Raw genomic sequence first — 57671 nt, 5'->3', positions numbered from 1 at the left:
ACGAACCCGTATTACACCTGTTGCATGAGATAATGCCCAATGGTTATTTGCGCATCACCCAACAGGGCTTTACTCCGCAATTAAAGCCTTATACCAATATAGCGTACTATCATAAACAAATGAGTGTGCTCCCCTACTCGGCTTCTGTTTCGGGCGCTGTTATAAAACCAACCGAAGAAGGCGTCATCAGGCACAAGGCGCTTACGGCAATGGAAGAACAAACCAATATGCAGCTGGAACAAATCAGGAAACAAATAGAGCTGCTGGCATTACAGGCGCAGGAAATACAAAAACGCAAAGAATTATCCCTTCTTATTTATGGCGCCAAACTGAACTTTACGCCGGTGATCGGACATACCTATTATGTATATGAAAAAACCGATGGAAGCCATTTGCTATCGATGGTAAGCCCCAAAGAATGGGGCGGCGGCGCGGGGCCCTACAAACGGTTTGTGGCCATGGTGAAATTGCTGGCCGATCATACCTGGATGGAAGTTCAATAATCACCCTTCGATCGATCGACTTTCGGCCGGTGGGTGAACACCTGCTCAGGACGTTCCCGGCAATAAGAGACCGGGGGCCTGATTACCCGCAACTGGGTAATTTATGCACTTCATTATATGGTAATATAACGATAACTGCCCCGTCAATTCATACAGGTTGCCAGGCGCCGGGGAATCCTCCTTTTAACGCCTGACAAATGAAATGGTTCCGAACCATTAAATAATATCCGCATACACAACAGAATGCTAATCAGGATGCAAAAGGCGTTTTGCACAAGTGTTCATACGACATTTCAGCGAGCCAGTCTGAGAGTTATGATAGTAAAAATCATTAGGTTATACGAGGAACCGGGGTAAAGCCCGGCGCATATTTACGGTACCGGCGTCGTACTCATTTTACGGTACCACTTGCAAATGTTAAAAATTATTTACATTTTTATTAATTCCTAATTTAAAACCAACTAAATCTATGATTGTAATTGCAATTCTTTTCTATCTCGCTTTTTTAGGTTTTTATATTTATGTGGGATGGAAAGTATTTGAAAAAGCCGGTCAACCAGGCTGGGCTTCCATTATTCCCATTTATGGCACTATAGTGATGTTAAAAATTATTGGCAAACCATGGTGGTGGATATTCATACTGTGGTTTCCCGTTTTTGGTATATGGGCTACCAATCTGTTATCTAAAAGTTTCGGAAAAGACGTTGGTTACACTTTAGGCCTCCTCTTTTTAGGTTTTATATTTTTTCCTATGCTTGCCTTTGGCGATGCCAAATACATTGGCCCCGCTGGTGATCCTGCTGCATTTGCCGCTGCGCAACAACCGCATTTCGATTTTGATGCAAAACCTGCGATGTAAATTACAATCGAATATAGAAAAGCCTTCCCGAAAAACGGGAAGGCTTTTTATTTTTTGTGGCTCCGAGAAAGTTTTTAAGTTCTTTAGCTTGTTAGTTCTTAGTTAGTTTTTAGTTTCTTAAATTCAAAAACTTACAAACTGATCTCTACCTGTCCATTCGCCCATATCAATAAGGCTTTGTCATCACAATCACCCGCCCCAAAATCAACCTGCATTACCCGGTCATTAATGGTTATTTTCAATACCCCTTTTGTGATCCAGTGACAGGCTACGGGTTTAATAAGCGGTGATTCGGAATTCTTTGTTACCGTAATACCATTGGCATATTTGATCTGCGTACGTACTTCGGTTGAGTATACATCATCGGCACAGGCAGCAGTGGCAGCCCCTTCAATTTGCGTAACGGTTTTGGTGCCCACATAAGTAAATCCTCTGCCATTGGGCCAGGTAACCTTACCACCTTCTATCTTCACTGAATATTTTATGGCGCCGTTGGCACTGAGGTTGGTAATGGTCTTCACCCCTTCAATATGGGCGCGGTTAACATAAAAATCTTTCAGCGTTACCGTAAGCACAGAACCGGTTTTGCGAAGCGGGCCGCTGAAGTACAGGACCACCGATCCTTTTCTGAACCTGCCATCGCGGCAAATACAACCATCGCCGTAATTTATAGTAACTGTTTTGGGAAAAGTAGTGTCGTTAGGTTCAGCAGTAATAGTAACACAAGGTCCTAATTTCAAAGCCAGGTTTACGAAAAGATCGATGCGTATACGGGCGGTGTTGCCATCGGTTGCTATGCGGCCGTTATCAATAGCGCCGCTTTCCATATCGGCCCCGGCTGCCAGCCCCATTTCGGTAATATCATCATATTCATTTTCGGCGGCGGCATCTTCCTGGCTAATGGTTTGTGCTTCTGAATCACTAACAGGCGTTTGAGCACTGTTATCCTTTTTACAGGAAACAACTGATAATACCATTAGAAAGAGCATAGCAATAGCAGCTGAAATTCTACATTTCATGAGTATACTTTTAAGGTGTAAAAATTGAATGAGGTAAAGTGCGTGTTTTTGATGCCGGCTTTTAACGGAAGTTTAATATTCTATTAAAATAAATTATTGTAAGATATGCTGGCTGTTGCCAGCTTTCCACCACATTGATACCGTCCATTTTTTGGAAATTGCTTATTGCTATTTACATTTAACATTCAATATCAGATATAACTTATGTTAGTTGATTTACGATCAGATACAGTTACCCAACCAACTGCTGAAATGCTCGATGCCATGTCAAGAGCCCATGTAGGTGACGATGTTTTTGGTGAAGACCCTACGGTAAATTTGCTGGAAGCCATGGCGGCCGACCTGTTCGGGATGGAAGCCGCATTGTATTGCCCTACCGGCACCATGAGTAACCAGATAGCCATTAAAGTACATACACAACCGGGCGATGAAGTGATCTGTGATCAAACCGCACATGTATACCAATACGAAGGCGGTGGCATGGCATTTAACTCGGGGGTGCAATCAAGGTTATTACCCGGTAACCGGGGCCGTATTACAGCCGAACAGGTAGCGGCCGCTATTAATCCCGATGATGTACATAAAGCCCATACATCACTGGTATGTCTTGAAAATACTTCGAACCGGGGTGGTGGCAGTTGTTATGATATTCAGGACATACAACACATTCGCACCGTTTGTGACAACAATGATCTGTCGCTGCACCTCGATGGTGCCCGTTTATTTAATGCCATTGTTGCCCGCAACGAATCGCCCAAACAATACGGCGCTTTATTTCACAGCATATCGGTTTGTTTGAACAAAGGATTGGGTTGCCCCATAGGCAGTATTCTCATAGGCAGCCAGGCCTTTATAAAAAAAGCACGCCGGGTACGCAAGGTTTTTGGCGGGGGTATGCGGCAGGCCGGTTATATGGCCGCGTGTGGTGTATATGCTCTTAAAAATAATATCATCGGGTTGCAGCAAGATCATGAGAACGCCAAAGAAATTGCTTCCAACCTTATTAAAACAACCTTTACCGCTGGCTTGTTGCCGGTAGAAACAAACATCATCATCTTCGAAATACAACCGCCTTATCAACCTGCGCAGGTGGCCGCGGCGTTGAAGGAAAAGAATATCCTGGTGATCCCTATTTCATCTACGCAGATCAGGATGGTATTGCATTTGGGAATAACGCAGCAGATGGTTAAGTATGTAGTTGACACTATCCTCAATTTAAATTTGTGACATCCTCAAAGTTTGTAAGTTTATTAGTTGAAAGGAAAACTAACTAACGAACTTAAAAACTAATAAACTAAAAAACCTGTATCCTAACAGCCATGAAACTATCAATTATAACGACCTTTTTCTTAGTATACTCAACAGCATTATTCTCTCAACAGGATTCCCTTGTTTTCATTAATACCAAATGGGAAACGCAAACCATTGCCCCGGGTATTGTGTGGAAACATTTTCATTTTGACAAAAACCTGTTTCAATCGAACCAGAACATCAACATCATTGAAATAAAACTCAAAAAGAAAAGGGCCATTGCCCTCGGTGCCGAAGCCAAAACACTAAAACCGGTCAGTGAATTTGGCCAGGCAACCGGCGCCATTGCCGCCATCAACGGTAATTTTTTCGATACTAAGAATGGCGGTTCGGTTGACTATATAAAACTGAACGATTCGGTGTTCAGCAATAACCGGCTTTGGCCAAATAACATAAGGGCCAGGCATCAGCAGGCCGCCCTGGTGATCCATAATGGCAAATTACGCATTGCCAAATGGGATAGCTCGGTTAATTGGGAATCTACGTTACAGGCAGCTGACATTATGAATACGGGCCCCTTGTTGCTTTGGCAGGGCAATCGCCAGCCGTTGGATACCGGCGAATTCAACCACGCGCGCCATCCCCGTACGGCTATTGCCCGGCTGGGTAAAAAGCGCATCCTGTTCATCACGGTTGATGGCCGCAATGAGCAGGCCGCCGGCATGTCGTTGTACGAGCTGGCCATCATTATTAAATGGTTAAAAGCCCGCGACGGCATCAATATGGATGGCGGCGGTTCCACTACCTGCTGGATCAGCAAACAGCCTGGTAACGGCGTGGTGAACTATCCTTCCGACAATAAAAAATGGGACCATGAAGGGCAGCGGAAAGTGGCGAATGTGGTAATAGTAAAATAATGTAGCGGGGTGCTTTGAAAAACTAACAAACAAAGACCATAGAAACATTTATTTTTGGGGCTAATTCAATGAAGTATGTTACCAAAGATCAAGCCTCACCATACAGAAGCATGGGATAAACTGGAACGCCATTACAAGAAGATCTCAGAAACCCATTTGCGCGAACTGTTTGCCGACGATGCCGACAGGTTTAAGCAATTTTCCATCTCATTTGAAGACATCTTATTCGATTACTCCAAGAACCGGATCACTGCCAAAACCTTATCACTGCTCACCGACCTCGCCAATGAATGCAAATTGCCCGAAGCCATTGAGGCCATGTTCACAGGCGATGCCATCAACGAAACAGAAGGCCGGTCGGTATTGCATACTGCCCTGCGCAACCTGAGCATGACGCCTGTATATGCACAGGGCAAAGACGTAATGCCACAGGTGCAAAAGGTATTACAACAAATGGAACGGTTCTGCAACCGTATTCACAGCGGTGAATGGACGGGTTATACCGGCAATAAAATAAAATACATTGTCAACATAGGCATTGGCGGCAGCGACCTGGGCCCCTATATGGTCACTGAAGCCCTGAAACCCTACTGGAAAAAAGATATTCAGCCTTTCTTTGTATCAAATGTTGACGCCACCCATATCGCCGAAACATTACGGAAAGTAACGCCCCAGGAAACATTGTTCCTGATAGCCTCCAAAACATTTACCACCCAGGAAACCATGACCAATGCCCATACGGCCCGGCAATGGTTCCTGGATGCAGCCGGTGACGAAAGCTATATCGCCAAACATTTTGTGGCGCTTAGCACCAATGAAAAAGAAGTGGTGAAATTCGGCATCGATAAAGCCAATATGTTCGAATTCTGGGACTGGGTTGGCGGCCGTTATTCTTTATGGAGCGCCATTGGTTTATCCATTGCCCTCACCGTAGGCTACGAGAACTTTGAATCGCTGTTAAAAGGCGCGCTTTCGGCCGATAATCATTTCCGCACCACACCTTTCGAAAAAAACATTCCGGTGATCATGGGCCTTATAGGGCTTTGGTACACCAATTTCTTCGAAAGCCAAACGGAGGCCATTCTGCCTTACGATCAGTACATGCACCGCTTTGCCGCCTACTTTCAACAAGGCAATATGGAAAGCAATGGTAAAAGCGTTGACCGCAGGGGCAAACCTGTTCGGTACGAAACGGGGCCAGTTATTTGGGGAGAACCGGGCACCAACGGCCAGCATGCGTTTTACCAGTTAATACACCAGGGAACCCTGCTGATACCCTGCGATTTTATTGCACCGGCCATCAGCCACAACCCTATCGGTGATCATCATGCAAAACTGTTGTCGAATTTCTTTGCGCAAACAGAAGCGTTGATGAATGGAAAAACCGAGGCGGAGGCAGAAGCCGAACTGGTAAAAGCAGGTAAATCGGAAGAAGAAATAGAAGCCCTGGTGCCGTTCAAAGTATTTACCGGCAACAGGCCAACCAATTCATTCCTGATAAAAATGATCACGCCGTATACATTGGGGCAACTGATCGCTTTGTACGAACATAAGATCTTTGTACAGGGCGTTATCTGGAATATCTTCAGCTTTGATCAATGGGGCGTTGAATTAGGGAAACAGCTTGCCAATAATATTCTGCCCGAGCTGCAGGATGACAAACCTGTTACCAAACACGACTCATCGACCAACGGATTGATCAACGCCTGGAAGAAGATGAAGGAAGAATAATAAAGTAAGTTGTAGAACATGAATAAAAAAAGCTCTGTTGTACGCCAACAGAGCTTTTTTTATATTGGGGATTTGGTTATAATATTCTTGTACCCAGATAAACCTGGAATCCCTGGTTTTTCCATTTTTCCTTATTATCAATATCATTAATGTTTGCCAGGCCAACTACATAACGGCCTCCCAGTTTCAGGCTGCCGATATTCAATTGTACGCCGCCCAGCATGGAGAAATCGCCTTTCTTAAAAGCATCCTTTCCATTTTGGAAAAGGGAATTATCCTGATTAAGCAGAATGCCAAACTGCGGACCGGCCTGCAGGGTAAAGAACTTGGCCAGGTTGTAATTTAATAAGATAGGAATGCTTAAATAATTCAGCTTTCCTTTTACGTCGTTAGAGCCTTCGGGGTAAATATCACTGAATTTGGTACCGGTGCGGTAATTGGTTTGGTTCCACATTACTTCGGGCTGTATAGCAACTTTGTCACTGAGACCCAATTCGGCAAATGCGCCCAGATTATATCCAAAAGTAAATTCATCTTTCATCGACGTACCGTCCACTTTGAAAATATTAGCACCAGCTTTAACGCCAACATGGAATCCTTGAGCGAACGACAAAGAAGTCAGTGTTGAAGCAATAGTTAATAACGCCAGGGATTTTAGTTTCATATTCTGTTTTTTATGGTTCACCAATAGAAATTCAACTTATATGCCAAGGTTCACCCATGGCTGTTAATTTCCCTTAACAGCTGCGTGAAGAAATACATAAAAATCAATTCGTTAAAAGCTTATTCCGGCAGTAACGGAATAAACGGTATTGAGTTTTGAACTACCGTCCTGTACATCCTGTAGAAAATAGTCGAACAACACCTGCGATTGCAATAGGAACCTTCCTTTCAGGTAGCCACCCCTGAGTGCCAAACAGGCGCTCTGAAACGCAAATTGCGTATTATCCGAGATATCTTTATTACTGGGTAATGAGTTGGCGCGAACGGGTGAAAAGTTATAGGAATAGGAGGTGTTAAACCCATAATTCTGCGTGCCCGCATTCAACATGGCAATAGGCGTTAACGTTATGTTATCGTTCTTGCTTAATACGCCATACCAGTCAATATCCTTTCGAACTGAAATGGTAGCTGAAAAATCACGCACCGATGTAGTGTTCTTTATGTTCACATAATATCGGTTTAAATATTCCAGCAACCGTTCCCGGCGAAGCACTTCTCTTTTTTGATATTCTTCCTTACTGCCCCAGCCATAGCTTAAGCTCAGGGTTGGCCGTACCCACCATTTCTTATAGGAGAAATAAGCAAATACTTCATTCTGGATGGGTGTGGTATAAAAATCGAGCGAATCCCTTGTAAAGTACCGGGTATATGCGATACCGGTGGAAAAACTCCTTTTTATCATATCGAACGATGGGCTCACCGAATACTGGTAAAAATTCATCCCGTTATTCAATAAGGCAGCACCTGTAGCAGCGATGCCAAATCCCGTTTTATGAAAATAGCCGATCGATGGCGAAAAAATGAGCTTTTTTTGCGTGTTCACGGTTACGGTATTCTTGTCGTTAAAACTGAAGAACCCGGTACCAATACCTGTATTCAGGGTGAAAAAACTTTTACGGCCGGCCAGGCTGTCGAGATACAGGTCAAAATCTTTTAATAATGAGTCCATCACAGCTGTGGTATCGCCCTGTGCAAATAAAGAATCCAGCTTTCCCCCTTTTTGGGAAAAAGATGGTTGCATAGCTACCGTAAAAACAATCAGCACGAGCAATTTCTTCATACGTTTGCTAATTATCCGGCTGGCGGCATACCGGGTGCAAAGTGCACAGAACGAAGATGAGATTAAAAAAATTGTAGCCGGTTTAATCATTACTAATATTTTGCTAACTTATATTACCTTAACTATTACGACCATTACGCTATGATAACCTGTTTGATAGTGGATGATAACGATTTGTCGAGGCTCACATTACATCAACTGGCGCTGCAAACCGGAAGGTTGCAGATCACTGGCGAATGTAAGGATGCTATTGAGGCCCACCGCAATATTACGGCCAATCCGCCTGATTTGGTTCTTTTAGATGTAGAAATGCCGGGAATGACCGGTATTGAATTGTTGAAAATATTGCCCAAAGAAACCCTTGCTATTCTCACCTCGTCCCAAAAGCAGTATGCCGTTGAGGCCTTTGACCTGAATGTGGTCGATTACCTGGTAAAACCGGTAAACCTGCCCCGCCTCCTACAGGCTATCGACAAAGTACAGGATATTCTGATGCGGAATGATACAGAAGTGACGTCGGCGGTCGATGACTATCTCTTTATAAGAGATAATAATATGTTGAAAAAATTAAGGCTCGAAGAAATACTATGGATCGAAGCCATGGGCGATTACGTTAAAATACGCACCGAAACGCAATGGCACATTGTACATTCTACCCTTAAGGCGGTGGAAGAAAAGATCAACTCGGGCCGGCTCATGCGCGTTCACCGCAGTTACATCATTTCGCTCGATAAGATCGACTCTATAGAAGACGGCGCCGTGAATATCATTAATACCCCCATACCCGTGGCCGAGAGTTACCGTAGTAAACTGATACAGAAAATAAAGTTATTATAAGATTGTAGTAAATAGTAAATTGCATTGGTTTGGGTGCATTAGCCACGTAATTGGCGTGTTTTACGGCTATTGTCACCTGCAACCCTGAACGCGTAGTTTTAGTAAAGCACAGTAGCAGTAGCAATATCCGTTCCCCAGGTTAAGGTTAGGTTACTGAGGTAGCATCAGTTACCATGAAGAGAAACATTAAACCTAACAGGCTTATTCTTTACAGTATTGCCTTTTCGGTGGCTTTTATAGCAGCTGGCGTCATCCTTCAATTCAACACCGAGCGGATAATCAGTAAATCCCGCTCAGCCAGCCGCGAAGCCGTCGAGTCTTTCCATTTACATAACAAACTACAAAACATTGTAAAAAATGTGATCCTGACCGAAAGCCGGGTGCGCGGGTTTGTAATTACCGGCGACAGCAATTTCATTGTTGGTGTTCAGGATACGCTTAACCTGTTAAAACATGAACTGGCTGCTTTGCAAAAAGCCGCCATGAACCAGTATAACCAGGCCTCCTTTACCCGCCTGGCCTCGCTCATCGAAAAAAGGATCATCATCAATAACGAAATAATTGATGTGTATACGCGCTTCGGGAAAGCGCAGGCCGAAAAAAGGATCTCCAGCAAAGCAGGCACCATTTTACGCGACAGCATTACCGAGCTGTCGATGCAGTTGGAGAAAGAATTATATGATCAGTTACAGGCCGGTATTCAGGCGAACCGCAAGCGCACCTTCAGGGTGTTGATCATAAGCCGGCTGCTTACCATTCTCGGCTTGTCGGGCATTGTCATTTTATCGGTGCTGGTCATTCGCCATTTAACGCGCATGCACCAGCTTATAAGGGAACTGAAACAGGCTAACGACAATGAAACAGAAGCCCGGCATAATATAGAAAAGATCTCTGCCGAGATCCAGGACCTGTATAACAATGCGCCATGCGGTTATCACTCCCTCGATTGCGACGCCCGCATTGTTGCCATCAACGATACTGAACTGAAATGGCTCGGTTATACGCGCGATGAAGTAGTGGGTAAATTATTCATTTACGATATTCTTGAAGCCGAAACCGCTCATAGCGTACGGGAAAACTTTTCCAATTTTAAAAAGACCGGTTCGGTACGCGAACGGCGGCTGACCATGCGCACCAAAACCGGTAAAACTTTTCCGGTGGTATTAAACTCCGTGGCCGTTTATGATGCAGTGGGTAATTATGTTTCGAGCCGCTCAACCATTTACGATATAACCGAACAACAAAAATCAGAGAAGGCATTGAAGGAGGCCCGCCAGCAGGCCATTGAATCGGCCAACGTAAAAGAACAGTTCCTGGCCAACATGAGCCATGAAATACGAACGCCAATCAATTCTGTCATTGGCTTTACCAATCTGTTACAAAAAACGAAAATGGGCGATGAACAAAAACAGTTTGTCAACCTCATTCAATCGGCCAGTGAAAACCTGCTTACCATCATCAACGATATCCTTGATATTTCGAAAATAGAGGCCGGCATGTTGCGGATTGAAAAAAATCCGTTCAGCCTGCGCGGGCTTTGCAGTTCTATTGAAACCATGTTCTATCATAGGGCGCGGGAGAAGAACCTTTCTTTTTCGCTTTACATCCAGGATAATATCCCCGATACATTGACCGGCGATGCAGTGCGCCTTACGCAAATACTGGTGAACCTCATCAGCAACGCGATCAAGTTCACCCAAAAGGGTGGCATCTCAATCAATATCACTACAATTATCCAAAACAGTGAATATGTCAATCTGCGGTTCTCAGTGAAGGACAGCGGCATTGGTATTCCGGCCGATAAACTGGATGCCATTTTTGAACGCTTTCAACAGGGCGAAACCGATACCACGCGCAAATATGGCGGAACCGGACTGGGCCTTTCGATCGTACGCAACCTGGTGCAATTGCAGGGGGGCGAAATTGCTGTGGAAAGCGATCCCGGTAAAGGCACCGAATTTGTATTTGAGATTGAATATTCGCTGGTGCCCGTAGGTGGGGCTATTGCCACTACCCTGCCGGAACAGGCCGAGATAAACGCCGGCGCCTTCCCCGATGCACGGGTACTGGTGGTCGAAGACAATGCCATGAACCAGTTGTTGATCAAATTCACTTTCCAAAGCTGGAAGGTGAATTATGAGCTGGCCGATAACGGTTCCAAAGCCATTGAATGGCTGCAACGCGCATCATTCGACCTGGTATTGCTCGATATTCAGATGCCGTTGATGGATGGTTATGCCACGGCACAGGCTATACGCCAGGAACTGAAAAGTGATATTCCCATTATTGCCATGACGGCCCATGCGCTGGCCGGTGAGCGGGAAAAATGTTTAAGCTATGGCATGAATGATTACATTTCAAAACCCATCCATGAAAAAGAATTATACACGCTGCTTAAAACATACCTGGGCAACGACCGCAGCACAAATATTGAATCATTGAAGAACGAGTTGCATTATATTGATCTCAACTTTCTGGAAGATATGGTCATGGGCAGCAGCGATTTCCTGAAGACCATCGTAAAACAATTCCTGAAACAATTCCCCGGCGAAATGGAAGCCCTCAAAAACGCCGTTGACCAAAAAGACGCGCACCAGGTGGCTACCCTCGCCCATCACATTCAATCCACCGTTTCTATATTAGGTAAGAATACTCCTTTCTTTCAACAACTCGAGAAGCTCGAAAAACTGGCGAAGAAGCATCCGGCGCCTGCCGTTCTCTCAACCGAGTATGACAAACTGAATGATTACAAACAGTTGTTATTACAGGAAGTGAACCAGTTACTGAACATAAAAGTGTTTTAAGGGTGAATGGCGAATAGCTCGCGAATTTTGAAAGTAATAATTAATCTTGCGCCGCCGGAAATTATTGACCATTGACCATTGACCACTCGCCATCCCTCTCCATCGGGCAATTCGAATGATTCGGCTATACTTTTACCCGATTCACCGAAACTATTGCGTGAAGGGGGATTTCACAACGTATTTTTGTGTGGTCAATAAGAAAAAACCCCAGCAACTGACCTTTGAAACAAATTCATTTTCAGTTGATTTTAAAATAGTTTTTCCCCTAATCCCTGAATCGTAGAGCAACCCCTTATCCACCCCTTTACCGTAGAAATGCCCCTGGCATAGTAAATAACCCTAATGAGTTCATTGGTTAAAGCTTGATTTAGTATTCTGAAGAAGGAGACTGGCTAAAATGGTTTACGTTGGCCCATCGCGCGTAAACAGCTTTTCATCTATAACAACCCAAACCGTAGCAAATAGCATTTTAGCTGGTTTCCCTTTTCCTTTAAAACTGCAAGCCCCTGTTAAGGCCAAACCCCATTGTGGCAGGGCCGGTAGCGTATTATTTTTATTTATTTATCCCTTGGTAACCGTACCCTTTAACTTTTATCCCGATTCATCGGGATAAGCATTGAAATTGTACCCTTTAAGTCATCACGATCCGTAACCTGTATCACAATCCGTATTCATGCCCATTTGCACGGTTAAGGCCTGAACACAGAAATCACAAATTCAGTAATCAGCTTCTGAAAGCCCTTAAAAAAACCTGCTTGAACTAAAAGGACTGTCGATAAATATTTGACAGTCCCTTTTTATTGCTCTTAAGAAAGTTCTATAACTGTGATCTCAGGTAATATGCCTACCCTGCCCGGATAGCCTATAAACCCATAACCCCGGTTCACATACAACTTCTGGTTGCCCGATTCATATAAACCAGCCCATTGTTTATACATATACTGAACGGGGCTCCAGCGAAAACCGGGCAGTTCAACACCGAATTGCATGCCGTGGGTATGACCCGCCAGTGTAAGATCAATATCGCCATATTTGGTGCGCACTTCTGCATCCCAATGGCTGGGGTCGTGGCTCATAAGTATCTTGAAGGGGTATTGTTCAGAACCGGGATACGCCTCTTCCATTTTACCATAACGGCCGAAATTGCCTTTGGCGCTCCAGTTCTCGATGCCCAGCAGCGCAATACGGTCGGCGCCTTTTTCAAGCACCACATGTTCGTTCATGAGCAGGCGCCAGCCCATTTGTTTGTGCACCTGTTTCAACTGCTCCAGGTTCTCCTTTTTAGCTTCATGGCTGTCCCACCGAACATAATCGCCATAATCATGATTGCCCAACGTTGAATATACACCGAGCGGGGCGTTCAGCTTATTGAATACGTCGATATAATCTTTCATTTCGATGGCCCGGTCGTTCACCAGGTCGCCGGTGAAAAGGATCACATCGGGTTTCTCTTTCAGGATCTTTTTAACGCCTTTTTCAACGGCCTCTTTATCCATAAAGCTACCTGAATGAATATCGGAGATATGCACGATGCGCATTCCCTTAAAGGCTGCCGGCAGGTTTTTAAAGCTCATCTTCATTCGGTTTACCTGGTAGCGGTATTTATTGCCGAACCCATATACCAGGGTACTGAATACGGTTCCACCCACTGCCAGTCCCAGCCAGCTTAAGAATACAGAACGGGTAATTCCTGCCCCATTCTGGGCAATAGCCGGCGAAGGTTTTTGGGCAATCCGGCTAACCAGCCAGGTTCCGCCCCGGCGAAGATCATCAACCGCGAAAAATATGGAAGCAATTACTTTTGATATAAATAAACCGATCACAATGGCCCGTACATAAGTGACCACCCACCGGGGCCAGTTGTCGAAGTGCACATAGGGCATTAAAACAACTATCAGCATGGCCGATACAGAGATCACCCAATACCCTATTATAACCGCCAGCCGCGCTTTTGAGGAAGCCGGCAACACTACCTGTATAACCTGAAAAATATAGATATCCAGCAAGGCCATCAACCCCAGCAGAAAAAAGAAAAATCCTGAATTACGCATATGTTCGTTTTATTGAATATGTTCGCCTTCTTACCTCAGCTCACTGAGCCAAGGCTGTTGACTTCCGGGATAGACGAACCAGCTTCACTAAAATTGTATGAATTCTTCAACCTGCATATCGATCGCTTTCAGCGTACCGGCATCATGAAAATCGCCGGTGCCGTTCATAAGGTTATGGACCAGCGAAATAGGCAGTTTATTGGGATGAACCACCACGCGCAGATAATGCAAAATACTTGTTAAATGCTCAAGACCGCGCAAATTACCACCCCGGCCGGTGGCCACGCCGGTAAGCAGCGCCTTTTTGCCCCACCATGTTCTTTTATAATCAGAGATATCGAACATAAGCTTTAGCACACCGGGGATGCTGCCATTATATTCAGGAGAAATAAAAATGAATTTACTGGTGGGGATCAAAATATCATTTTCCAGTTGGGTGAACTCGGGGGTTTTGTCGATATATTTCCAGCCTTCCAGGGAAATAAAATTCGGAGTTATATTTTTTGACTTTAAAACCTGTTGATAATGCCGGGCTACTTTTTCTGTATTACTGCCCGGTCTGTTGGTACCGGAAACGATGGTATAAATTTCACTCATTGTATATTAAATAACGAAGATCGGTGATCTTGGTTCTGTTTTTTTGTTTTTCTTAGCACCCAAATCAAACTACATGAATTTCACCTATTACGGTCACTCCTGCTTTTCAGTGGAGGTCAAAGGTACAAAACTGTTATTCGACCCGTTTATAACTCCCAACGAACTGGCCAATAAGGTCATTGATGTAGATGCCATTGAGGCCGATTACATACTGGTTTCGCATGGCCATGCCGATCATATTGCCGATTGTGTGCGCATTGCCGGCCGTACCGGCGCCAAAGTGATCTGCAGCTGGGAAATTTACGAATGGTTAGGCAAACAGGGCATCAACAATGTGCACCCGATGAACACTGGTGGCAAATGGAACTTCGGCAATTTTACCGTGAAGTGCGTAGTGGCCCAACACTCATCGGGTTTACCCGATGGCTCGTATGGCGGTAACCCGTTTGGTTTTATTGTATATACAGCCGATGGCAATTTCTATTACAGCGGCGATACCGCGCTCACGCTCGATATGCAGCTGATACCGGCCTGGGCCGAATTGAAATTTGCGGTATTACCAATTGGCGACAACTTCACCATGGACGTGGCCGATGCGGTGCATTGCGCACAAATGATCAAATGCCAGCAGATCATTGGCGTGCATTACGATACATTCGGTTTTATTAAAATTGACCATGCAAAGGCGAAAAAGGCTTTTGCCGATACCAGTTGCGTGCTGCATTTGGTGAACATTGGCGAAACGGTGGCTATGAAATAAGCAATGGCTCAACATGGGATAATAACTACCCTGCCGAAGGTGGTTTTTCGCTCGTTTTTTTACCCAAAACCCCAAAAAATAGCGGCTTTTAAAATATTAAAACATTAAATGCTGATAATAAGCCTAATGTAATAATTTTGCGATCCGGCAAGGGCATCCTCCTTTTTTTGGGGGATGCTTTTTATTGTCGAGTTAATACAATTTTATTCACTAATAGGCTTGTGGACTGTATTGAATGCGGTAAATAAGTATATTGTCACCGATATTTGCCCTTTCTACGGTTGAACAACCGGAAAAGACGAATTACAAGTGCTGATTTTTCGTGTTTTTACGAATGCAGTGAAGCCGTTTTCAGTGAAACCAATTAAAAAAAATCCAACGACCTGCCTAGGCCGTGCTAATGGGACTGCGTGTCGCCTTAGCTTCAGCGGTGGCGAAAGGCAAAGCAGGCAGGAATGTAATTAATCACTATGGGCCGAGTAATTGGAGTAGCCAATCAAAAAGGGGGAGTTGGAAAAACGACTTCCGCCATCAACCTGGCGGCCAGCCTGGCCGTTCTGGAGTTCAGAACATTATTGGTAGATGCCGATCCGCAGGCCAACAGTACCAGCGGGGTGGGTTTTGATCTGCACAATGTTCAAACCAGTTTGTACGACTGTATGGTAAGCAGTACGCCGATGAAAGATGTGATCCTGAAATCGGAGATCCCCAACCTGGATATCATTCCGTCGCACATTGACCTGGTAGGTGCCGAAATTGAAATGATCAACTACCCTAACCGGGAAAGTGTATTAAAAGGTTTACTGGAACCGGTGAAAGAACTATACGATTTTATCATTATCGACTGTTCGCCTTCACTGGGTTTGATCACAGTGAACGCGCTTACTGCGGCCGATTCGGTAATGGTTCCGGTACAGGCAGAATTTTTTGCATTGGAAGGTCTTGGCAAATTATTGAACACAATTAAGATTGTTCAAAGCCGTTTAAATCCTGATCTGGTCATAGAAGGTATTTTAATGACCATGTACGACGGCCGTTTGCGCCTGTGTAACCAGGTGGTGAATGAGGTGCGCAAGCATTTTGACGAAATGGTGTTTGATACAATTATCCACCGCAATGCCCGCATTAGCGAGGCGCCCAGCGTTGGGAAACCGGTGATTTTGTATGATGGTCAAAGTAAAGGGGCTGTCAACTATCTGAACCTGGCCAAAGAGATCCTGCAAAAGAACGATATGACGAAAATAAAGCAGGAAGAGCGGATATTAGAATAATGTGGTGGCGGTGGTTTCGCGATAGCGGGACTGTTGACATGATCCAAAACAATAAACCATATACAATCAATGACCAACCCCAAACAAAATAAAGACGCGCTGGGTAAGGGAATCCGTTCCCTGTTGCAGAATATAGATTCAGATCTGAAAAACGCAGCTGGCAACCTGAAACAGGAAGTTGCCCAAACGGTTACTGCCATCCTGCGCATTCCCATTGAACAAATTGAGCCAAACCCGCGGCAGCCCCGTCACGATTTTGACGAACAGGCCCTGCAGGAACTGGCATCTTCTATAAGGTTGCACGACATTGTGCAGCCCATCACCGTTTCACAATTAACCGCTGGCGGTAAATACCGGCTTATTTCGGGCGAACGCCGCTGGCGCGCTTCCAAACTGGCGGGGCTCAAAGACGTACCGGCCTATATTCGCCAGGCCAATGACCAGGAACTGCTTGAGCTGGCCCTGCTCGAAAACCTGCAACGTGAAGACCTGAATGCGGTTGAAATAGCGTTGAGCTATAAACGTATGATGGAAGAGTTGAACTATACCCAGGAACAGGTTGCCGAGCGAATGGGTAAGGAAAGAAGTACTGTTGCCAACTATATCCGCCTGCTTAAACTGCCGCCCGATATTCAGGTTGCTGTACGCAAAAATGAGATCAGCATGGGGCATGCCCGCGCGCTCATTAACGTTGATACCGTAGACAAACAATTATTCATTTATAACGAGATCAGAAGCCGCAGCCTGAGTGTTCGCCAAACAGAAGACCTCGTTCGCAAGATGTATAAAAGCGGTACTGCTGCCGCTGTTAAAGAATCGGTAAAAAGCTCCCTTCCTCCGGCATACAAGAAAATTGAAGATAACTTAGCAACACATTTCAGTACGAAGGTTAAATTAAATCATAACAAAAACGGGCACGGAGCTATTTCGATCGAGTATTACTCGATCCAGGAGCTGAATAAGATCTTAGATCAGATCGGTGTCTCGGCTTAAGTTCGCCTGCATGAAGCAATTTTTCGTTGTTATTGCACTTACCCTTACAATTCCTGTGCTGTCAATGGCACAGCAAAAAGACAGCCTCATTGTAAAGGATACCACGGGAAAAATAGTAGCCAGTCATAAAGTGAAAAAAGGACTCTGGCGCGATTCGGCTGGTAACCGGGTATATTCACCCCGCACGGCCGCTATCTATTCTGCCATTCTTCCCGGCCTTGGCCAGATATACAATAAAAAATACTGGAAGGTCCCCATCGTATATGCAGCCGTTGGTATACCTATCTATACCTTTTTTGACAATAAGCGGTGGTATAACCGTACCAAATATGCGCTGGCGGTGGTATCGAGCCCTAATTTTCCCAATAATACCGACAGTATTGATGCAGTGAATTCGAAATTACAATCACTGGTTAAAAATGGGCAGGCAAGCTCCATCCTCAACTACCGCAACGAGTTCCGTAAGAACATGGACTACTCCATCCTGTTCACCCTGTTATTCTGGGGTTTAAATGTGGTTGATGCTACGGTAGACGCCCACCTGAAAGGTTTTAACGTAAACGACAACCTCACCATGCAGGTAAAACCGGCTATTCTTTCAACCAGTTCGGTTGGCGTAAGTGTAGTGTTCAGGTTTACCGATAAAAGCAATACCTTAGCGCGCTGAAAAAGTTTCCAGTTAATTTAATTTCCAAGAGATGAAAATTGCGTTAATCGGCTACGGCAAAATGGGTCATGCCATTGAAGAAATTGCCTTGCAACGTGGCCATGAGATCGTTTTAAAAGTAGGTATCGAAAACATTCAGGACAATACCATCGAGAATATTAAAAAAGCCGATGTGGCCATTGAATTTACCGGTCCCGAGGTCGCCTTTGACAATGTGCTCCGGTGCTTCGATGCGGGCGTTCCCGTTGTTAGCGGTTCAACCGGCTGGCTGCAACGCTTTGAAGAAGCGACCACCTACTGCACTAAAAAGAACGGCGCCATGCTGTATGCCAGTAACTTCAGCGTAGGGGTCAATATTTTCTTCGCCATTAATAAAAGACTTGCCGAATTGATGGCCCCGCATAAGGAATATGATGTAAAGCTTACAGAGGTACATCATACACAAAAGAAAGATGCGCCCAGTGGTACCGCCATCACCCTCGCCGAAAGCATTTTACAATCAATAGAGCAAAAGAAGCAATGGGTGAACGAGGCAAGCAAAAACCGGGAAGACCTGGAGATCATCAGCGAGCGGGTTGACCCCGCCCCCGGCACGCATATCATCACTTACCAATCAGAGATTGACGACATTGAAATAAAACATACGGCCCATAACCGCAAGGGATTTGCTACCGGCGCTGTACTGGCTGCCGAATTCCTGAAGGGTAAAAAAGGTATTTACAACATGAGCGATGTGCTGGGCCTGTAGAACAAATAAATAAAAAGAATATATACACAAATAACCTCCGCCAAACGGGGGTTATTTGTTTTATGTACATAATAATCAGGTTATTATTCATAGAACATTATTTAAACCTGATATTAGCCCAAAATATTCCTAAAATATTTATCAATTTTTATTCGGGCTATTTAGATCCGGTTCCTGCAAAACCTTATCACTAATTTGATATTGCTCAATTTTTATAGCAATTGCACTTTTCTGTCGGGTAATTAAGTAAATTTTAGTACGAATTACCAAACTACTGCTACATGAACTGTCTCAAACCGGATCATCCTTGCTATGCGATAACCTTTCCTTTTGCGAATCATATTGAATTTGGAAGCACCTCCCCCGGCCCGCCATGTATTCAACACATTTTACCCTCTTTAACAATATTTCCTTCTTTTTATGACCCTGTTTTGGTCATAAGCGGGCGACCAGGCAAGCACACAGCGCGTAAAACAGGCACTGGCAGAAGATTTGATACTATCACTATCAGAAAGGTCTGGGGTAGTAAGGTCTGCGTGCAAGTAAAAGCCATAACTATTATCGGCTGAATGTTTAACCTGCCAAACATGAAACGAAAAAAGATCCGCATGGCTATTGCAGAAGATCACCAGATGGTAATCGATGTATTACTGTCGCTGCTACACAAGCATGAATATTTCAAAGCTGTTATTATAACCACCAATCCGCAGGAGCTGCTTCGCCAAATGGCCTGCACCCCTGTTGATATTCTGTTTGCCGACATCACCATGCTTTACAGGAATGGTCATGAACTGGCCAATCAGGTTAAAGAGCTGTTCCCCCGCATAAAAATGGTTGCCCTGTTTGAAAAGGGCCAGGACAATATCGTAAACACGATGATAGAAGAAGGGACCATTGCGGGTTATGTGTTAAAAACCACCGATAAACAAACTTTAACCAAAGCATTGGAAAACATGATTGAGCATATTTACATAAACGATAAAACGCTTAACGAAATGCCTAATCCTACTACAGTACGCCTCAGAAAAGTAACTCCCGAAACAACACATCTTACCGACCGGGAGCTGGAAGTCATTCGCCTCATTGAGCAGGAATACAGTAATAAGCAGATCGCCGAACGGTTGTTTATCAGCGAACGCACTGTTGAAACCCATCGTAAGAACATATTCCGGAAAACAAAGACTACCAGCGTTATCGGGCTAATCAAGTACGCGTATGTACATAAGCTGGTGAGCATAAGATAAAGGGGCAAAAACCAGGCAATTGTAAAAGGAAGCTCTGGCTGGGGCCGGCGGTTTTAAGCAGAAACCGGGGGCTTATACATCCGTTCATATAAGATAGCGGAGGATAAATAAATTATTTTATCTTACGCCCTTATAGCCCTGCGCCAAACTACCGGGGCATTTTACGTGTTTAAACAGAAAATACATGCTATCCAAGAAAGCCCAGTATGCCTTTAAGGCCTTGATGTATATGGCTGAGAAGAAGGATAATGAACCTATTCTTATTGCTGAAATTTCGAAAAAGAAACGCATTCCCCTTAAGTTTCTGGAAAACATCCTGCTCGAGCTAAAAAAAGCTGGCATTCTCGAAAGTAAAAAGGGAAAAGGGGGCGGCTATTTCTTTAAAGTATCGCCCAAAGATGTTTCCCTGGCCAAAATTGTACGGTTAATAGATGGCCCCATAGCCATGCTTCCCTGCGTAAGTCTTTACTTTTACGAACGATGTAAGAACTGCGATGAAAAGCAATGCGGCCTGCACGATATGATGGTGCTGGTACGGGATGCCAATTTGCGGATCCTGGAAAAGAAAACCGTAGCCGATCTTACCAAAAAGACCGTATAGATCAACCTGTTAAGTAAACTAACCGGAAGTAAGTTCCCAGGCCCCTGTTTTCATTATTATTTGATGGGGTATAGGGGGATTTGCGGCTGATTTTCGTACTTAAATTGTAGCTTTGCCGCCGAAATAAACATTCAAACAGATATGTCTACACTCACCAAAAACATTGACTTTTCACTTCCCTATAAAGTTAAAGATATCAGTCTTGCAGAATGGGGTCGGAAAGAGATTCGCCTTGCAGAGGCTGAAATGCCGGGTTTGATGGCGTTACGTGCCGAATATGGTTCATCACAGCCTTTAAAAGGCGCCCGTATCGCCGGCTGTTTACATATGACCATTCAAACAGCAGTGCTTATTGAAACCCTGATCGCCCTGGGCGCAGAGGTTAAATGGAGCTCTTGCAATATCTTCTCTACCCAGGACCACGCTGCTGCCGCTATTGCCGCTGCCGGTATTGGTGTTTATGCCTGGAAAGGCCAAACACTGGAAGAAGCCGACTGGTGTATTGAACAAACATTGTTCTTTGGTGGCGCCGACCGCCCCCTGAACATGATCCTCGATGACGGTGGCGACCTTACCAACATCGTATTCGACAAATACCCTGAGCTGGTTCAACACATCAAAGGTTTGAGTGAAGAAACCACTACAGGCGTTCACCGTTTGTACGAAAGAATGGTTAAAGGCACCTTACCTATTCCCGCCTTTAACGTAAACGACTCTGTTACCAAATCGAAATTCGATAACAAATACGGTTGTAAAGAAAGCCTGGTCGACGCTATCCGCCGCGCTACCGATGTAATGCTGGCTGGTAAAGTAGCTGTTGTAGGCAGCTATGGCGATGTAGGTAAAGGTTCTGCCGCTTCACTGGCAGGAGCCGGTTGCCGGGTTATCGTTACTGAAATAGATCCTATTTGCGCTTTACAGGCTGCTATGGATGGTTTTGAAGTTAAAAAGATGATCGACGCCGTTAAAGAAGCCGACATCATTGTTACCGCTTCGGGCTGCCGCGACCTCATCACCGGCGTTCACTTCAAAGCAATGAAAGACAAAGCCATCGTTTGTAACATTGGCCACTTCGATATTGAAATTGACGTAGCCTGGTTGAATAACAACTACGGACATACCAAAGACACCATTAAACCCCAGGTTGACCTGTATAACATCGATGGCAAAGAGATCATTTTGCTGGCAGAAGGCCGCCTGGTGAACCTCGGTTGCGCTACAGGACACCCCAGTTTTGTAATGAGTAACTCCTTTACAAACCAAACACTGGCCCAGTTGGAACTGTGGACAAACAGTAAGAACTACGAGAACAAAGTATACGTTCTGCCTAAACACCTCGATGAAAAAGTTGCCCGCCTGCACCTGAAAAAGATCGGTGTTGAGCTGGATGTACTTACCGATGAACAGGCTGCTTACCTGGGTATACCCAAGGAAGGACCGTTCAAACCCGAACACTACAGGTATTAATTGCACCTGTACCAATTCAGCAAGCGTTTACACTCGCATATAAAAACCCTCCGTTCCGGTAGCTATCGGGACGGAGGGTTTTTGATTTATAGACCATTCAGCAAGGGATACGTCAAATACGCAAAAAATACAATATAGTATCACAATACTATATTCTTAAAATATAGTACTACAATACTATAACGCATAATTATAGTACTACAGTACTATAATTTGATAATATAGGCTTATAAGCCTATATTTGTTAGAAAGGGGGGATAGTTTATGGTTAATAATCAGAAAGCCGCAGTGATCAGCGGGGATATAATAGGTTCTTCCCTGTTGAACCCGGCATCCAGGAGAAAGCTGCAGCAAATACTTGACGCGTTTTTAAAGCACTCAGCTAAACAATGGCCCGATATGCGCTTTCAACAATATCGTGGCGATAGCCTGCAGGTAATATTCACCAGTAACCGGCTGGCTTCCTTACGAATGGTGTTATTGCTGCATTGCTACCTTATACAGGAAAATTACAAAATACGGCTGGCCGTTGGAGTGGGCGAAATCAGTTTTAAAAGCAAACAGCTCATCACTTCCGACGGCTCAGCGTTCCAGCTATCGGGCCCCTACCTCGATGAATTGGCAAAAAACGGTGATGTGATCAGCATTGCGGGTATATCCGAAGAATTCACCAGCGAATGGCAGGTTCACAGCGCCACCCTGAACTATCTTATTCAACGCCTCACCCCCCAACAGGCGCAAGCTTTATACCTGCAATTACAGAACCTTACCCAGGCAGCAATAGCAAAAAAATTAAAGATCAAACAACCCTCGGTAAGCCAACGGCTTCAGGCAGCCGGCTGGCCGGTTGTTAATAAAATTCTCACCCGCTTCGAATCGGTTATACCAACGCTTTAATTTATATTTAGACGCAGAACGCTCAAAGTTTAACGCAGATGGCCCCGCCCGCATTTCGGGGTGTGTTTGGGTTATTGAAGAAGATCGAATTCCGGAAAGCAGCGTTAAGCACTCAGTCTTAAGCATTAATTATGGTAACCTTATTTCAATGGCTTTTCGCTCACCTCCTGGGTGACTTTATATTTCAAACGCGTGCCATGGTACGCCACAAACAACGTTTGAAAGCCCGCTCCTGGATGCTTTATCTGCACTGCGCCATTCATGGTATACTCGTTTACCTGTTTGCACCCAATTGGAATTTATGGATACTTCCGGTGCTTGTGACGTTCACGCATTTCGTGATCGATCTGTGGAAGCTGAACCAACCAGATAAACCTGTTTATTTTATCGTTGACCAGATAGCGCATATTTTAACCATCTTCATTTTGTGGTGCCTGTTTGTAGCGCCCGCAGGCTGGCTGCCCAAAAACTGGATATCGGTTATGCATAACCAATCGGCCTGGGCCATTGCCACCGGCTATTTACTGGTTACCTTTCCCCTATCATTATTACTGGCCGGCGCTACTCAAAAATGGCGCCGCGAAGCAGAAGAAACCGGTATGCGCTCTTCCATAAGCCTGAATGATGCGGGAAAATGGATCGGCATTTTTGAACGTATTCTGGTGTACACCTTTGTGGTAACCGGCCATTTTGAAGGCATCGGTTTTTTGATCGCGGCCAAGTCGATCCTCCGCTTTAATGATATTAAAGGCAGCGAAGCACGTAAGGAAGCAGAATACATTTTGATAGGTACGCTGATGAGCTTTTCTTTTTCCATTATGATCGGACTGATAATCAGGTGTTTTATCCAACTTTAACAAACAATTTATGACACCCTGCCGTTCTCTATAGTAGAACAAACAGTGTGTTATATGAAAAATGTGATCACCTGCAGCCGTATTTACCGGCTGGCAATAATAGCTTTTGCGTTTCTTCCTTTTACCGCGATGGCTCAAAATAAAAAAGAAGATAAAAAAGCCGAAATAAAGAATATAGTTGAGGCCAGGAATTTTGTTTTTAAAGCACAAACCGCCCTGCCCTCTTCCGGCAACGCCCGGCAATTAACTTATGATTTTGACCTCACAGTTTCGAAGGATACGATCATCAGCGATCTGCCTTATTTCGGCCGTGCTTATACTGCGCCGCTGAACCCATCAGTTGGCCCTTTGAATTTTACTTCCACCGATTTTCATTATAAGGTCACTGACAGAAAGAAAGGCGGATGGGTCATAAATATTACGCCCAAAGACCAGCAGGACCCCAAACAGTTTACCCTGAACATTTTTGACAACGGATCAGCCTCGGTTGTTGTAACCAGTTACAACAGACAACCTATTTCATTCAATGGATATGTGACGGCAAAAAAATAATTGGCACCCAATTCTTCAATTTCACTCCACAAAAAGGGCCATCCCGGTAGCTATCGGGATGGCCCTTTTATGGATCCAATTTAAATTTTCAATCAACGAAATCCTTTATTGCTTGGCCGGGCTTGTTTCAGTTTTTGTCTTGCCTTCCTCTGTTTTATGTTTCATTTTTGTACCGTGCGAACGCTTGTTTTTAGGATGTACAACATTATGGGCCTTGTCCTTCATCGTTGTATTAGGCTTTACTTTTGTTTTTGAGTCATTGGTTTCTGTTTTCTTCTTGTCCTGCGCTGGCTGGTCCTGAGCATATGTACTGCTCATTGCAAGCCCGCAGGCAATGCACAACATCAATATGGCTTTTTTCATAACTAACATTTACCTTATCTATAAAAAATTCCATGCCATATTCTCTTTTTAATTGTTAAGCGGTTGTAAACGCCCCGATGAGGCAATGGGGAAATTATTGCGATGCTGAGCCTTTCTGTAAGAGTAAGGACAATGGAAAAAACCTCAGTTGCCTGGCGGCAGCTTTGATCTCGCTCACAAACTGCTCAGCACCATTCTATGTAAGGGCAATGGAAAATACCTCAATTGCCTGCCTGGCGGCGGCTTTGATCTCGCTCTCAAACTGCTCAGGGCCCTTACGTAAGGGCAATGGAAAACACCTCAATTGCCTGCCTGGCAGGCGGCTTTGATCTCACTCACAAACTGCCCAGCGCCTTTTCCGGGGAATCCCACCCATTGTTTTATCACTTTGCCATCGGCCGATAATAGTACGGTCAGCGGGAAATCACCCTTTGTATTGTATACATCGGCCAGGTGCTCATTCTGTTCCTGTTGGTCTTTTGGCAACTGGTTCTTTTTCAAACGCGGAAAATCGGCGTTCATCAAAACCAGGTCTTTTCCGGCAACTTCCTTAAAAGCCTGGCTTCCAAATATTTCCTCGTGCATTCGTATGCAGGGGCCACACCAGTCGGACCCGGAAAAATTCAGTAAAATGTACTTATGCTCCTGTTTGGCTGTTTCCCGGGCTTTGTCAAAATCAGTACCCCAACCCGGGAATAACACTTTCGTCACAATCAATAACAACGCTGGTAATGTCATAGTATATCACTTTTTTACAGGTATGTTTCAACATCGATAAAAGTATGCCTAAACCCTCTTAATCGATCTTAACCGATCGTTAATTCATGATCAAGATCATTTTTTAGGGGTTTATGCTTACCAACCTGTTGTATTACAGGCGGCAAGTATTATAACCTCCTCCCGGTGCTATAGTTTATATCAAAATGTTAATTCAAACCCCGTAAAATTCCTGTCCATGGTCATAACTAAACCGAATTAGAAAAATAATGGCAACAAACAAAATGATACCCGGATTTCCGACGTTTGAAGTACGCATAAAACGCTTCACATTACCAGGCGACAAAAGCGTACAAATAAACACTTACCGCCACCTCATACATACCCTAACACGCACCCTACGTTTACTCTTACTTGTTTTTTAAAAAGTTAAAAAAGGTAACAACTATCCTTACCTGCGAATTGATCCAAAACAACTTATTGCCATATTTCGCGAAATTCATACAATGTGATGACAAAAATCATAACATTGAGATGCATTCCTGCGTTTACTTTACATGTACACACTTACCTGATCCTAGAAGATTGTCACTTAAAATCTCAAAATCCCTATGCGCCAAACTAACCGTTCAAACGTGAGCTTCTATGGGTCTGAGCAACCAGATGCTGCCGTACAGCTCCGCCCGGTCAATACCCAAACCAGGAGTAATAACAACCCCCTGCATTATCAAAAGAATATATTGCTCGACCATATCAGCGATGCCGTGATCTTTACCGACATGGACCTGCGTATACTTTACATCAATAAAAAAGCGGAAAAGGTATTCAGCCTGCGGTCGAAAGAAGTGGCCGGAAGCCTTTTCAGGGACGTAATACCATACGAGTACATTACCGATTCGCGCGAAGCGGCTTTGCAGCTATTGCACCAAACAGGCAACTGGCAGGGCAAGGTGGTGTTTACCCGCAAAAATAACCAGCCAGTTTATTTACTGGCGACCGTTACATTTGCCCGGGATGAAAACAACAAGGCAGTGGGGGTGATCGCCACACTGAAAGACATAACAGCCGAAGAAGTGACCATCGAATCTGCTCGCCAATACCGGCTTGAGCAACAGAAAGAAATAAACCGGATAATGATAAAGACCCAGGAGAATGAACGGAATGAACTGGGCCGGGAACTGCACGACAACATTAACCAGATACTGGCTGCGGTTAAATTACAACTGGAATACAGCCTGGAAAATTATGAAGACGAAAAATGCACAGTTGAACGATGCAAAAGCAATATTGAAGAAGTGATCAGGGAGATCCGCAACCTCTCGCACCGGCTGATATTACCCCGGTTTGCAGAAACCAGCCTGGCGGCGGAAATTCAAAAAACCATCGATAACATTCAGCAACAGCAACCTGTTTTACTGCAACTGCAAAACCTGAATGAGTCGCTGCTGCCCGACAATATCAAGGAAACCATTTACCGTATTATTCAGGAACAACTCACCAATATCATCAGGCATGCAAAGGCCGGTCAGGCGGTCATAAAACTGCACAACACAGCTACCACCGTGTTCCTTAGCATTGAGGACAATGGCGTTGGCTTTAATACAAAACAAAGCCGCTATGGAATAGGCATTACCAATATCCTGAACCGGGTTGAAACCTTTAACGGCAGCGTGCATATTCTCTCAAGTCCCGGCAAGGGCTGCCGGCTCGAGGTTAGCATACCCCTGGGAATGAAAAATGAACAATGAGAAAGTAAGAAGGGAAGACAAGCCTCCCTCCTGGTTCTTTAAATTATTTCAACCATTCGGCTTTATAACCTTTATTCGCTTTTTCTTTGATCAACTTATCCTTCTCGAGCTGAGCGGTTGTTTCTTTCGCAAATGTTTTTACATGCACCTGCCCTTTCGTTCCTACCCTTCCATATCGCACAATCAGTTTACAGCCATCCAGGGCTGCTTCCCAAAAACGGCTGCTCTCCCCTTCGGAATTAATAAGCCGGTGGAATGTTAAATGATCATACGGCGTTGCCGCTGCCTGGGTTTCCGGTTTAATGGCGGGAATGCTTTCAACCGGTTCTGCTGGTTCACTGGCTGTTGCCGTTTCGGCTCCTGCCGCTGTTTCGGCCAGCTTCTCATCTTCCTGTCCCGGCTCCTGATGCAGACGCTTGATTATTTGTTCCAGCACTTTATCGGGCTGGCTTAACCAATCCTTGGCAAATACATTTATAGTTCGCCAGTTGAATGTTTGCAGAATGGCCGGCCGCTGATAATATTGTTCCAACAGGTTTTCATTGCGGTAATGCCGGTCATCATCGAGCAAAATACTCAGGCTGTACGTGGTGTCGGTTGGTTTGGCTTTTACTGCCAGCGAGCATTTGAAGTCTGACTGCCCCACCTGTTCTGCCACTTCATACCCTTTCTTCTCCAGCTGTTCTTTTATCTGTTGCAGAATTATGCTAACGGCTTTTGATTTCGACCGGTCTTTCTTGTGCAGCACCAGGCTGTCGAGTATAATGCGGGCACTCCGCATATCGCCACAGCTTACAAGTTCTGAATACTGTAAAAAGCGTTTGAAATAATTGGCGCCTTCGTTGTATTCGTTGGTGATGTGATGGTGCCGTATGCTGCTCACCACAGCCATGTGTTTTTTAGCCCGGCTGAAGATCACATTCAATCGTTTTTCACCACCCTTCTTGTTGACGGGCCCAAAGTTCATGATCATCTTTTTGCGCGAGTCGAAACCATAACATACGCTCATAATGATGATGTCGCGTTCATCGCCCTGAACATTCTCCAGGTTCTTTACAAATAAACCGGTAAACTGGTCTTCCTCGGTACGGCTCCATGCATCTTCCAGCGCCTGTTCAAAATCCTTGTCTTTGGCCGCCAGGTTGGTGAGCGCATTTTCAATGGCTTCCTGTTGTTCCTGGCTGAAGGCTACTATACCAATGCTTTCCTTTATTTTCCGTTGCAGCAACGTTTTCACCAGGTAGGCTATATAATCAGCCTCGTCGGCATTTATGCGTTTTTCATAAACACTGTTGGGCAAAAAATGGAAACTGATGCTGCGGTCGAAAAGCGCATCGGCATGTTTGGCGGCCTCCTGCGGTTTGGATATTTCTATTGATTTCTTTTCAGTGTGATGAATGGTCTTGTCGGGAATGGTGAGCAGGTTCGCTTCATAAAAGGCGTGGTTGCTAAAGCTGATCAGGGTTTCAAAACGGCTGCGGTAGTGCCAGCCCAGCATCACATTATTCAGCTTTCTGGCGCCCTGCACCAGCAGGCTGTCGGCATCATTGCTTAACAGCTCATCATCATCTTCATCAGTAAATACTTCCAGGTCGTCAGGATCTTCAGTACGCACGGCAAAGAAATTGGTAGGCGGCATTTGTTTGTCGTCGCCCACAATAATGGTTTGTTTGGCGCGGTACAATGCCGGAATGCCTTCTTCCAATGTGATCTGACTGGCCTCGTCAAAGATCACTACATCAAAAAACCCGATATCAACCGGTAAGCTGTCGCTCACACTCAGGGGGCTCATCAGCCAAACCGACTTCAGGTCTTTTAATACCAGTCCGCTTTCCTTGGCGCTCAGCTCCCTGATACTCTTGAAACGGATGCTCTTGTTAAATTCGTTCTCCAGTATTTTGCGGCCTTCGGTATAGTTCTTTTTGAATTCCCGTTGCTCGGGCGTTAGCTGGCTGCTGGCTATATTGCTCAGTTCCACATTATGCAGGAACCGTTGCCGTACGGCGGCCCTGATATAATCAGCATTCACCTTCAGCAGTTGCCGGTAGCAATGCTGTATTTGCCGTACCGCCTTTTCAATGGCGTGCATATCGGTATTGGCAAACTGTTTATTATTCTGATAAATATGCGCCAGGGTCTTATTGGCCATACCTGCTTCTGCCTGCAGGGGCGTAACCGGTATTTTTCTCAACACCTCTTTTACCGACTCAGGCAACTCTGAATATTCACGCAGGGCTGGTAACAGATCGCGCAGGCTTTCTGCATTCATACTAATGCTTTCCAGCTCGTCGTAAATGTCGCTTATAGGTTTATTGTCGTATTCACTTAAACATTGGTGCAGCTGGGTTTGCAGTTTCTGCATGTTCTGGTTCAGCTTGCCCAGGCGCATCACCAGCTGATTGGCTTCGGCATGGTGCAATAAGTAATCAATTTCCTTATCGCCTTTGCGCGCCCTGATGCGTTCAATACTTAAATGGGTGAGGTCAACATTGTCGACCTTGTATTGCTGTTGCAAAAAATGCCGTTCCATGGCCACCATATTGGCTGCATCATATTCTTCTTTCAGTTGCTGCAATACAGTTACATAACCGGGGTGTACTGCATGCTGCGAAAAATCGTAACATTCATCGATCTTGTTCTTGAGCCGGTTCCATTTACTGTTCAGGAAGTTGAAGAACGATTCTTCATGTTTGGCGGCCAGCGGAAGGGCGGCCAGCATATCCTGTTCGCTCAACCTGGTTTTCCAGTTCCTGTTCCGTTCCCTTATTTGTTCATAATGCTGTTGCTGCTGTTTGTATAAATGAACGCCTTTGTCGAATTTCCGCGCCGATTCATTGCCCTCATCAACCAGCGCCAGGCTATCTGTTTCGGCCAGCGGATTTAAAACAACCGCTACCTGTACCAGGTTCTTGATCTGCTCTAACCGGTTGGTATGTTCGGGTGGAATATTATTTTCCTTTACAACGCTGGTAATATCAGTGAGCAGGTTGCGGCAATGCGTCAACAGGTTTTCCAGTACTATATGCGGGTTCTCATTGCTGTAAATGGATTCATTGATCTTACTGAAGGGGTGCTCGGCAAACGTTGGTTCGGCGCCTGTTTCTTCCAGCGCATTGCTCAATTGTTGAATAACGTTGCCAAAATGCAGCCATTCCTTATAATGTGGCAATGCATCCAGGTCGCGCACCGAACGGGTAACCAGGTGATCTTTTAATTCCACCACCCGTTCCAGCAATTTTCTGAATTCAATGCCTGCCTGTTCGGGAACACCCGTATGCGTAGCATGAAACTGTTTCAGCAGCTCCAGCTGTTCATTGGTTTGTTTTAATAATGCTTCGCGGCTCAACTGGATCCTTTCCAGGTCCATTTTATTATTGGTAAAGTCTTCATAGGTTTGTTTCAGGTTCCTGATGAATTCTTTTTTATCGCCGAGACTATCATGAATGTAACAACACAACTCATCGAGTCCCTGTTGTTTCAGGCGGTGAAATACCACATCGAGCGCAGCCCTTTTTTCACACACAAACAAAATGCTATGGCCACGGGCGGCAAAGTCGGCGATCAGGTTGGTGATCGTCTGGCTCTTACCAGTACCCGGCGGTCCCTGAATAATATAGCTTTCCTTATCCCTGCTTTTTAAGATCGCTTTTGTTTGCGTGGGGTCGGCAGTAATTACATGGTACCAGTCATCGGTGCTGTTCCACTCCTGGGTGGTGGTACTGGTAGGCTTGGGTTTACTGCTGAACAATTGTTCAAACACCTCGTTGGGCACCTGGTTATCGATCACAAAATTGTAATCACGCACCAGGCTCATTTTTTTATAATTGAAATTACCCAATACGATATTACACATATCGAAATCCCAGCTATAGGGATTGCCCTCGCTTTCGGTGAGCTCAAACAATGGGCGGCGTTTGTCGGCCATGCTTTCTGTTAACTGCGAAGGCATAATGCGGGCATCTTCGCTTCCCAGCGTTTCCAGGAAACCGGTCTTGGGTTCCACCCTTTGTTTGAATATTTCAAGGCCTAATGGCTTGTATTGCTCTTTCTGATAACTGTACCCTACATCTTTATAGCTGTTTAATTGCTTGCCGCTGCGTTGCAACCGTTTTTTAAAATTGGTCACTGTTTGCTTGGCCACATTATGCACCAGCCTGATGCGCGGTTTCTGAATATAATTCAGTGCGATGCCCTGGTTGGCGGCATCTATTTGTGCTTTCAGTAATTGATAGAATTGTTCCGGCGTCATTTCATCGAGGTCAACAAAATCGGGCAGGTCAATGCCATATAATTCTTTCAGAAAACTGGCCAGCACCGGGTTTACTTCGGCCACATTATCGGTGATCTTTAATACAAAATGATCTTCTTTTAATTTCTTGTTCTTTTTTAATTCGGCCGGAACCAGCAGCAAGGGGCTTTGGATCCTTTCTTCCGGATCTTCTTTCAGGTTGTGCCAGTTCAGGTACACGATCACCAGTTTCAACTGACTGAACCCATATTCCTGAATATCGCGCTGGGCTTCTATCCTTATTTTATCGAGGGAAGAAGGCAGGTACAGGTGATCTTCAAAGCGGAGGTATTTATTCAGTACGATCTCCTTCATACCAATTACCCGGTCACTGATGTCTTTATTCCAGGTAAACAACAGCTCGGGGCGAATGCTTTGGTAATGCAGTACCATGGGTACGCTGCTCACCGTTAAATTTACAAACCGCATGTTTGGCTTGTAATACAATAAGCGGTTACGGCGGCTGGTGTCGAACAGGCGGTTGCGCAGCTTGTTTAAAATAAGCTGGTTGCGGTTGGTCAGTGATTTATTGATCCAGCCGGCAATATTGCTGAGGTCGGTTTGTTTTTCCGGATCGTAATCGCGGTAGTGTTGCAGGCGGTTCACAATATCATACAGGTCCTGCACCCGTTTTTGCCGGCTCAGCTCAGTCATTTCGGCGATCAGTGAGCTAATGGTAGGGTGAATGCGATGGTTGTATAAGATCGGGTTGCTGCGGTATTTTGCAAACAGGGCCAGGTCTTTCTCTTCATTTAAATTCAACCCCAGCGCCATGCTGCCTAATACGCAACCCAAACAAAAAATATCGGTAAGCTCATCATGGTGGCCCAGGTTCATTTCAAAACACCGGTAACCGGGCACAAAAGCCGGGTAAGTGAGCGTTTCATTTCCATTCAGATGAACTTGTACATTTTCAACCGATACCGCGCTGTCATCAATCTCTATTTCTGATTTGGGATTGCCTTTCGCATCAAAATGCCGGGCTTTGCTCCTTTCAAACAGGGCAATTACCTTACCAATTGCGTTCATTGGTTTATGCGCCGCTCTTTCATCTATATCGAGCCGGTTTTCGGTAATGAACAGCGCCTGCTCATTTTCAAACGGCGCTACCAGCCCGGCTTCATGAAAGCTGATCACTTCTTTACACAAGGGAAGAACAAATGCAATGACATCGTCGGTAGCATAATCGCCATTATCAAATGCTGTTTTCAGGAATTGTCTGAATGGTTGAACCTGTATTGACATAATCAATAAATTGAGAGCTGAATGATATTAATTTTTGCAGCGTTTTGGCAAGCGTAAGTTTTATCGTGTAACATTATACGGAGGCATCGCCTTCATACACCTGTTCTTTTTCGCCTTCTTTTATTTTATACCAGGCGGCCATTGTTTTTTGTTTGTGCTGCTGCAGTTTTTTATCGCTTAGTTGTAATTCTTTTTTAACAATGGCGTCGAACACTTCTTTCATTTGAATGGTTTCTGCAAACTGAAAAGCCCAGCCGAAGGGGATCTGTTCCAGTTCCCCATCAACCAACGCAAAATCGAGCATAATATAACCGAGGTAATCCCTGATGCTGGCGTGCGACTGACTGATGGTTTCAATAAATGATTCGTCGAGAACGATGGAATCATCATAAGAGAAATCAGGGAAATACTGCCGCGCCAAACTGGTCACCAGTGTACTGCGGAACCACATTGGTTTCAACAGCAATTGCATGAATTTACGCGTGAGCGCCAACAGGTCTTTTTGTTTAAATACATCCAGCTGGTCAAGGTCGGTCATCCCTTCTATCATGCTGATTATTTCTGCTTCTGCGGCTTCCTTTTTTTCATGCCATAGCTGAATGGCCCTGGCCCTGATGAAATTCTCAGGATGAGAAACAGTTGTTGCTTTTACGCCGCTGGCCGTTGAAAAAATTTCTTCCGCCTGTTTGGTATAGCTTTCAGCGCTCACCTTATCCAACCCGGTTGCTATTTTTACGAGAGAGGTAATAACCGGACCTGTATCTTCCACAACCGTATAAGCGCCGCGGTCACATACTATTTCGGTATATAATCTGAATAAGCGGGCAGTTTCATAATAAGCCGCGTCGCTGTTGTAATTACCCGCAATGGCCATGATGATGCGTTCTGCAATTTCCAGCTCGCCCTGCATCATGCTGTACAGTTTTATATGGGTTAGTTCATGAGCGAGTATGGCCTGTAATTCCTGCTCATCGAGTAACTGGGTTATACGGCCGCTGAAAACAATATGCGCTTCGTTGTTCAGGAAAACGATGCTTGCATTCATTTCATCGGTGTACTGCGCCTGGTAAACTGTGACGGGCAGTTGCTCCAATCCTAATTTTTCTTTCGCCTTATTAACTTTTTCATAGATCCCTGCGTCGGCTTTTTCATCAAATTTGTAAGTATTTTTTAACAATTCGGTTTTGTACTGGGCCAGTTGTTCTTCCTTGTTTTTTACTGCCGCAAAAAAATTCCAGGTCTTTGTTTCACGGGCAAAATGATCCCGGACCTTCAGGTGATATGGAAGCGCTTGTAGCATATATTGGTATATATAGTATAAAAGAATAAATATATTTGGGAGCAATGTACAATCCCTATACGGAACAGGATATTAGAAAGGGAAAATTTGTGATAGATGCTGACATCCGGATTTTTAATTTTCACTCAGTACTTTAACGGCTTTCCGGTTCTTTCCGCACATCCGAACTGTTAATAATTTCAAATACTATGCCCTTTTTACGCAACGCCTCGTTATAAGAATTATTAGGGCGCAACCGGGATTATGAATAAAATGTGGAAAACCCCAAAAGTCCGGGAGACAAAAACAAGTAATTCCCTGAGTACTTCCCCGATACATTTTCCCAGTTCATCTATTTGTTTGTTTCTATATAAATCATTGCTCCTACCTTCAGTTTGTTAATAACAGTAGCTAAAGCGGCGAAGGGGGAGCTACAACTTTTACCAGCAATTGAGTTTTTAACATAATCCAAATTGTAGCCCCCCGGTTGCCGCGAAAGACAGCTTAAAAAACACTAACAAACTTTGCTTAAATTCAAACAGGCATAAACGTAATAGAAGGTTTGGGTGTGTAAAGGTTTAAAAAAGTGGGTATGCATTTTTATCAATTCAGGCGATCAATTCTCACCGCACTATTTATTTCAGGCGGTTATTTATATTCCGGCGCGCAGGCGGTCATCAATCTTGAACCGGAAATGCCCGCACCGGTAGCGGCGCTGTCGCAACAACCCGGTCTTAAATCGTGGTACGATAAAACATCGAAAATGCTGTGCTGCATGTATAACGATCAAAAAGCGGTATACATTCAACTGGCCATTACCGATCTGTTGCAACAAAAAAAGGTAGTTGAGAATGGAATAGAATTGTGGATCGAAACCCGGCGAAGCCCCGGATGACGAAGTACGGATACAACAATTATGGAAAGATGATCTGATCTGGTACCGGTATATAGTAAGAGGGTAATAGCTATACCTGTTTCTTCAGCAGTCATGCCCCGCAGTTTCCTGCATGTTCTGCAAAACTAATTTCAGCTCGGTGATGGCGCTTAATTTGGAAACAAAAGCATGGGCGCCTGCTTCCAGGGCCTTTTCCTCTTCCCTTTTACTATTGGTGATGGAGAACGCAATGATCTTGATATCGGGCCATTTTTCTTTCAGTTCTTTGATAGTTTCATAGCCATCCATTACCGGCATATGCAGATCGGTAATACAAATATCGGGTGCATTGAATGCAGTTAATTGCCTGAAAAGATCTTTGCCATGAATAGCTTTCAGTACAACAGTATAACCCCACAGGGTTAATATTTCATGTATGCTGCTTCTGATCACAGAAGCATCATCAACCAATGCCACCTTGATTCCTAAACTGTTCATAATTACATAAATTAGTGTGCTTTCGCTGTATCATACAGCCAACTGATACCATACACTTGTACAGCGAACCCAACATTTATAAAACCTTTTACAGGTAGAGGTTTAACAGGTTTAACCGGATGATCGAGGGCGGGGTTTAAAGAGTTCAAATGGCAAGAATCGTTCTAATGCAAAGGTAACTTTGTTATGAGGCTGTCAAAATATAGCAGCACTATAAACGGCGAAACCAATGTTATCACTTTATTGAAATAAAGGTTTTCCTTTATCTCTATAATTCCTAAGAATAACGTAACAAAGACACTTTTTAAAATAATTAGCAAAGTGTAATTAGTTACTAACAATTCTACTGTATCTTATTGCTAATTAAAAAATATGAGGTAATCTTGTTACCCGAATCGTTTTCTATGAAAAGTGTAATGAATGAAAAGTGTTCTGAGTGAATACGTATGTCGTAATTCAAATGGAAAACGAGATCCCTGCCAAAACAACCAACGAATTGCTTGTACAGCACATCAGCGAAGCCGCTCTGTTTACAGACGCCGGTTTTGTGATCACTGCCTGTAATAAAGCCGCAGCCGACCTGTTTCAATACGGGCAACAGGAAGTACTGGGCTTCGACATCACCTCTCTTATTTCAACCTATACTGCAACAAACGGCCAGCCACTTTCAATAAAGCATACAGCCTTTATAAAGGGGATAACAGAATATATAAACAAAGCCGGTAAAAAAATACCAGTTCACATTACCAGGCATGCCATTGCGCCTTATACACCCACTGGCGGGTATTTATTTATTTACAAACCCCTTGATGACGATCAGGCATTGCTTAATGGAGAAGAAATTTTTCAATGGCCCAACAACCGGCCCGGCGAAGCTGTTATGCTTTTCAGCAAAACATACCATTGCCTTGATGCCAATACCAATGCCTGTTGTTTAACCGGGTACAACCGGCACGAGCTGTTGAATAAACTATTAAAGGACCTGTTTCATCCTGATGAAGCAGAAAGATCGCTGCCTGAAGGAACAGCCTGGCGCCCCAATGAAAAGATAATACTGGAAAAGAAGATGCGGGCAAAAGATGGTTCCCCCTGGCATGCAGAACTGATGCTGCAACAACTGGCCGACGGCCGCATATTTTCTTATATACGAGACATTACAAAACAGAAAAAAACGGAACTGGCTTTAATGGAAGCGACCCGGGAATTCCGTAAAACAACGGCCCAGTTGCGTGAGTTGAGCGACCACCTGTTGGATATCAGGGAAGCAGAACGTAAAAACATTGCCCGTGAAATTCATGATGAACTGGGGCAACAGCTTACCATTCTGAAAATGGATATCTCGTGGCTGCATCAGAAGCTGCAGCAATATGAAGATCCTGCTGTTCTGCAAAAAACAGGTGATACATTGCAGCTCCTGAACGAAACCATTAAAACAGTACGCCGCATTGCTACCGAGCTGCGCCCCAGTATGCTCGACGACCTGGGACTTATAGAAGCAATAGAATGGCAAAGCAAGGAATTTGAAAAAAGGTCGGGCATACGAATCACTTTTGAACCGGGCATGGCACATTTGCCGGTCAGCAATGCAATAGCCACTTCCCTGTTCAGGATATACCAGGAAGCGCTGACCAATATTGCAAGGCACGCAAAAGCTAAAAATGTTTTCAGCAATATGCAGCTTGAAAATGACCAGTTGATACTGACCATAAAAGATGATGGAATAGGGTTCGACATGCAGACACTGGGCATAAAAAAAACTTTGGGATTATTGGGGATGAAAGAACGCACGCACATGATGGGCGGGCGGTTTGAAATAAACAGTAAGGCGGGGGAAGGTACCACGATCGTTATTACCACCTCCATTTTATCTGATGATACTGCCACACCACAAACGGATATATAAAGTATCAGACAATTCCGTTTAAGAGCGCAGTATTCGTTGCACATGATTTTTTACATATCTATTGAAAATACCCTGATGCGTACGTATCGGGGCAATAATTGATTGAAAAAATTGACCCGACCATGAAAGTACTGGTTGCCGATGATCATGCTATAGTTCGAAAGGGCCTGAAGCAGATCTTGTTGGATGAATACCCGTTTGGTGAAATTGAAGAATGCAGCAATGCCGAGGAATTGTTGCAAAAGGCCAATGATGGCCAATGGGATGTAATTATCAGCGATATTTCAATGCCGGGCCGCAGCGGCCTTGAGGCGTTGCACCAGATCCGCCAGAGCCACCCCCGCCTGCCGGTACTTATTCTGAGCATGCATCCCGAAGAGCAATATGCCATTCGCGCATTAAAAGCAGGGGCCTCTGGTTATTGCAGTAAAGACCTCGCCCACGAAGAGCTGGTGAATGCAGTTAAAAGAGTGCTGACCGGCAAAAAATATATTACTCCTTCTTTAGCCGAAACCCTTGCCACCCAGTTGGAAGAAGAGAACCAGGTGGAGCCTTTTCAACGGCTCAGTGACCGGGAATTTGACGTGTTCAGGTTACTGGCAGCCGGCAAATCAGTTTCCGAAATAGGTGAAATACTATCATTAAGCACTACAACCATCAGCACGTACCGGGCGCGCATTCTCACCAAAATGAACCTTAAAACAAATGCCGATCTCATTCGCTATGCGCTGGAGAAAAAGCTGATTGAATGAAGAAATGAACAGGCTTTTTGTTAACCCCATGAAAATCATGGCCATTAATGGTAAAATGTACGCTTAAAATAAAAAAGCGTTTTTATACACTCATTAAAAACTATCATTCGTTCGCACGGTGTCGAATTTATACTACAAACTCACAGTAGTTATAATTACAAAATAAACATAGACTGCACTATTTATTAAAAGTGGGTTAATATGTTAAATTTGATACAAAGCAAAGGCCATGGTTGATGCAAGATTCACCGTGATGGTTGTCGACGATTCCAGGTTATTCAGACAACGCGTTACCTGCTTACTCAATAATCGAAACCTTCATCCTGTTTTACAAGCCTGCAATTATGAAGAAGCCGTTGAGTGGCTTCTGAGCACAAAGGTTAATTTAGTATTACTTGATATCAGTATGCCCGGTAAAAACGGCATTGAATTACTGAAGTTGATCAGAAACCGGTACCCCGCCACCAGGGTGTGGATGATCAGTAATCATGCCGATGACTATTATAAACAGGTTTGCCTGTCAACCGGCGCCGATCACTTTTTCGATAAGTCACTCGATTTTGAAGAGATCGAATACAAGACCAATAGGATCTGTGAAGAACTACAGCACCAAAACTAACTGAATAACCCTTCATTGGTTATCAGGTGAAAAATTAAACCCGTCGCCCGTATGACTAAAGAAGAACTTGTAACGATTGCTGATATTTATGATGAAGATTTCTTCGCCGTTATCAATGAAAGCGGCGTAATTCAATATGCCAATGATCCATTGGCCAACTGTATCCATATCGGAAATACCAATCCCTGGAAAAACCTTTTTTTTCATTTTCTTTCGCCCGTTGGCATTCAGAATTTAAAAGATGCATTACAGGAGGCCGGCTTTGCAGCCCACCCTTCTTTTTTAAACATGAATCTTTTAAACAGTTCTGTTCACAAAGCGGCCTGGCATATAGCCCGGTTAAAAACTACCGGCAACCGACCACCACTGTTTTTTTGCATTGGACAAAAGCCGATCATCGAAAAACCAACCAATAAAAATGGCTCTTTTTCACCGGCCGATCCCCTTGTTCCCGGCATCCTGGTAATGGATGAGCATGGTAATGTGATTGACGCCAACGACAGAGCCGCCAACTTATTAAACACGAATCCTGAAAGTCTGCGTGATAATGCGCAGTTAGCAGACTTTTGCACCCCCTTAAAAATTTTTACCGATCCGGCATCCTTTGAAGAATCACATCCTATGAAAGCTTTACTTTCAGGCAGGGCCTATGAGCAGGTGATCGAATTACATGCCGGCCGGCCTGAAAGTAAATGGCTACATTTCTGCTTTTATCCACTCTTTGATGACGCCAGTACCGTACCCTTTTCTTTTATTACCATTATTAAAGAACTGCCCTGGCAAAAAGAACCGCCGGCATACGACAAAGACCTGTTCCAGAAAGAATTCCTGAACATCACTTCGGCCATGACCTGGCTGATAGATGATGAAGAAAAGCTCATTTTTGCCAATCCCCCTTTCCTTCGCCATTTGGGCCTTTCTGAAAAAGACCTGAATAAAAAAGCGGTGGATGTAATTCCCCCTTTCTTTAAAGATATTTTTGAAAAAGAGCACCGCACGGTGCTGGCTACCGGTATTGCCCATAAAAAGATCTATAAGCATCCGTTAGCCGATGGCAGCAACATTTATTTCCTGGTCCATATTTTTCAGGTTCCAAACAACTCAAATAAGAAACTGCTGGGTGGCGAAGCGCTCGATATTACCTATGGGTACAACGTGCATGAAGAAATTGCACGGGCAAATGAACGGCTTATCCACCTTACCCAGGTAGGCACCGAAGCTGTGTGGGAATGGGACCTGCAAACCGATCAGTTCTTCCGCAGTAAGGCCATTATTGATATCATTGGTTCAAGCGAGCTCGAAACAAAAGGTTTTACGTGGTGGCGCAACCGTATTCACCCGGCCGACCGTGACCGGGTTGAATTAAATACCAACAACCTGCTGCATAATAAACAATCGAGCTGGCAATGGGAATACCGGTTTAAATATCCCGACGGTTCGTACAGAACGGTTCGCGACCGGGGCATTGTTATATATGAACAGGATACCCCGGTAAAGATCATTGGTTCCCTGGTTGACCTCACTGAAATAAAAGAGCTGGAGAACCGGTTGCTGCAGGAAAAGATCAAACACCAGAAAGAGATCGCCAAATCGATCATCGATACCCAGGAAAAAGAACGCACCCGGCTGGGGCAGGAACTGCACGATAACATCAACCAGCTGTTACTGGTGGCCAAGCTGTATATGGGCATGTTAAAACCAGCCGATGGCAATAAGATGATCGCGAAAAAAGTGGTAGAGTCGCTGAATACAGCCATCACCGAAATACAGGCCATATCAAGGGAAATGGTGCTGCCCAAACTGAAAGAGCAAACCCTGGCCGATAGCATACGGGAGATGGTCAATGATATTAAAACTACCTGCAAGTTCAGGATCCGTTTTCTGTATGAAAAACATGGTAAGGAAAATATTTCCGAAGGCAAAAAGATCGCGTTGTACAGGATCCTGCAGGAACAATTAAAGAACACCGTTCAATACAGCAAGGCCAGCAACATACTGATACAATTACAATTCAATATCCATACTGTTGACCTCATTGTGCAGGACGATGGCGTGGGGTTCGATCCCCTGAAAAAAACAAAGGGGATCGGCCTGCGCAATATCTACGACAGAACCAATTTGTATAATGGAACCGTTGAGCTGCAAAGTGCGCCGGAATGCGGGTGTAAGTTGAAGGTGACTATACCGGCCTGTTTTTGATAATCAATGTTGAGTGGTTAAGAGAGGCTGCTGATTGCCATAGAATGAAGTTGGAAGTAAGAAGTATGAAGTACGAAGAACCCGAAATTCGGGCTTCGCAACAAATAGCGATTATGAGCTTCGACATTCAGACTCTTCTTACCTCTTACTTCCTACTTCTTATTTCGTTTTCTAAACGCTCACCTTTTCTACAAAATCTTTCAGCGATGTACCAACGATGTGCGTCCAGCCCTGCAGGAAGTTCTTTTTGTCGAAATCCGGATTGTTCATTGGGAAGGTCTCCAGTCCTTCGTGGGTGAGTTTAAGCCGGGTTTTACCGCCTTCGGGTATCAATTCAAACGTAACAAAAGAATTGCCTTCATAGCCTTCATACCGCCAGCTGTACTGCAATTTTTTACCGGGCACCACTTCTGTGATACGGCATTTATGCAGGTACTTTCTGTCATCGGGCCCGCCCTCGAAATCAAATTCAAATCCTTTCTCCGCTTTGAAATCAGCCAGTTTAAAATACCATTGGCGTATCTCTTCTATGTTCGTCAGGGCCTTCCATACTTTGTCGGCCGGTGCATTGAACATGCGTTCAATAATGATAGGTTCATTTTTCATCTGTAATTTTTTAATATGATCAGGATGCCCGCCCCGACGGGGAGTTCATCATTTCATCTGCAATTATTTTGATTTGCGTTCCTGAATGATTGCCGGGGCTTTTTCAAGGGGCATAATGCACCTGTTTAACAGAGGGTGCCCCCTGTTTGTCAACATCAATTTATTTGCCAGTACCACGCGTAGTACAGGCAGGGTGGGCACAACGCGTTACGTAACCATCTGGTTGCAAATATATACGTAACCCCATGGTTACACAAATTTATTTTTGAACATCTCCCCTGTTTCGGTAGTTGTACACTGGTGATTTGTTAAACGGCCAACCATTCTTAGGGAAGGTTCGTAGATTTGTATTACTGAAATGAATTCCGGATAAAAACCATGGCGCACTTTCTTCCTTCTCCTGTATTACAACCATATATTAAAACTTTCCTCATCCTTGAAAGCGAACAGGGAATGGTGAACCGGATCTTACCCGATACCTCCATCGTAATAGCGTTCAGGCTTAGGGGAAATGTTTCTTTTGCCGACAATAACGACACCCAGGCATTTCCACAATCGACAATTACGGGTATCCGTGAATCGAGCCGCCTCGTGGATTATAAAAAAGGGTCGTCCAATTTGCTCATCATTTTTAAAGAAGGCGGGGCCGCTGCTTTTTTTAAAGAACCTTTGCATGAGTTGGGCGGTATCAGCGTTTCACTCGATTACCTTATTCAACGGTCGAAAGTGAATGCCATTGAAGAAGAGCTGGCGGCAGCTGCCAATGACAGCCAGCGCATACTCATAGTTGAACGTTTTTTATTATCTGAACTGAAGAAAACCCAAACCGACCTGCTGGTGAGCGAAGCCATTCAGCAGATCAGGCAGTCGAAGGGAGATATTAAAATAAAAGACATGTTGTTGAACCTGCCTATCAGCCGTGACCCTTTTGAAAAAAGGTTCAGGAAGATAACAGGTACATCGCCCAAACATTTCTCGGTTATAGTTCGATTGAAGCACCTGATCGATAATTATTCCAGCTATACCAGTTTAACCGACGCGGCATATGCGGCAGGATATTACGATCAGGCACACTTTATAAAAGATTTCCGGGCGTTTACCGGGCTGGCGCCACTTGATTTCTTTAAAACACCACCTGAATGGTAGTTTTTAGTTTGTTAGTTTTTAGTTCACAGGCAAACAACTTAAAAAATAACAAACTGAAAAACTCTAATATTTAACCGGGTTGCAACGTTAGCAAATGTTTATTAGTCAATTGACCTATGCGAATGAGAATAACCGGGCTGTTTGTAGTTATGTTACTGTGTAGCCGTGTAGTTGCGCAAGACTGCACTACGTTGGGGCAAACGCCTTCAACAGCCTTTCCTGTTTGCGGGGTCGATACTTTTAACCAAACCAATGTACCCATTTGCAGAACGCATAATCTTACGGTTCCCGGTTGTGGCGCAGGAGCCGGCTATGGCGATAAAAACCCATACTGGTACCGGTTCACCTGTTACCAAACCGGCACTTTAGGTTTTTTGATCACGCCCAAAGACCTCGGCGACGATTACGACTGGATGTTGTACGACATAACCGGCCACAACCCCGATGAAGTTTTTACCAATTCCTCCCTGATAGTTACCGGTAACTGGGCCGGCACGTATGGCCTTACCGGCGCTTCTAACGCCGGCGTTGATTTTATTCAGTGCGGTTCTGATCCCAGTGAAAATAAAAATACATTCAGCAAAATGCCCACCCTGCAACAGGGACATACCTACCTGTTGCTGATAAGCCATTTTACCGATTCGCAAAGTGGGTATGGTTTATCTTTTGGCGGTGGTACGGCGGTCATTACCGATCCCTTACAACCGGCAATAAGCAAGAGCTGGCCGGGTTGCGGCGGTGTTACCGTAACGGTAGTCACCAACAAAAAGATGAAGTGCAGCAGCCTGGCTACCAATGGCAGCGACTTCAGCTTATCACCAGCCGCAGCTACCATTGTATTGGCTACCGGTTTGGGCTGCAGCAACAGTTTCGATATGGATACGGTGGTGCTTACCATGAGCAATGCATTACCGCCGGGCAATTACACCGTAACCATTAAGAACGGAACCGATGGCAATACCCTGCTCGATAACTGCGACCGCAATATTCCATCGGGCGATGTGCTCGCCTTTACGGTCCTCGCGGTTCAACCCACACCTTTAGACAGCATAAAACCGGTTGGGTGCGCGCCCGATAAACTGGAGTTGGTATTTAAAAAACCGATGAATTGCAATACGATTGCCGCCGATGGCAGCGATTTCATTATTACCGGAACAACACCTGTTACCATCACCGGCGCTTCGGGTAATTGTGTAAGCGGCGTTACAACATCTATCTTCCTGCAGCTATCGGCGCCGCTGCAAACAGCAGGCAATTACCTCATAAAACTGAAGAATGGTAACGATGGTAATACAGTGGTTGATGAATGCGGACAGTCCACACCTGCCGGTTCTTCCCTGCCCTTTTCTACGGCAGATACCGTTAATGCCGGCTTTACCTATAAACTTTTGTATGGTTGCAGCACCGATACCGTAAAGGGTTTTCACAATGGCGCCAATAATGTAAATCAATGGAACTGGAATTTCAATAACGAAGGCAGCAGTACTTTACAAAACCCCACCTATATTTTCTCCACGTTCGGCACCAAACAGATCGGTCTTTCTGTATCGAACGGGGTCTGCCGCGATAGTACGGGCACCACAGTGCTGCTCGACAATGAACTGAATGCAGCCTTTGGCTATCCTGAGGTCTTATGCCCCGAAGACAAAGCCGTGTTTACAGACAGCAGTATTGGCAAGATCATTTCCTGGAATTGGGATCTCGGAAATGGCAATACCAGTTCTTTAAAGCAACCTTTGCCCGAAGCGTATCCACCTGTTACCGGCGCCCGGTCAAAATTGTATACCATACGATTAATTGTGGAGAACGATCTGCATTGTTATGATACGGCCATGCATCAAATGAAAGTGGTGAACAGTTGTTTTATTACGGTGCCCAATGCATTTACGCCGAATGGCGATGGTAAGAACGACTACCTGTATCCGCTCAATGCCTGGAAAGCGACCAATCTTGAATTTTATATTTATAACCGGTACGGACAGGTTGTGTTCCGTTCAACCAACTGGACGAACAAATGGGATGGCCGCTTCAACGGCCAGCTGCAATCAACGGGTGTATTTGTGTGGCAATTGCGATATACGCTGATCGATACAGGCGAAAAAGTATTCAGGCGGGGAACCACCGTGTTGCTCAGGTAACCGGCAACTATTCAGAACTTTTCATGTATTTACAGGATGAAAGGGCAAGAAAACAGGTATTTTTTTATTGTGTAAACCCCTGAAAAAAATTATTCACGCCGTCATTTCTTGCGAAATATCAATCCCAATGCCCATTATTTGCAGGTAACATCCTTTCTTCACTCATTAAAAGCTTACCAATGGCCAGGCAGGATGGAGCGGGACGGTGAAAGGCGCTTGCACTGATGACGCAAAGTTACTATCTTCCCCTGCAAAAATAAATCCTACAAGTGCAATTACCTGCCCTTACCAAGCGTTATGGAGAATATCCACCGGTGGATTAAGAGCCAGGAACCGTACAAATCACAAAAATGACAAAACTTAGATTCCTATTCCTAATTCCTATTGGTTTATCGCTGTCTGTACAAGCCCAGAAAACTGACTCGCTGGTTGGAAAATGGAAATATTACGACGTTTACAATAAACAAAAATACGATACTGCCACTTTAAAAATTGCCAAAGAATATTTCGGAGCCATGACCCTTTATTTTAAAAAGAACAAACATTACAAAGCGTTTGTGATGAACAACATCGATGAGGGCGTATGGAGCATGAACGAATCAACGAGCAAAGTACGGTTAACTTCTTACAAAGGGCATTCAAATGAATCACAGATCATCGGGCTGGGTGATGATAAGTTGATCCTTACCATGGGCGAAGGATCGTTTATTATGACAAGAACCGATATTACCCCATCAGATAACATTGAACAACCGCTTCCTGAAATTAAAACTGTTGCTGCCACCAAGAACCAGATCAGCAAAAAATGGTTCTTACAGCGGCGCGAGGCCCCTGGCAGAACAGAAGCCCAGGTAAAATTTGCCAGTAAACTGATCAAAGGTGCTTATGCGCATTTTAAACAGAATGGCGATTACGAAGCCCAGTCATTAAAGGTTACGGAAAGTGGTAAATGGGAGTTTGGGCCCGATAAAAGATCGATCATCGTAACCATCGAAAACCAGCAACGTATCTGGAATATCAAAGCGATCAGCTCAACCGAATTGGTACTGATCAGCGGCTATACCGAAGAGATATGGAAGTTCTCGACCAAATTATTATAATCCTGAATAAACTGGCCAACGAAAAAAGATCCCGCCCCAATTACATTGAGGCGGGATTGTTTTTATATAGAAGAATAACTATCTTATTAACATAACCATACCCGATCTGCTTATTGATCCACAGCGGGTAACCGCTTTTATCCGGTAAACAAATCCGCCGGCGGGTTGCAATTCGCCTTTAAACCTGCCATCCCAGCATTGCATGGGGTCGGTGGTTGTAAACACCCGTTCACCCCAGCGATTAAACACTTCAAATTTCAGTTCTATTACCTGCCCCCAGCGTTTTAAACCGAAACAGTCATTCTTTCCGTCATTATTCGGCGTAAACGCATTCGGTACCGGGTAGGTGCTCATTGCCTTTGCAAAATCGGCCAGCACGGTAATGGAATCCTTTGCCGAGCAGCCCTGGGTATTGGTTACTTTAACCGAATAAGTTGTTGTTTGCGGCGGCGTTACTGTAGGGTTGGCAGAATTAATATTTTGTATGCCCGGCGCTGCATCCCATTCATAGCTGATGCCGCCGCCTGCATGTAAAATTGCCTGTCCCGTTGAACAATCGATATCATTCGACTTGGTGATCACCGGTGTTGGAATTGCTTTTACCGTGACCGGGATGCTGATGGTATCGACATTATTACAGGTATTCTCTTTTATGCGCACCCGGTATGTTTGATCTGCTGCAGGCTTCAGCATGATGTCGGCCGTATTCCCCAATATAGAATTATTTGCTGCCAGCCAGGTGTATTCGTCGCCACCGGCTGCGCTTAACCGAACGGTATCTTTTTCGCAAACACTGGCTGTTGACGGATGCACAGCAAATACAGGCGGTTGGTGAAGCGCTATTTTAACGGAAACCATAACCGGTGGCTGTTCCTTTTGGTAACCAGGTTGGTAAGCCGGTCCAGTTTACAGTAACAGCCGTTGTATTATTGGGAACAGCAACAGTTACCGATTCACCATTATCAAAAACGGCATTCCGGTTATAGTCAGATGACAAAAGAGCCCGTTTTCATAAATTTTATCCAGAAGAATCGATAAAAGCAATCCCCCGCGATTAAGCGAGGGATTGTTTTAGGTTAAAAAATAATGATACTATAAAGTGACTTCACCCATTCCCGGGTTACCAGGAAGGTCACGGGCCACTACCTTAATTTTACTACCGGTCAGCAATGTATTGCTTAGAGTAGCGGTATAGGACCATTTCTCCCTGTATAATGGGTTCAGCACAGCTTCGCCTTTTTCCAACAATTGTCCATCGGCTGAATAAATGCTAACTGTAACTGAAACCACCCTGAAATCGTCCCTGGCAGTTACAACAATCGTTGAGCCGGGCTTGCCATCGTAATTTTCGGTATCGATGACCCGCACTTTTGGCGCTCTCAGAAAATCTCTGAACGCCATGTTGTAGGCTGTTTTGCCAGGTGGCGCCTTTTTACCATATGCCTTTTTCAGCGCCGGGTCGTTCATTGCGCCCGTAGCGTATTGAGATGCTGCTGCGAACAGATCGCGTTGTACTTCCTGCTTTTCTGAAGGAGGTGCATCTGTTTTAACAGGCATGCGAGTTAAAAAGGTGTCATTTCCGCGCTTACGGTAAACATATTGTTTACCAAAGTTACCCCGCGCTCCGCGCACGAGCGGGTTTTCATTGATCTTTGCCATAAGTAAATGTGTTTTTAATGTTTGAAAATTTTGGTTAAAAAAATGTTTTAGGTTAATCCCTGCTGCTGAAGAATGCCTTGCAAGTCGCTCCTCTCGTTTGGCATTAAGCGAAGCCTCAACAGCATCGATTAACAACCCAAAAATACATCGTTGCCCACACCTGATTTTTTAGTATGTGGTGGGCTTTTCCAAAACCTGTGGTGGGCTTCGGGAAAACTTGTGGTGAATGGATTACGTTGCTGTCCAATGTAGTGCCCCAGACATAAATGATCAGCCATAAAGAATGTGTCATCTATACCATAACAATATATAAACCAGGTCTTCAGGTTCTGAAACCATGTATTTAACTTGTCTAGAGCTTGTATCATCCTTGTACCAATGCTGTATGCTTCATAGGCAGAAAGCTGGTTTACCACAAGGTTCGCACATGGATAAAAGAGGGTTAATATAACCTTTACAGAAGAAGGTTGGAACTACCGGAGCAAATCACATTCAATAAATCGTATATTTGAATACAGGGTATTATTAACCAATTCAACTGAAATCCTAACCTGGACTGCTATGACCAAACAACATTTCTTTTATAGAAAGAAAGGCTGTCTAAAAAAGATCGATATCAATGAGATCATTTATCTCGCAGCCGATAATAATTACACGACATTTCAGGAAAAGGATAAGAAGAAATTCCATTATGTACGAATCACATTGGATGCAGCATTGAGCTTATTGCCTGAAAACAAATTTCAACGCATTCATCGTTCATATGCCGTATCACTTGATTACATCGATGTGGTGAAAAGGGATATTGTAAAATTTAAATCGATCCCAGATCTTGAACTGCCCATTTCCAGGCAATACTATGTTCAATTAACCAGGGAGGTCGTTATACTTGATACGGCCGCAATCGGCCAAACGGAAGAAGCCGCAGAAGCTATAGTGACTGTAGAGACTAAAGAAGCCAAACCCAGCCCTAAACCATTACGCGCTGCAAAATCCCAATTACCTAAATAAGTGTGCTGAATACTGACCTGAATAATCTCAAGAGGTTATAAAGGACTACTATTCTATTCTCAACAATTTCTTTATGCTCAAAATTTTATTGGGCGTATTTAAGCCTTTCTGTAAGTCCTCAATAGTGAGGCTGTTTGCTTTGCTCTTAAAAATATATGTTTTGAAATAGTGCTTGTTTGCTTCCATACTGAAATTCTCCGGATGAGTTTCCAAAAGCCGCTTTGTAAAGTCGTCAATACACTTCTTTATAAGCGGATAGGTACCCTGAAGGTCCTGTTTCCAATTTTTAATTTCTGCCAGGTAATTCATAGTAGCCGGTTCTTCAATGTAAGCCAGTTTGTCAAGTTGCCTGTCTATTTCTTCAAATTGCATTTCATTCCAGTTCTTCGCTTTCAAAACCGGGATTTGCCAATTTTTTTGTTCTTCTTTCCAGTAATCCTTTTTGCCCTGACCTTATGGATGATAAATCCAGGTAGCTCAATGGCTGTTAAATAGTCTCCGTGACAGGCTCCAGTGTCAATGCCGTAGGTATTATTAATTATTTTAGGATACGCTCCTACTACATGATGCCCGTAAATAATTGGCTTTGTTCCTGTATAAAATTCAGTCCAGAATTTACCTTCAGGGTATTTCTTTTCTAAATACCGGTCTCCTGATGTTGAACCGGATAATACATCCTGTCTTTGCGCTTTAAGGTCTTTATCATGTTCATAAAAAGCATGGATAATAATTGCTTCTTCTGTTTCATAATAATATTCGAGTGAGTTTAACCACTTCAAAAATTCTTCATACTCATCTCCGAACTGAACTTTTACTATTTCCTGGGCATAACTTAAAATTCCATTCTGGTGTTTCCTCTCGTGATTTCCCATCAGGACCTTGCTGTTAGGCCGATTTAAGAAATAGTCATACACTTCTTTCGATTTGTTCCCTCTGTCAACAATATCACCCAACGAAATAAGCATATCATTGTCTGTTAAACCAACTTTTTCAGTCAATTCAATTAATTCGTCATAACAACCGTGAATATCTCCAATTACAAATTTTCTCATTTAGTATAATAACTTTTAAACATCAATATCGCTTACCCGGTATCGAGATTACAAAAACTGCCCCACACCCCGGCGTGTTTTAACATATCTTTTACTCCTTTATTGTATTTCCACTTCCACCCCATCATTCCAGTTCCGGTATTCGGGCATATAATATAGGTAGGTATTGCTGGCCTTTCCTTTATAAGTACCCGCTATCTCGGCTTTCAGATCGAGCTTAACGGTCTTTGTTTCGTTGGGCGCAAAACCCATCCAGTACAGCACCAGGTAATTATCGAAGATCTCATAATAGGCTACGGCATTCTTTTCCTTCAACTCTTTCAGCTGCCAGGGCTGTAACGACAGGCCGGCCGGTATCCCGATCTTGGCCACGGCCATGGGCTGCAGCGTATTCTTCTCATTGGTGACGGTAATATCCATACGCATGGTCTCCCCCACCCTGGTTTCCGGCGCCGCCAATTTCGTAGTGAGCTTTAATTCGGCTTTCTCACTGCCGGGCGGTGTAAAAGTGTTATACGATACTTCGAGGTTGTAAGGAACAACATTCTTCGCATCGTTGTATTGAATGGTAAAAGTGTTTTCCCCTTCATGCATCCCTTTTGTGACATCAGTTTCGGGCAGCGCAACCGTATCGTTCACTGTAAAGGTAATGCGCGTATCGGCGTTGAGCTTGTTCGTAAGCTTTGAATAACCCACGATCGCCTGTAAGGCCATTACCGTAGCCTGCGTGCTGCCATATCCATAATATGTTTTTTCGGCCAGTATCCTGGTGATCAATTTGGCAATAGTAGCCATATCGGGTGCAGTTTCACGCATCAAAGCCAGTGCATATAAGGAAGCTGCTTCCACCCGCAATGACGACCCGCGGGAATTTACCACACTGGTTTCACATGCCAAGTCCAATCGCAGGTAATTTGTATTCAGGGCATTCATCAACGATCTAAAATCGGCTTCGCGCTTCATATTTGATGCAGCGAGCGCCATCATGGCCATTAAATACCCATCATTGCTTTCCAGCGCTTTTTTAACTGCCGTCTTATATTCCAGTTCTATCTCTTTTCCCATACCGGCCTGGGTCAATGCATATACAATGTAAATGTTGGCGATCTTATTGGGTACCGAAGCAAATCTGTCATAGCCGCCATCCGTGCCTTTAAAGCCACCTGAACCATCGCGGCGGCTCAGCAGGAACGCTGCGGTGCGCGCCAGCATCTTTTTATCTACTTCAATAAAATCCTGCATTTCGGTAAATTCCAGTAACCCGTATGCGGTCAATGCTTCATGTGGCGGCGTATTGCCAAACCATTCAAAACCATGTTGACTGGTCTCAAAACCGATCAACCGTTTATAGCCGGCTTCAATATATGCGAGCGCTTTTTTCTCAATCTCCGGTTTCGATTTGCCCGCCTCGCGCAGGTATTTCAAAATAAATACATTCGGATAGGTGCTCGATGAGGTTTGTTCAAAACATCCATGCGGTTCGCTCAGCATCGATTCAATGCCGTTCAGCAATTGCCCTTCCAGCGTACTGAATACTTTCAAACTGGTGTGCAAACTGCCGGGCATCATTTTGGAAATGGAAAAAGTGTGTCCGCCACTTTTATTACCACTAAACACCTGGGTTACCGGAAATCCTTTTTGGGTTGCGGTTACCGGAACCGTAATTGTTTCTGTTTTACGATCGGTCTCAATTACAAAAGTAGCCTTGCCATCGGTTACGGCATTCACTTTTACGGGTATCAGTAATTGCTTTGAACTGTCGGCCCCCAACAGCACCGTGTACGTTACTTCGGTGGTTTCCATCATGGGCGGCAGGAATATTTTCACCCGGAATGTCATATCCTGCACGCTGTTGTTCTTTATTACCAGCGGAATGAGCGCTTTATCACCCACGGTGAGGTAAGGCGGCACTTTTACATCGGCGCTTATCAGGTTCTGTGTTACATAGGTATGTTCGGCCCGGCCCGCTTTTCCATTATAGCCAATGCCTTCGGCGATTGCCCTGAAGGTGGTGGTGGCATCTGAATTATAGAACTCAACCTGCGCTGTACCGTCCTTATCTGTTTGTATTACAGGATTCCAGTAAATGGTTTCCCTGAAATCGGTGCGTTCCTGCGGTTCTGTTGTATAATATTTGGGCGCATAAAACCGCCGGGCAACCGAAAATGAAGGCCCGTTGAGGGTATATACCGGCTGGGAAGCATAATAATAATGTTGCGGAAAATTGATCCGCAATTTGCCGCCCCTGAACTTCCTGGTCTCCACGACAATTACGCCATATGCGGCCCGGCTGCCATACAGGGCGGTAGCCGCGGCATCTTTCATAATAGTGATCGATTCTATATCGGCCGCATTCAGGAAATTCATCCGGTATTGTTCTATGGGCACGCCATCCAGTACAACCAACGGGTCTGCAGCTTCGGCTACCGACCGGGTGCCACGTATTTTAATTGTTGGGCCCTGCATCGGGTTGGCCTTTTCCTGAACTATCAAACCAGCCACCCGGCCCTGCAAGGCAGTCACAGGGTTTGTGTAACCTAATTCATTGATGCGCATGGTAGCTATACTGCCGGTCAAAAGCTTTCTTTGCGAAACCCCATAGCCTACCACCACTACATCGTTCAGCTCATTCACATTCATCATATCAGGACCCAAAACCCGCCGGTCATCCAATACAGGTGCAGGTGGCAGTGGTGACGGCACCGCTCCGGGCGCCACAGCTGGTAATTCTCTATCCAGTTTTATAGCCAGTTCGCCCTCCTTATCACGCCAGGCAACCGGATTATAACCGCTGCCATTTTGCGAAACCTGTATGGTCACTTTTTCCTTTTTATCTTCAGCACGGGCAAATAAATAGTAACTGCTGTTTGGCGTCAATTGCGAAAAAAAGAACACGCCATTCTCGCGGGTATGAAATTGAATGGCTTTACCGCCGTATGCACAATGTACCAGGTAAACAGTTGCCTTAACCGGCTGTTGCTGCGCATTGACGATGGTGCCACTAACCACATGCGGCTGATCGGGCATAAATGATAACCGGCCCTGCTCCTCTACCGTTTTGGTGTAATCAAAATACCGGTACCCATGGGTAAGCATCACCAGGTCAAGCGCCGGCAGGGCTTTCGGTTCCTCCTTTTTGAAATAGAAAGCAGGTTCTTCAATTTTCCCTTTCAGTTCAGAGCTCATCAATAGCCACGATAAAATATGGTCCTGCTTATCATCGGCAAAAGACCACAATTTATCATCCAGCACCGACAGCGATAAATTGGCCGGAACCGGGTTGCCTTTTTCATCCTGCGTTTTTACAGTAAGCCTAACCTTTTCCCGCGGCAAATACTTCGGTTTGTTGGTACTGATAGTTACCTGCAGGTTGTTGTTTTCGTTGCAAAAGATGATGCGTTCGGCCACCGGCAGGTCATTCGCGCTATACAGGGTAAACCGCGCAATGCCTGCGGGGAATTTGTTTTCATCGATTATCAATCCATTCTCACCCCGCTCCAGCGTTATTTTTTGGGTGAAATAATTTTTGCCTTTCGCCTGGCCCACCAATGTTACTTCCTGTTTACTGGTTGATGCCAGCCTCACCATCAGTTCTCCGGTGCGTTTCTTTATATTCATCACCATACCCTGTTTGGATGCATGGGGCAATTCATATTGTTGCTTGATCTGCGCGGGTATAGTGATGCGGGCGTGGTAGGTCTCGTCTTTCTTTGGGGAGAATGAAAATTTTCCCATCCCGAACCGGAGGCTTTCAAATGACTGCACTACATTACCCTCACCATCCAGCACTTCTCCTTTTACATCTACCGGCTTTCCAAATTCATTGACGGCTTTAAAAGCGATGTACGTATGCAGCTTCTCCACCAGCGTTCCGCCCTCGGGCATAAACTGCAGATCGATCTTATTCAGCACAATGGGAATGCTGCGCGAAATGGCTTCGCGGTACGAATCGTATTCTATGGTGATGTTCAGCAAGCCGTCGGCCGTATTCAATGTGGCGGGCAAATTAAAACGCAGCTGCGCTTTGCCTTCATTATCTGTAGTGAACGTGTTCTGTTGTACCTGTACGCCATCGATCAACACTTTGTAAGTGGCCGGGTAATTCCGTATCGGTTGGTCATTCAGGTTCCGCATGGAGAAATCGGCCTTTACTTCGTCACCGGCGCCATAACCTTTTTCGGGGAACTCAAGTTTCATTAACAAGCGGGGCGCTATCACTTTCAGCAGGGTGATCTCTTTGGTAAAAAAAGTATTTTCCTTCTCATTCTGCATCCAGGTGGTATAGGCCCGCAGTTTGTATACACCGCCCGGGGCCTCGTCCTTAAAATCGAATGATCCTTCGGCATAACCGTTCTCCACGCCATAATTCAGCTTCTGTACCACATTGCCCGATGGGCCAATGATGTCGGCATACACCACATTGCTCAGGAACGAAGGGGTTTGTGTATTGGCATTCACCACGTATACCTTGAAATACATGGTTTCACCCGGCTTGAAGTACACGTGGCTGGTTTGTACATACACCTTTTCTTTACTGCTGGCATATTCAAGCGACTGGCTTATGCCGAATAATGCGCTCAGGCAAAACAATACCAGCAGGCAATATTTTATCGTATTTCTCATAACTTAAAATTGAATGGAAAGGTTACAACCGAAAGTTTTCAGCGAAGGCAGATTGAAGAAATCGAGACCGGTGGCATTGGGCTGATCGTATAGTAACTGGTTTGGATCAACGCCTTTATACGCCGAATACAATACCAGGTTACTGGCATACAGGGTGAAGCCCAGTTCCTGGATATACTTTCTTATTCTTTGTTTAAACCCGATACTGACCATATTCAACCGCAACACATCTCCTTTCTGAATATATTCGGCTGCTACGCCGCTATGGCCATACCGCGTCCAGCGATTGAATTCAACCGGCTGGTTCACCGCATAAAATGATACGGGGATGTTATTGGGTTGTTTATTCTGCAACATGCCGGCAAACACATAACCGGTGGTATTCCTGAGCGCCGCCGTTGTAGCCGACCGGCCGTAATAATCCAGCACCGCCTGCGTCCCGTTCCATACCTGCCCGCCTTTCTTCCATTCCCATTGCACATCGAAGTACCATTTTCTCCAGCCAAAGGAATTGCTCATTTTCATAATGAAGTCGGGCAGCGGATTGCCGATCACCTGCGGCGTTGTGCTCACTAGCGGAAATCCATCATTGCCAATCAGCACATTATTATCGCCATCCCGTTGAAAGGCTGAACCCACTATACTGCCGAGCGGTGCGCCTTTCACAATGGCGGTATGTACATTGCTGAAACCGGCAACAGGCATATAATCGTAGCCGGGTGCTACATCGGTCACTTTATTATTGGTCCTGAAAAAGGAAAGCGTATTGTTTGAATAAAGATCCCTGCTGTTATGGATTACCGTTAACCCCAGCTCCATACCTTTATTGCAATGACTGGCTACATTCTTTAACACCAGGTTACCATTTTCAAGCACCGGAAAAACATCGTTTGCTGTATTTCTACTGAACAATTCGCCATATAAGGTGACCCGGTTTTGATAGCTCAGTTCCAACCGGCCCGTAAACTCGCGGTGTTGAATGGGTTCCAGCCCGTCAAAGCCGTTCACTTCTGTAAGAGGGAAGAACTGAAATGCATCCTGCGTGGTGTATTGTAATAAACTGGTCTGCGAAAAAGAACGCCCTACCGGTAATTCATTATTAAAACGGTAATAAGCGGCATTGAATCTGGCAGAAACATCCGTGACCCCAAGGAACTCATCCTTTTTTACAAAGGCATTTATATTGGGCAAAAAATAATTATTGACCGATGCCGTGTTTGACACGTAGATCTTATTAGCTACGTGCAGCCCGGCCTCAATATCATTATACCTGTCCTCGAAATTTTGCGTGTACATCAACGAAGCATCATGCGCCGAACGCTGATACCGGTACCTCCTGGCGGCATCGTAATCAATGGCCGACCGGTTGCTGGTATAATTATAGTGAGCGGCCACCTTACCTGAAAAATCATCATCCCGGAATTTGACATCGTAGGAGGCATTCCCTTCCACAAAATAATTGACATCATTCTTTGTGCGGCCAATGGCAATGCCATTCGGGAACCAGGCACTGCCGGCTTTATACCCTTCCCGGTTCTGCTGATACCCGTTCTCAATTGATTGGGTGAGCTTATATTTTACCAGGCCTGTTTTTCTTTCCAACACCAAACTGCCGGTGCGGTGTGTTTGCAAATAGCGGTTACCATTATTGTTGAGCAAATAAACCGGATTATCCGCAGCATGGCTATATGCCTGTTGGTTATTAGCGCCATTGGCGTTTTGCGCATTATCAAAACATACCGGGGTCAGCAAGGCATCCTGGTATACACGATTGAGGAAACCATTCCGGTTAGGGTTCGAAAATTCATCCTGCAAAAATGTATAGGTTCCTGCAATGTTTATCTTTTTTAAAACCGCTTCCAGCGAAGCGGAGAGATTATGCGAGGTGTTGCGGTTCTCTTTAATAAAAGTATTCTCCCGCGATTGTCCCATCCTGATGGTGCCATTCAGGATCTGTTTGCCACCCACCATATACAGGCCCTGAATGCGCAAGGCATGCGACACCATAGCCGCCGTTCTGAAAATGGAGTTATTATAAACATTGGCAGGCTGTCCATTGCCCGTTCCGGCAGGCACAAGTTTTCCATTTGTATCGTACGCATAATTGCTGCCATCATATTCCAACGTTCGCACGTTGGGGCCGTAGCTGAAGCCTTCACCCGTTTCTGCGCCACGCCAGGCAAGTGAACCGTTCTGCAACCGGCCCTGTACGTATTGTGTTTGCAGACCGGGCGTTTGATTAGTACGTTTTATTTCAAGGCGGGTATTAAATTGCCCGCCCAGGTACAAGGTCTTTTGATAAGCCGGTTTAATAGCCAGCATACCGTGCTGAACCTGGATATCGCGCACCCTGAAACCATAATAGTCGCGGTAAGCGATCAATGTCGACAGCCTGATACTGTTGATGGTATCGGGCCAAAAATTTTTTAGCCGTAAGGTATCGGCATTGATCAATGCCTGATAATCATTTGACAAAACGGGGGTTACTTCCTGCGCCGATACGAACGCAGGGAATAGCAGCAACAATAGCAGTCGTTTCACGTACAGTTATTTCAATACTGGATGCAGGAGTGGAGATAATTACACACCACTACAAAAAAAATTTTGGCTTGGTGGGTGCCGCAGGTCAATGGTCAATCGTGAATGGTGAATGGGCCGCTTAATTTTGAGCTTCGCTATTATTTTCAAAGCCCTGATGCCGGGTATTATTCACCATTGACCATTCGCCATTGACCATCCCCGTTCCCGGCACCTGTCAACGTCTCAACTCTATCAGCTCTCCTACCAGATCTTTATCGGGCACTCCACCTTCTCCAGACTTTCCGCCAATCGCTTCCACAAACCGGTATAAGACAACGACAATTCAAAACCGCCGCGGAACTGGGAAGCCGTGGTGAGCTTGCTGATATTTACATCATAGCTTAATCCAATTCCCAATTGATGCGTAGCTATTTTTATGAGGGGAATAAAAGCATCTTTCCAACGCAGGGCGCCGCCCACTGCAACTGTCAACGCGCCTTCCTCTCCATCCTCATCAAAACAATGCGTATACAAACCGCCGCCCTGTATCATCCGGTTCCCACCCTGTAAAAAATAGTCGGCATAAAAAACAATTTTATCCATCTTGTTTATCCAGGCCGAGAGCCCGCCATTCACACCCCATTTACGGTTCAATCGTACATCGTACTCCTGCGTAAAAGCAATTTGCGGTGCTGAAATATGGAACAAGCCACCGCCCACATACATATTTATATTGTCGTTGAGGCTTGTTTTAAAACTTACGCCCACCGACGCATCCCAATACGTAAAACTGGTTGCACCAAATTGTTGCCGCGTAGGGGTGCTCGTACTGTAAGCCCCGTTCACATACTGATCGTCGAAGCGCAACTTGGTGGCATCAAAATGTTCATTGACCGGTCCGCCCATAAAAGCCAGGGAAATA

47 protein-coding genes (2 of these 47 cut by a window edge) are annotated in these 57671 nt (G+C 44.8%); 28 read left to right on the top strand and 19 right to left on the bottom strand.

What is annotated here, in order from left to right; genetic code table 11:
* Both A3860_RS41665 and A3860_RS19150 read left to right on the top strand, forming a co-directional pair.
* Positions 1–503 carry the 3' portion of a DUF2452 domain-containing protein gene (locus A3860_RS41665; RefSeq protein WP_216823473.1) on the top strand. It extends 304 nt beyond the left edge of the window, so the window shows 503 of its 807 coding nt (coding positions 305–807); its start codon lies beyond the left edge, outside the window; the stop codon is at positions 501–503.
* Positions 504–972: 469 nt separating this feature from the next.
* Entirely contained in the window at positions 973–1362 is a 390-nt protein-coding gene (locus tag A3860_RS19150) for a DUF5684 domain-containing protein (RefSeq protein WP_081148576.1), read from the top strand.
* A 131-nt stretch (positions 1363–1493) separates the two neighbouring features.
* Here the strand turns inward: A3860_RS19150 and A3860_RS19145 are convergent, their stop codons facing one another.
* Positions 1494–2381 (bottom strand): hypothetical protein, encoded by an 888-nt coding sequence (locus A3860_RS19145; protein WP_081148574.1) that lies wholly within the window; start codon positions 2379–2381, stop codon positions 1494–1496.
* Positions 2382–2585: 204 nt separating this feature from the next.
* Here A3860_RS19145 and A3860_RS19140 point away from each other — a divergent pair, with 204 nt between their 5' ends.
* The 3 genes from A3860_RS19140 (at position 2586) to pgi (ending at position 6280) form a co-directional block, all read left to right on the top strand.
* The gene (locus A3860_RS19140) at positions 2586–3608 is read left to right on the top strand and encodes a threonine aldolase family protein (protein WP_081148572.1); all 1023 of its coding nucleotides are present in this window, start codon (positions 2586–2588) and stop codon (positions 3606–3608) included.
* Positions 3609–3700: 92 nt separating this feature from the next.
* A complete protein-coding gene (locus A3860_RS19135; RefSeq protein ID WP_081148570.1) occupies positions 3701–4549 on the top strand; it encodes a phosphodiester glycosidase family protein in 849 nt (282 codons plus the stop codon).
* Positions 4550–4624: 75 nt separating this feature from the next.
* Positions 4625–6280, top strand: a complete 1656-nt coding sequence (gene pgi, locus A3860_RS19130) for a glucose-6-phosphate isomerase (RefSeq protein WP_081148568.1) — start codon at positions 4625–4627, stop codon at positions 6278–6280.
* A 76-nt stretch (positions 6281–6356) separates the two neighbouring features.
* Here pgi and A3860_RS19125 read toward each other — a convergent pair whose 3' ends face one another.
* Positions 6357–6944 (bottom strand): porin family protein, encoded by a 588-nt coding sequence (locus A3860_RS19125; RefSeq protein WP_081148566.1) that lies wholly within the window; start codon positions 6942–6944, stop codon positions 6357–6359.
* Positions 6945–7055: 111 nt separating this feature from the next.
* Positions 7056–8063 (bottom strand): hypothetical protein, encoded by a 1008-nt coding sequence (locus A3860_RS19120; RefSeq protein ID WP_143774180.1) that lies wholly within the window; start codon positions 8061–8063, stop codon positions 7056–7058.
* A gap of 141 nt (positions 8064–8204) precedes the next feature.
* On the opposite strand from A3860_RS19120, the gene A3860_RS19115 reads away from it, so the two are divergent.
* Both A3860_RS19115 and A3860_RS19110 read left to right on the top strand, forming a co-directional pair.
* Positions 8205–8900, top strand: coding sequence for a LytR/AlgR family response regulator transcription factor (locus A3860_RS19115; protein WP_081148561.1), 696 nt, complete (start codon positions 8205–8207; stop codon positions 8898–8900).
* Between the two features lie 173 nt (positions 8901–9073).
* Positions 9074–11704 (top strand): hybrid sensor histidine kinase/response regulator, encoded by a 2631-nt coding sequence (locus tag A3860_RS19110; RefSeq protein ID WP_081148557.1) that lies wholly within the window; start codon positions 9074–9076, stop codon positions 11702–11704.
* An 806-nt stretch (positions 11705–12510) separates the two neighbouring features.
* Here the strand turns inward: A3860_RS19110 and A3860_RS19100 are convergent.
* Entirely contained in the window at positions 12511–13755 is a 1245-nt protein-coding gene (locus A3860_RS19100; protein WP_081148552.1) for a metallophosphoesterase, read from the bottom strand.
* A gap of 87 nt (positions 13756–13842) precedes the next feature.
* Positions 13843–14352 (bottom strand): NADPH-dependent FMN reductase, encoded by a 510-nt coding sequence (locus A3860_RS19095; RefSeq protein ID WP_081148550.1) that lies wholly within the window; start codon positions 14350–14352, stop codon positions 13843–13845.
* A gap of 73 nt (positions 14353–14425) precedes the next feature.
* Between A3860_RS19095 and A3860_RS19090 the strand changes: the two genes are divergently transcribed.
* The 11 genes from A3860_RS19090 to A3860_RS19040 all read left to right on the top strand — a co-directional run bounded on the left by A3860_RS19090 (position 14426) and on the right by A3860_RS19040 (position 24409).
* Positions 14426–15112 carry a metal-dependent hydrolase gene (locus A3860_RS19090; RefSeq protein ID WP_081148548.1) on the top strand — a complete coding sequence of 229 codons (687 nt, stop codon included), beginning with the start codon at positions 14426–14428 and terminating at the stop codon, positions 15110–15112.
* A gap of 470 nt (positions 15113–15582) precedes the next feature.
* Entirely contained in the window at positions 15583–16383 is an 801-nt protein-coding gene (locus A3860_RS19085) for a ParA family protein (protein ID WP_081148546.1), read from the top strand.
* A 69-nt stretch (positions 16384–16452) separates the two neighbouring features.
* Positions 16453–17376, top strand: a complete 924-nt coding sequence (locus tag A3860_RS19080; RefSeq protein WP_081148544.1) for a ParB/RepB/Spo0J family partition protein — start codon at positions 16453–16455, stop codon at positions 17374–17376.
* A gap of 10 nt (positions 17377–17386) precedes the next feature.
* Complete coding sequence (locus tag A3860_RS19075; RefSeq protein ID WP_081148541.1) at positions 17387–18043, top strand: DUF5683 domain-containing protein; 657 nt, start codon at positions 17387–17389, stop codon at positions 18041–18043.
* A 31-nt stretch (positions 18044–18074) separates the two neighbouring features.
* On the top strand, positions 18075–18791 hold the full coding sequence (gene dapB, locus A3860_RS19070) for a 4-hydroxy-tetrahydrodipicolinate reductase (RefSeq protein WP_081148538.1): 717 nt from the start codon (positions 18075–18077) through the stop codon (positions 18789–18791).
* Between the two features lie 587 nt (positions 18792–19378).
* Positions 19379–20035, top strand: coding sequence for a LuxR C-terminal-related transcriptional regulator (locus tag A3860_RS19065; protein ID WP_158085308.1), 657 nt, complete (start codon positions 19379–19381; stop codon positions 20033–20035).
* A gap of 184 nt (positions 20036–20219) precedes the next feature.
* Positions 20220–20636, top strand: coding sequence for an RrF2 family transcriptional regulator (locus A3860_RS19060; RefSeq protein WP_081148534.1), 417 nt, complete (start codon positions 20220–20222; stop codon positions 20634–20636).
* A gap of 141 nt (positions 20637–20777) precedes the next feature.
* Positions 20778–22103 carry an adenosylhomocysteinase gene (gene ahcY, locus A3860_RS19055; RefSeq protein ID WP_081148531.1) on the top strand — a complete coding sequence of 442 codons (1326 nt, stop codon included), beginning with the start codon at positions 20778–20780 and terminating at the stop codon, positions 22101–22103.
* A gap of 264 nt (positions 22104–22367) precedes the next feature.
* Positions 22368–23000, top strand: a complete 633-nt coding sequence (locus A3860_RS19050) for a sigma factor-like helix-turn-helix DNA-binding protein (protein WP_081148528.1) — start codon at positions 22368–22370, stop codon at positions 22998–23000.
* A 131-nt stretch (positions 23001–23131) separates the two neighbouring features.
* The gene (locus A3860_RS19045; protein ID WP_081148525.1) at positions 23132–23857 is read left to right on the top strand and encodes a DUF3307 domain-containing protein; all 726 of its coding nucleotides are present in this window, start codon (positions 23132–23134) and stop codon (positions 23855–23857) included.
* 54 nt (positions 23858–23911) lie between these two features.
* A complete protein-coding gene (locus A3860_RS19040; RefSeq protein WP_081148522.1) occupies positions 23912–24409 on the top strand; it encodes a DUF4251 domain-containing protein in 498 nt (165 codons plus the stop codon).
* Between the two features lie 105 nt (positions 24410–24514).
* On the opposite strand, the gene A3860_RS19035 is transcribed toward A3860_RS19040, so the two are convergent.
* Both A3860_RS19035 and A3860_RS19030 read right to left on the bottom strand, forming a co-directional pair.
* Positions 24515–24772: a hypothetical protein gene (locus A3860_RS19035; protein WP_081148520.1), complete on the bottom strand. Its 258-nt coding sequence runs from the start codon at positions 24770–24772 to the stop codon at positions 24515–24517.
* Between the two features lie 300 nt (positions 24773–25072).
* Complete coding sequence (locus A3860_RS19030; protein ID WP_081148513.1) at positions 25073–25510, bottom strand: thioredoxin family protein; 438 nt, start codon at positions 25508–25510, stop codon at positions 25073–25075.
* 590 nt (positions 25511–26100) lie between these two features.
* Between A3860_RS19030 and A3860_RS19025 the strand changes: the two genes are divergently transcribed.
* Entirely contained in the window at positions 26101–27237 is a 1137-nt protein-coding gene (locus A3860_RS19025) for a PAS domain-containing sensor histidine kinase (protein WP_081148510.1), read from the top strand.
* Between the two features lie 43 nt (positions 27238–27280).
* On the opposite strand, the gene A3860_RS19020 is transcribed toward A3860_RS19025, so the two are convergent.
* Both A3860_RS19020 and A3860_RS19015 read right to left on the bottom strand, forming a co-directional pair.
* Positions 27281–32770, bottom strand: a complete 5490-nt coding sequence (locus A3860_RS19020; protein WP_081148508.1) for an AAA domain-containing protein — start codon at positions 32768–32770, stop codon at positions 27281–27283.
* A gap of 73 nt (positions 32771–32843) precedes the next feature.
* Positions 32844–34070: a M48 family metalloprotease gene (locus tag A3860_RS19015; protein WP_081148505.1), complete on the bottom strand. Its 1227-nt coding sequence runs from the start codon at positions 34068–34070 to the stop codon at positions 32844–32846.
* Between the two features lie 571 nt (positions 34071–34641).
* Between A3860_RS19015 and A3860_RS19010 the strand changes: the two genes are divergently transcribed.
* A complete protein-coding gene (locus tag A3860_RS19010; RefSeq protein ID WP_081148502.1) occupies positions 34642–34944 on the top strand; it encodes a hypothetical protein in 303 nt (100 codons plus the stop codon).
* 84 nt (positions 34945–35028) lie between these two features.
* On the opposite strand, the gene A3860_RS19005 is transcribed toward A3860_RS19010, so the two are convergent.
* Positions 35029–35421 (bottom strand): response regulator, encoded by a 393-nt coding sequence (locus A3860_RS19005; RefSeq protein WP_081148499.1) that lies wholly within the window; start codon positions 35419–35421, stop codon positions 35029–35031.
* 436 nt (positions 35422–35857) lie between these two features.
* Between A3860_RS19005 and A3860_RS19000 the strand changes: the two genes are divergently transcribed.
* The 4 genes from A3860_RS19000 to A3860_RS18985 all read left to right on the top strand — a co-directional run bounded on the left by A3860_RS19000 (position 35858) and on the right by A3860_RS18985 (position 40894).
* A complete protein-coding gene (locus tag A3860_RS19000) occupies positions 35858–37324 on the top strand; it encodes a PAS domain-containing sensor histidine kinase (protein ID WP_143774179.1) in 1467 nt (488 codons plus the stop codon).
* A 122-nt stretch (positions 37325–37446) separates the two neighbouring features.
* Positions 37447–38076, top strand: coding sequence for a response regulator (locus A3860_RS18995; RefSeq protein ID WP_081148493.1), 630 nt, complete (start codon positions 37447–37449; stop codon positions 38074–38076).
* Positions 38077–38305: 229 nt separating this feature from the next.
* Positions 38306–38695 carry a response regulator gene (locus tag A3860_RS18990; RefSeq protein ID WP_081148491.1) on the top strand — a complete coding sequence of 130 codons (390 nt, stop codon included), beginning with the start codon at positions 38306–38308 and terminating at the stop codon, positions 38693–38695.
* Between the two features lie 51 nt (positions 38696–38746).
* A complete protein-coding gene (locus A3860_RS18985; RefSeq protein ID WP_081148488.1) occupies positions 38747–40894 on the top strand; it encodes a sensor histidine kinase in 2148 nt (715 codons plus the stop codon).
* A gap of 171 nt (positions 40895–41065) precedes the next feature.
* Here the strand turns inward: A3860_RS18985 and A3860_RS18980 are convergent, their stop codons facing one another.
* A complete protein-coding gene (locus tag A3860_RS18980; protein WP_081148486.1) occupies positions 41066–41500 on the bottom strand; it encodes an SRPBCC family protein in 435 nt (144 codons plus the stop codon).
* A 378-nt stretch (positions 41501–41878) separates the two neighbouring features.
* On the opposite strand from A3860_RS18980, the gene A3860_RS18975 reads away from it, so the two are divergent.
* The 3 genes from A3860_RS18975 (at position 41879) to A3860_RS18965 (ending at position 45884) form a co-directional block, all read left to right on the top strand.
* The gene (locus A3860_RS18975) at positions 41879–42646 is read left to right on the top strand and encodes a helix-turn-helix domain-containing protein (RefSeq protein ID WP_081148483.1); all 768 of its coding nucleotides are present in this window, start codon (positions 41879–41881) and stop codon (positions 42644–42646) included.
* A gap of 149 nt (positions 42647–42795) precedes the next feature.
* Positions 42796–44784, top strand: a complete 1989-nt coding sequence (locus tag A3860_RS18970; protein WP_245843574.1) for a T9SS type B sorting domain-containing protein — start codon at positions 42796–42798, stop codon at positions 44782–44784.
* Positions 44785–45134: 350 nt separating this feature from the next.
* A complete protein-coding gene (locus tag A3860_RS18965) occupies positions 45135–45884 on the top strand; it encodes a hypothetical protein (protein WP_081148478.1) in 750 nt (249 codons plus the stop codon).
* A 78-nt stretch (positions 45885–45962) separates the two neighbouring features.
* On the opposite strand, the gene A3860_RS18960 is transcribed toward A3860_RS18965, so the two are convergent.
* The 3 genes from A3860_RS18960 to A3860_RS18955 all read right to left on the bottom strand — a co-directional run bounded on the left by A3860_RS18960 (position 45963) and on the right by A3860_RS18955 (position 47543).
* The gene (locus A3860_RS18960) at positions 45963–46742 is read right to left on the bottom strand and encodes a gliding motility-associated C-terminal domain-containing protein (protein ID WP_081148476.1); all 780 of its coding nucleotides are present in this window, start codon (positions 46740–46742) and stop codon (positions 45963–45965) included.
* Positions 46729–46881 (bottom strand): hypothetical protein, encoded by a 153-nt coding sequence (locus A3860_RS41165; protein ID WP_158085307.1) that lies wholly within the window; start codon positions 46879–46881, stop codon positions 46729–46731. The genes A3860_RS18960 and A3860_RS41165 overlap by 14 nt, the downstream gene beginning before the upstream one ends.
* A gap of 95 nt (positions 46882–46976) precedes the next feature.
* Positions 46977–47543 carry a hypothetical protein gene (locus A3860_RS18955; protein WP_143774178.1) on the bottom strand — a complete coding sequence of 189 codons (567 nt, stop codon included), beginning with the start codon at positions 47541–47543 and terminating at the stop codon, positions 46977–46979.
* Positions 47544–48104: 561 nt separating this feature from the next.
* Here A3860_RS18955 and A3860_RS18945 point away from each other — a divergent pair.
* Positions 48105–48554 carry a LytR/AlgR family response regulator transcription factor gene (locus A3860_RS18945; protein ID WP_081148468.1) on the top strand — a complete coding sequence of 150 codons (450 nt, stop codon included), beginning with the start codon at positions 48105–48107 and terminating at the stop codon, positions 48552–48554.
* Between the two features lie 48 nt (positions 48555–48602).
* Here A3860_RS18945 and A3860_RS41660 read toward each other — a convergent pair whose 3' ends face one another.
* The 5 genes from A3860_RS41660 to A3860_RS18920 all read right to left on the bottom strand — a co-directional run.
* A complete protein-coding gene (locus tag A3860_RS41660) occupies positions 48603–48950 on the bottom strand; it encodes a hypothetical protein (RefSeq protein WP_216823472.1) in 348 nt (115 codons plus the stop codon).
* A complete protein-coding gene (locus A3860_RS18940) occupies positions 48947–49606 on the bottom strand; it encodes a metallophosphoesterase (RefSeq protein WP_216823471.1) in 660 nt (219 codons plus the stop codon). Before A3860_RS18940 ends, A3860_RS41660 begins: the two co-directional genes overlap by 4 nt.
* Positions 49607–49705: 99 nt before the next feature.
* Positions 49706–54229: a TonB-dependent receptor plug domain-containing protein gene (locus A3860_RS18935; RefSeq protein ID WP_081148466.1), complete on the bottom strand. Its 4524-nt coding sequence runs from the start codon at positions 54227–54229 to the stop codon at positions 49706–49708.
* A 3-nt stretch (positions 54230–54232) separates the two neighbouring features.
* Entirely contained in the window at positions 54233–56770 is a 2538-nt protein-coding gene (locus A3860_RS18930; RefSeq protein ID WP_143774177.1) for a hypothetical protein, read from the bottom strand.
* 240 nt (positions 56771–57010) lie between these two features.
* Positions 57011–57671 carry the 3' portion of a PorP/SprF family type IX secretion system membrane protein gene (locus A3860_RS18920; protein WP_081148458.1) on the bottom strand. The gene runs 374 nt beyond the window's last position, so only the last 661 of its 1035 coding nucleotides appear in the window; its start codon lies beyond the right edge, outside the window — the gene reads right to left on this strand; its stop codon occupies positions 57011–57013.

It is taken from the genome of Niastella vici (assembly GCF_002077945.1).
Taxonomy (GTDB): domain Bacteria; phylum Bacteroidota; class Bacteroidia; order Chitinophagales; family Chitinophagaceae; genus Niastella; species Niastella vici.
The sequence above is the reverse complement of the archived record's forward strand: the minus strand, read 5'-3'. Positions and strand labels throughout refer to the sequence as shown.

Bases quoted from the DNA above. Each gene is read 5' to 3' on its own strand.
- A3860_RS19150 (WP_081148576.1), top strand. From the start codon at position 973: ATGATTGTAATTGCAATTCTTTTCTATCTCGCTTTTTTAGGTTTTTAT.
- A3860_RS19145 (WP_081148574.1), bottom strand. From the start codon at position 2,381: ATGAAATGTAGAATTTCAGCTGCTATTGCTATGCTCTTTCTAATGGTA.
- A3860_RS19140 (WP_081148572.1), top strand. From the start codon at position 2,586: ATGTTAGTTGATTTACGATCAGATACAGTTACCCAACCAACTGCTGAA.
- A3860_RS19135 (WP_081148570.1), top strand. From the start codon at position 3,701: ATGAAACTATCAATTATAACGACCTTTTTCTTAGTATACTCAACAGCA.
- pgi (WP_081148568.1), top strand. From the start codon at position 4,625: ATGTTACCAAAGATCAAGCCTCACCATACAGAAGCATGGGATAAACTG.
- A3860_RS19125 (WP_081148566.1), bottom strand. From the start codon at position 6,944: ATGAAACTAAAATCCCTGGCGTTATTAACTATTGCTTCAACACTGACT.
- A3860_RS19120 (WP_143774180.1), bottom strand. From the start codon at position 8,063: ATGAAGAAATTGCTCGTGCTGATTGTTTTTACGGTAGCTATGCAACCA.
- A3860_RS19115 (WP_081148561.1), top strand. From the start codon at position 8,205: ATGATAACCTGTTTGATAGTGGATGATAACGATTTGTCGAGGCTCACA.
- A3860_RS19110 (WP_081148557.1), top strand. From the start codon at position 9,074: ATGAAGAGAAACATTAAACCTAACAGGCTTATTCTTTACAGTATTGCC.
- A3860_RS19100 (WP_081148552.1), bottom strand. From the start codon at position 13,755: ATGCGTAATTCAGGATTTTTCTTTTTTCTGCTGGGGTTGATGGCCTTG.
- A3860_RS19095 (WP_081148550.1), bottom strand. From the start codon at position 14,352: ATGAGTGAAATTTATACCATCGTTTCCGGTACCAACAGACCGGGCAGT.
- A3860_RS19090 (WP_081148548.1), top strand. From the start codon at position 14,426: ATGAATTTCACCTATTACGGTCACTCCTGCTTTTCAGTGGAGGTCAAA.
- A3860_RS19085 (WP_081148546.1), top strand. From the start codon at position 15,583: ATGGGCCGAGTAATTGGAGTAGCCAATCAAAAAGGGGGAGTTGGAAAA.
- A3860_RS19080 (WP_081148544.1), top strand. From the start codon at position 16,453: ATGACCAACCCCAAACAAAATAAAGACGCGCTGGGTAAGGGAATCCGT.
- A3860_RS19075 (WP_081148541.1), top strand. From the start codon at position 17,387: ATGAAGCAATTTTTCGTTGTTATTGCACTTACCCTTACAATTCCTGTG.
- dapB (WP_081148538.1), top strand. From the start codon at position 18,075: ATGAAAATTGCGTTAATCGGCTACGGCAAAATGGGTCATGCCATTGAA.
- A3860_RS19065 (WP_158085308.1), top strand. From the start codon at position 19,379: ATGAAACGAAAAAAGATCCGCATGGCTATTGCAGAAGATCACCAGATG.
- A3860_RS19060 (WP_081148534.1), top strand. From the start codon at position 20,220: ATGCTATCCAAGAAAGCCCAGTATGCCTTTAAGGCCTTGATGTATATG.
- ahcY (WP_081148531.1), top strand. From the start codon at position 20,778: ATGTCTACACTCACCAAAAACATTGACTTTTCACTTCCCTATAAAGTT.
- A3860_RS19050 (WP_081148528.1), top strand. From the start codon at position 22,368: ATGGTTAATAATCAGAAAGCCGCAGTGATCAGCGGGGATATAATAGGT.
- A3860_RS19045 (WP_081148525.1), top strand. From the start codon at position 23,132: ATGGTAACCTTATTTCAATGGCTTTTCGCTCACCTCCTGGGTGACTTT.
- A3860_RS19040 (WP_081148522.1), top strand. From the start codon at position 23,912: ATGAAAAATGTGATCACCTGCAGCCGTATTTACCGGCTGGCAATAATA.
- A3860_RS19035 (WP_081148520.1), bottom strand. From the start codon at position 24,772: ATGAAAAAAGCCATATTGATGTTGTGCATTGCCTGCGGGCTTGCAATG.
- A3860_RS19030 (WP_081148513.1), bottom strand. From the start codon at position 25,510: ATGACATTACCAGCGTTGTTATTGATTGTGACGAAAGTGTTATTCCCG.
- A3860_RS19025 (WP_081148510.1), top strand. From the start codon at position 26,101: ATGCGCCAAACTAACCGTTCAAACGTGAGCTTCTATGGGTCTGAGCAA.
- A3860_RS19020 (WP_081148508.1), bottom strand. From the start codon at position 32,770: ATGTCAATACAGGTTCAACCATTCAGACAATTCCTGAAAACAGCATTT.
- A3860_RS19015 (WP_081148505.1), bottom strand. From the start codon at position 34,070: ATGCTACAAGCGCTTCCATATCACCTGAAGGTCCGGGATCATTTTGCC.
- A3860_RS19010 (WP_081148502.1), top strand. From the start codon at position 34,642: ATGCATTTTTATCAATTCAGGCGATCAATTCTCACCGCACTATTTATT.
- A3860_RS19005 (WP_081148499.1), bottom strand. From the start codon at position 35,421: ATGAACAGTTTAGGAATCAAGGTGGCATTGGTTGATGATGCTTCTGTG.
- A3860_RS18995 (WP_081148493.1), top strand. From the start codon at position 37,447: ATGAAAGTACTGGTTGCCGATGATCATGCTATAGTTCGAAAGGGCCTG.
- A3860_RS18990 (WP_081148491.1), top strand. From the start codon at position 38,306: ATGGTTGATGCAAGATTCACCGTGATGGTTGTCGACGATTCCAGGTTA.
- A3860_RS18985 (WP_081148488.1), top strand. From the start codon at position 38,747: ATGACTAAAGAAGAACTTGTAACGATTGCTGATATTTATGATGAAGAT.
- A3860_RS18980 (WP_081148486.1), bottom strand. From the start codon at position 41,500: ATGAAAAATGAACCTATCATTATTGAACGCATGTTCAATGCACCGGCC.
- A3860_RS18975 (WP_081148483.1), top strand. From the start codon at position 41,879: ATGGCGCACTTTCTTCCTTCTCCTGTATTACAACCATATATTAAAACT.
- A3860_RS18970 (WP_245843574.1), top strand. From the start codon at position 42,796: ATGTTACTGTGTAGCCGTGTAGTTGCGCAAGACTGCACTACGTTGGGG.
- A3860_RS18965 (WP_081148478.1), top strand. From the start codon at position 45,135: ATGACAAAACTTAGATTCCTATTCCTAATTCCTATTGGTTTATCGCTG.
- A3860_RS18960 (WP_081148476.1), bottom strand. From the start codon at position 46,742: ATGGTTTCCGTTAAAATAGCGCTTCACCAACCGCCTGTATTTGCTGTG.
- A3860_RS18955 (WP_143774178.1), bottom strand. From the start codon at position 47,543: ATGGCAAAGATCAATGAAAACCCGCTCGTGCGCGGAGCGCGGGGTAAC.
- A3860_RS18945 (WP_081148468.1), top strand. From the start codon at position 48,105: ATGACCAAACAACATTTCTTTTATAGAAAGAAAGGCTGTCTAAAAAAG.
- A3860_RS18940 (WP_216823471.1), bottom strand. From the start codon at position 49,606: ATGAGAAAATTTGTAATTGGAGATATTCACGGTTGTTATGACGAATTA.
- A3860_RS18935 (WP_081148466.1), bottom strand. From the start codon at position 54,229: ATGAGAAATACGATAAAATATTGCCTGCTGGTATTGTTTTGCCTGAGC.